This is a genomic window from Caulobacter sp. GW821-FHT09A05, assembly GCF_059418465.1.
Map to the genome: position 1 here is coordinate 1 of NZ_JBWKPX010000021.1, position 57,671 is coordinate 57,671.

The window sequence follows — 57,671 nt, forward strand, 5'->3', positions numbered from 1 at the left end:
CGGGATGAAACAAGCCCTCAGTCGCCGTCCCTCGAGACAAACGGTTCCGCGGAGCGGTCAGGTCTAGCCGAAACGCAAACTCTAAACCTCACGGTCATCCGGGCTCGGCCCGGACCGGTCCGCGCCTCCCCATCCCCTCGCCAGCGAAAGCCCGAGGCCGAAGAGCCGTGTCCGCGAAAGGCCCCCTCAGTCGGCTTCGCCGACAGCTCCCCCAGAGGGGGAGCAACTGCACGGCGTAGATCCTCCCCCTCAGGGGGAGGTGGCCCGGAGGGCCGGAGGGGGCCGCGCCTGAGGCGCGACCGACTGTCTAGCCCTTGGCCAGATAGACCCCGCGCGCGATCGCCCGGGCCAGGCAGTCGGCGAGCGCCGAGCCGATGCGGGCGATGCGGCGCAGGCGCTCGTCCGGCCCCAGGTCGATCTGGCCCGAGGCCAGGGCGAACACCACGTCGCCGTCGAACGGCGTGTGGGCCGGCCGGACGGCGCGGGACAGGCCGTCCTGGGCCATGATCGCCACGCGCTTGCACTCTCCGGCCGTCAGGGCGGCGTTGACCGCCACCACCGCCAGGGTCGTGTTGGCGCCCGGCGCAAAACGCCCCTGCCCCGCCAGCCGCGAGTCGTCGGGCATCGGCTCGATCGCGCCGGCGGGGCCGCTGGGCGCACGGCCGCCGAACTCGCCGTCGATCTCGAAGGGCCAGGCCCAGAAGGTCCGGCCATCGGGCATGAACACCGAACCGACCGGATTGACCGCCGCCAGGGCGCCGACCACCAGGCCCTCGCCCAGGTCCAGCGAGGCCGAACCCAGCCCGCCCTGGACAAGTCCCGCCCGCGCCCCTCGTCCGGCGCCCTGGGCGCCGAGCTCGAAATCCCGGCCCGCCGCGTCGACGGCCCGCGCGCCCAGCCCGCGATACGGCGGGTCCAGCCCCCAAGCCTTGTCGCCGTCGTTGGCCAGGTCGTAGAGCACCGCGCCGGGCACGATCGGCACGGCGGGGGCGCCGGGCCGGACCAGGAGACCCTCGCCCTTCGCCGACAGCGCCGCGACAACGCCGTCGGCCGCGCCCAGGCCGAACACCGAACCGCCCGACAACGCCACCGCATGGGCCCGGGCATAGCCGTTCTCGGCCGACAGGGTCTCGGTCTCGCGCACGCCGGGTCCGCCGCCGCGCACATCGACGCCCGCCGTCCAGCCGCCCGGACACAGCACGACGGTCACGCCGCTGCGCACCGTCTCGTCGGTGGCGTTTCCCACGCTCAGTCCAGGAACGTCGGTGATCAGGTTGCGAGGTCCAGGACGATACAAGGCAGCCACCCTTCGAAGATTCGACGCGCCACGACTTTTAGCCGACACGACCTGCCAGCGGGCGGAAAACGACTTCGCGGCGGCGCGGGCGACTGTAGGCTGGCCGGGCCTCGAGTTCCGCGTCCCGGAGTTTCCATGACCGACCTGCCGGATTTGTCCGCCGTCGAGCTGCTGACGCTCTATCGCAACCGGCGCGCCTCGCCCGTCGAGGTGATGACGGCGGTCCTGGCCCGGGTCGAGGCGCTGGAGCCGCGCCTCAACGCCACCTGGGCGCTGGATCCCGAGGCGGCCTTGAACGAGGCGCGCGCGGCCGAGGCCCGTTGGGCCCGGGGCGCGCCAAGGGGCCCGCTGGACGGCGTGCCGGCGACCGTCAAGGAGTTGATCGCGACCAGGGGCGTGGCCAAGCCCCTGGGCAGCGCCGCGACCGACCTGACGCCCGAGCCCGCCGACGCGCCGCCGGCGGCGCGGCTGCGCGAGGCCGGGGCGGTGATCTTCTGCAAGACCACCTCGCCGGATTTCGGGATGCTGTCGTCCGGGCTGTCCAGTTTCCACAGGCTGTCGCGCAATCCCTGGAACACCGACAGGACGCCGGGCGGCTCCAGCGCCGGGGCGGGCGGCGCCGCGGCCGCCGGCTACGGCCCCCTGCACCTTGGCACCGACATCGGCGGGTCGATCCGCCTGCCCGCCGGCTGGTGCGGCGTCTATGGCCTCAAGCCCAGCAACGGCCGCATCCCCATCGACCCGCCCTATATCGGCCGGGTCGCCGGCCCGATGACCCGCACCGTGGCCGACTCCGCCCTGATGATGAGCGTGCTCAGCGCGCCGGACTGGCGCGACCACATGAGCCTGCCGCCGGCCAGCATCGCCTGGATGGACCTGGACATCGATCCGAAGGGCCTGCGCATCGGCCTGATGCTCGACGCCGGCGCCGGGGCGCGGGCCGAGCCCCAGGTCGTCGAGGCGGTCACCGCCGCCGCCCGTCTGCTGGAGGCCCACGGCGCGATCGTCGAACCCTTCGCCCCGTTCCTGACCCGCGAGATGCTCGACGGCCTCGACCTCTTCTGGCGCGTCCGATCGTGGAACGACATCAGCGCCCTGCCGCCGGACAGGGCCGGGCGCGTTCTGCCCTATATCGACGCCTGGGCGCGGGCGGCCAAGGACGCGGACGGCCTGTCGGTCTATCGCGGCTTTCACCAGATCCACCGGATGCGGGAAGCGGGGGCCGAGGCGTTCCAGCCCTTCGACTTCGTCCTGTCGCCGACCGCGCCCATGCCGGCCTTCGCCGCCGAACTGCCCTCCCCGACCAACGATCCGGCCCGTCCTTTCGAGCACATCGGCTTCACCGTTCCGTTCAACATGACCGAACAGCCGGCGGCCTCGATCAATTGCGGCTACACCGCCGACGGCCTGCCCATCGGCCTGCAGATCGTCGGCCGGCGGTTCGACGACCTGGGCGTGCTGCGGCTGTCGCGCCTCTATGAGCGCTTGCGGCCGGCTCAGCGCTCCTGGCCGGTCGTCGAGCGCGAAGCCCCCGAAAGGCTCGGGGGCGGGCCTCGCACATGACGAAGCCGCCGATGGAACGGCGACAGGACGAGGAGAAGCGGCTGGCGTCTCGCCCCCTCACCGCCCGGCGCGCTCAGCGGGTCCGATCACGTCGGTACAGGACGGACCTCCGCCGATCGGAGCTTCGCCAGCAGCCGGCTGAACTCGACGCGCTCCGCCGCCGTCAGGCTCGCGAACGCTTCCCGGTCATGCGCCAAGGTCTCCTGTTCGATCCGTTGGCGCAGGGTTTCGCCGACGGCGGTCAGGTGGAGGGCGTTTGTTCGACGATCCCGACCAGGGCGGCGCTGGATCGCGCCCAGCACCTCCAGCTCGTCGACGGCCTTCACGATGCTGGCCCGGTTCACACCCAGGGCGCGCCCCAAGGCTGTCTGGTCGCACCCGGCGTGCAGCGCGATATAGACGATCGCCGTGGCCCGCGCCGGCGTGACCTTCAGCGGCGCCAGGCGCGCCGTCAGGCCCGCCATGACGCGCACGTCCGCGTAGTGGAGCTGCAATCCCAGCCTCTCGCCCAACGCTCCGAAAGCCGTGATCTCTTCCATGCTCCCCCGCGTCGGTCCAAATTAGGACGCCAAGCAAACTGTATCCCTAGATACCTTATAGCCCACCGGCCTCGACCTCAAAACCCTCGCCAGGCCTGATCATCAATCAGAGCGAATCGTCCGCATGGCGGCCAGCGGGAAACCCGCGCCGGCCGCGGCCTCGAAGACCTTGGCGTTGCGGACGGCCGCCAGGGCGTGGTCCCTCATGATCCGTTCCGCCATCTCGGCGTCGCCGCGCTCGATCGCCTCGAACACCGCCCGATGCTGGCGATGCGCGGCCAGGAGATGGCCGTATTCGGTGACCAGGTCGGCAAGGTCCAGCGCCATCGCCCCGGCGCCGGCGAAGGGCTCGAAGCTGTTCCGCGCCAGGGCGGTCTCCACCGCCGCGTTGCCGGAAGCGGCGACCAGGATGTCGTGGAAAGCCAGGTTGTAGGCGCCGTAGCGGTCCAGGTCCTCGATGCTCAGCCGGCCCGCCGCGAACAGCGCCTCGCCCTCCTCGATCAGCATGGCCAGCCGCGCCCGCGTTTCGGGAGGCATGCCGCGCTCGGCCAGGCGGCGGGCCGCGAACCCCTCGAGCACGCCCCGGACCTCAATGGCGTCACGGATCGCGGCGCCGGACACGCCGCGGGCCGCATAGCCCCGGGCGCCCAGCCGCACCACCAGACCTTCCTGCTCCAGGGTCCGCAAGGCCGTGCGCACCGGCATGCGGGAGACGCCCAGCGCGGCGGCCGTCGGGATCTCGGCGATGCGCTCGCCGCTCTTGATCTCGCCCGAGGCGATCATCTTGCGAAGGGCCATCATCACGCGCTGGCCCGGCTTCATGCGCGGCGTCTCCATGCGGCGACCCTAGCGGACGGGCTCAAGCCTCCACAAGCTCACAATTGGATCCAATCTCTTGACGCCGTCGCTTTTGCGGTGAAAATTGGATCCAATAGGCCGAAGCCGAAAACAATGGTGCGAGGAAACGACGATGGCTCCCGAGACGGCGGCGAAGGCCGCGCCCTGGCCGCGCAACGCCTGGTACGTCGCGTGCACGCCCGACGAGATCGCCGAAAAACCCTTGGGCCGGCGGATCTGCGGCGAGCGGATGGTGTTCCACCGCGGCAAGGCCAACCAGGTCGTGGCCCTTGAGGACTTCTGCCCGCACCGCGGCGCGCCCCTTTCGCTGGGCTTCGTGCGCGACGGCGAACTGGTCTGCGGCTATCACGGCCTGACCATGGGCTGCGAAGGCCGGGCGACCTCGATGCCGGGCCAGCGCGTGGCCGGCTTCCCGCCCATCCGGACCTTTCCCGCGCTGGAGCGCTATGGCTTCATCTGGGTCTGGCCCGGCGAGGCCGAGCTGGCCGATCCCGCCAAGCTGCATCCCCTGCCCTGGGCCGAGAGCCCGGACTGGGCCTATGGCGGCGGCCTCTACCACATCGCCTGCGACTATCGCCTGATGGTCGACAACCTGATGGACCTGACGCACGAGACCTATGTTCACGCCAGCAGCATCGGCCAGAAGGAGATCGACGAGGCCCCGGTGACCACGCGCCTCGACGGCGAAGAGGTCGTCACCAGCCGCTTCATGGAGAAGATCTCGGCCCCGCCCTTCTGGCGCATGGGCCTGCGCGGCGCGGGCCTTCCGGAAGACGCCGTCGTCGACCGCTGGCAGATCTGCCGCTTTTCCCTGCCGAGCCACGTCATGATCGAGGTCGGCGTGGCGCTGGAAGGAAACGGCGGCCACGGCGCTCCTCCCGACAAGAAGGCTTCCAGCGTCGTCGTCGACTTCATCACCCCGGAAACCGAAACCTCGCACTGGTACTTCTGGGGCATGGCCCGCAGCTTCGCGGTCACCGACGCGGCCCTGACCGACACCATCCGCCAGGGCCAGGGCAAGATCTTCGCCGAGGACCTGGAGATGCTGGAGCGGCAACAGCAGAACCTGCTGCTCCATCCGGACCGTCGCCTGCTGAAACTGAACATCGACGCCGGCGGGGTGCGCTCGCGCATGCTGATCGACAAGGCCATCGCGGCCGAACAGGCCTCCCGTGCCGCGCCGTCGCCGGAGGCGTCATGATCGAGGTCCGCGTGGCGTCCCGCGCCACGATCGCCCAGGACATCGTGCGCCTCGACCTCGTGGCGCTCGACGGCGCGCCGCTGCCGCCGTTCACGGCCGGCGCGCACATCGACCTGATGCTGCCGAACGGCTTTATTCGCCAATATTCGCTATCGAACGACCCGGCCCGGCGCGAGCACTACCGGGTGGCGGTGCTGCGCGATCCGGCGTCACGGGGCGGCTCGGCGGCTGTTCACGAAGCCCTGCGCGAGGGCGCGACCCTGCGGATCGGCCCGCCGCGCAACCTGTTTTCCCTGGACGAGGACGGCGACGATTTCGTCCTGCTGGCTGGCGGCGTCGGGATCACGCCCATCCTCTCCATGGCCCACCGCCTGGCCGCGCTGGGCAAGGCTTTCGCCCTGCACTACTGCGCCCGCGACGCCACCCGCGCGGCGTTCCTCGACGAGGCGAGCGCCCTGTTCCCCGCCCAGCTGCATCGCCATTTCGACGCCGCGCCGGAGACGCGGCTGGACCTGGATCAGGCCTTGGCCAACCCGGCGCCGACGCGTCACCTCTATGTCTGCGGTCCGCGGGGCTTCATGCAGTTCGTGGTCGAAGGCGCCCGGGCCCGCGGCTGGGCGCCGGACCAGATCCACCAGGAATCCTTCGCGGCCGCGCCCGTGGACGCCGGGGCCGGATCATTCACCTTGCGGATCGCCAGTACGGGCCAGCTCATCGAGGTCCGCCCGGACCAGACCGCCGCCCAGGCGCTGGAGGACGCCGGCGTCTTCGTACCGCTGTCTTGCGAACAGGGCGTCTGCGGCACGTGCCTGACGCCGGTCCTGGATGGCCAGCCCGACCATCGCGATCTCTTCCAGACCGACGAAGAAAAGGCCGCCAACACCCAGTTCACGCCCTGCTGCTCGCGCGCGCGGTCGCCGGTCCTGGTGCTGGATCTGTGAAAGGAAAACCCGGCCGGGTCGGGTCGGGCCGCCGGGTCCGTTTGCCGATGGATGCGAGGGCGCTCGTCAGCCCATGCGCACGATGGGCTTGATCACCCGACCGGCCTCGCCGTCGGCCACCGCCTCGTTGATCCGCTCCAGGGGATAGAAGGCGATCAACCTTTCGAAGGGGAACCTGCCGGCAAGGTACAGGTCGATCAGTTCGGGGATGAAGGTGTCGGGATCGGCGTCGCCCTCGACCACACCGCGTACCGTCCGGCCCCCGCTCATCAGCGCCACCGCGTCGAGCGCCAGTTCGTCGCCCATCTTCGAGGCCCCGACCAGGCCGCATGTTCCACGCGGCGCCAGCACGTCGATCGCCTGGCGCATGACCTTCAGATTGGCCGTGGTGTCGATCGAATAGTCCACGCCGAAGCCCGTGATCGCCTGGATCCGCTCGACCACCGGCTCGCTTCGACCGTCCAGCGCGTGGTCGGCGCCCAGGCTCAGCGCCAGGACCAGCCGGTCGGGATTGATGTCGACCACGATGATCGGACCGACGCCCGACGCCTTGGCCGCCAGGACGGCGCTCAGGCCCACGGCCCCCGCGCCGAACACGGCCAGCGAACGCCCGGCGGGCGCCTTCAGCGCGTTCATCACCGCGCCCGCCCCCGTCATGACCCCGCAACCCAGCGGGCCGAGGATCTCGAGCGGCGCGTCCTTGGAGACCTTCACCGCGTTGCGCTCGTGGCACAGCGCGAAGGTGGCGAACGAGGACTGGCCGAAGATGTTGGCGTGGATCGTCTCGCCCTCGCGCGACAGGCCCGAGCTGCCGTCGGCCCGCGCGCCCATGAAGTTGCGCGGAAAGAACTCGTGGCAATAGGTCGGGGCATGGTCGTGGCAGGATGGACAGGTTCCGCAGGAATTGAAGGTCATCACCACATGGTCGCCGGGCGCGACCTTGGTGACCCCGGGTCCCACCCGTTCGACGACCCCGGCCCCCTCGTGTCCCAGCACCACCGGCTGGGGCGTCGGCAGGTCCTGATCGCGCATGACCATGTCGGTATGGCAGACCCCCGTGGCCACGACCCTGACCAGCACCTCGCCGGCGCGAGGCTCCTCCAGCTCGACGGTCTCCAGGCCGAAGGGACCCGAGCGGCTGCGAAGGACGGCGGCGGTGATCTGCATGCGAGGATCCTGCGAGGACGGAAACTGTAGAACCAGGGCGTCCCGCTCGACCAGGGTCAGGCGGGACGCGGGACTAGAAGGGATAGGGCGTGGCCGCGGTCTTAACCGTGGTCCAGCGCCAAGTGGTGAATTCGTCGAGATTGGCCGGACCGCTGATCCGGCTGCCGTTGCCCGACGCCCCCATGCCGCCGAACGGCGAATGAGGGCCGGCCTCGATGGTCTGGTCGTTGATGTGCAGATGACCGACCTTGAGTTGCTCACCCAACACCATGCCCCGCCCGACCGAGCCGGTTATGATCCCCGCCGACAGGCCATAGTCGCCCTGGTTGGCCAGCGCCGCGGCCTCGGCGTCATCCTCGAAGGCGGTGACCACGGCCACCGGGCCGAAGATCTCCTCGTCGAAGGCGCGCATCCCGGGCCGCACGCCGGTCAGGACCGTGGGCGGGAAGAACAGCCCTTCGCCGGGTCCGCCGGCCGCCAGGGTCGCGCCGGCCGCCACCGTATCGGCGACGATGGCGCGGACACGGTCCATCTGCGGCTGCGAGATCAGCGGGCCCAGGGCGACGCGGCCGCTGGTCGGATCCCCGACCGGGAGATGAGCGGCCTTGGCGACCAGCCGCTCGACCACCGTGTCGTGCAGCCCCTGCTGGACGAGCACGCGTCCGGTGGTCATGCAGACCTGCCCCTGGTGCAGCCACGCGCCCCAGGCGGCGTTGGACGCGGCCACGTCCGGATCGGCGTCGTCGAGGATGATCAGGGCGTTGTTGCCGCCCAACTCCAGGGCCACCTTCTTCAGGTGCGCGCCCGCCACCTCGCCGACCTTGCGGCCGGCGGCGGTCGAGCCGGTGAAGGCGATCATGGCGATGTTGGGATCGCGGCACATGGCGTCGCCAGCCTCGGCGTCGCCGGGAAGGACGTGCAGCAGGCCTTCCGGCAGGCCGGCGGCCTCGAACAATCGCGCGATCAGGAAGCCGCCGCTGATCGGCGTGCGAGGGTCGGGCTTGAGAACCACGGCGTTGCCGGCCGCCAGGGCCGGCGCCACGGCGCGGATCGACAGCACCAGCGGGAAGTTGAACGGCGAGATCACCCCCACCACGCCCAGCGGCACCCGCCTGGCCATGCTGAGCCGCCCGTCGGACGACGGCAGCAGAAGGCCTTGCGCTTCGGTGGCCATCATCGCGGCCTGCCGCACGAAGCCGGCGGCGTGCTCCAGCTCCACGCCCGCCTTGGCGTCGACCGAGCCGGTTTCGCGCATGATCCAGGGCGCGGCCTCGCCGGCCTTCTCGACCAGCAGGGCGGCGGCCTTCAGGAGCACGGCCTGCCGCGCGTCGGCCGACAGGGCGGCCCAGGCGGGCTGCGCCGCGCGCGCGGCCGCCGCCGCGACCGCCACGTCCTCGCGTCCGGCCCGCCCCACCCGGCCAAGCAGGCCGCCGGTGGCGGGCTCTACGACCTCCAGCCTTCCACCCCGTCCCTCGGTCCAGCCGCCCGAGTACAGACGATCGCTCCAGATGGCGTCGGCGAGGAAGGGCGACGCCCCGTCGGTGGTCGGGCGGTCCTGGAGCAAGGTCATGGTGATGTCAGCCTCGATGAGGGTCACTGGGAAATGAGGAAGCGGCGCGCGCCGCGGTCGACGACGCGCCGCCAGGAGGCTCAGAACGTCACGCCGAGACGGACATAGGCCTCGCGCGGTCGGCTGTAGGTGCCGAAGATCGTGCCCGCGGCGATGTTCTCGTTGCCGGTCGTCAGATAGCGCTTGTCGGTCAGGTTCGTGCCGCCGACCGTGACGCTCCAGGCGCCGCCGGGATCGGCATAGGCGAGGCTGGCGTTGACCACCTGGACCGCCGGACGCCTGAGCAGGTAGGTGCGCTGGGCGTTGTTCCAGCTGCTTGACGTGTAGGTCCAGTCGGCGATGGCCGTGACCGAACCGCCATTGGCCAGCTTGACCTCATAGCGCGGGCTGAAGTTGATCTTCCACGTCGGCGTCTTGGGCAAGGGCGCATCGACGAAGGTGCCCGCCTGGAAGGGGTTCGGACCGCTGACCGCCAGCACCCCGGCCAGCACGTCGGTATAGCGCGCGTGCACGTAGCCCACCGAGGCGTTGAGGGTCAGCCCCTCGATCGGCGCGGCGACCGCCTCGAGTTCGACGCCCTTGATCTCGGCGTCCCCGGCGTTGCGGATGGTCGGCGAAGTGCCCTGCTGGAAGTTCAGCTGAATGCCGTCGTACTGCGTCTTGAACACGGATCCATTGAGCTGCAGCCGGCGGTCCAGGAGCTTGGACTTGAAGCCGGCCTCCCAGGTCGTCGCCTCTTCCTCGCCGAACGGCTGGGCCAGCAGCTGTGGGTTGGTCAGGCGGGTCGTCCAGCCGCCGGTCTTGTAGCCCTTGGACCAGCTGACATAGGCCATCAGGTCGTCGGCCGGATGCAGTTGCACGCCCACCTTGGGCGAGAAGTTGCTGAACGTCTGTTCGTTGACGCCCGGCGCGTAGACCCGCACCGGATTGGCGGGATCGGGGTAGCTGAGACCCGTCTGGCAGGAGATCGGCGCCAGCGGGAAGGCGCCGTTCGGGGTGATGTTCCCGTTGGCGTCGGAGCAACCGAAGAGCTTGTAGTTGAAGCCGTTCAGGTCTTGCTGGCCTCCCTCGAACAGCTTCTTTTCCTTGGTGTAGCGGCCTCCGATGGTGATCCCGATCAGGTCGATCGGCCGCCAGTCGATCTGGCCGAACGCGGCGTAGTTCTTGGTCTGCAGCTGGTTGGGACCGTCGACCTGCAGCAGGCCTTCGTCGAACGTAACGAAGTCGTGCAGCGAGCCCTTCTCCTTGAAATAGTAGCCGCCCAGTACATAGTTCAGCTTGTCGTCGAAGGCGGACCCCAGAAGCTGCAGTTCCTGGCTGATCTGCCACTGTTTCATGTCGAAGCTGAGCTGGGCGATATTCAGGGGCGAGCCGTCGGCGTCGGTGCCGCTCTTCCACAAGAGCTTGCGGTAGGCGGTGATTGACTTCAGCGTAACATCGTCGGTGAGGCTGTGCTCGATCGTCGCGCCCACGCCCCAGTTGACCAGGTTCGAGAAGCTGTTGCCGGTGGCGTAGCTCTTGTCGATGTCCTTGCTGATGAACCGGCCGTCATAGGGTAACCGGTCATTGTTCGGATCGGCGTCGACATTGACGCCGGCCAGCGAGGCGACATGGAGGCCGGGGCTGTACTGGGTGCCGCGCACGCCGCAGAGGGCCTGGGCGTTGCGGGCCGCGATCTGGGTCGGGTTGGCGCCAATGCAGAAATTGTAGAGCCCCCCGAACAGGAAGCCGGTGGTCCCTGTCGGATCGAAGGCCGTGCCCGGCAGGTTGGTGGTTCCGGCGAAGTTGCCGGGCACCGTTTCGGTCGTGCCGATCAGGGTGTTGGCCAAGCCCCCGCTGTCCTCGCGGGTGTAGTCGGCCGAGAGCACCGCCTTGGTCCGCTCGCCGGTCCACTTCAGCTTGCCGCGCAGGTTCCAGCTGTTCTCGCCGCCCTCGCGGGAGGCGGTGTCGAAGCCGGATGACGGAAAGGCCGTGTAGGAGGTGGTGTTGGTCGCGCGCGCGTCGGGATAGCGGATGCGCTCGACATAGCCTTCGCGGCTCTTGATCCCGAAGGTGATCGACGAAGACAGGCCCTCGGCCAGCGGCAGGTCGGCGCTGCCCCGGGCCTGCATCAGGTTGAAGCTGCCGACGGTGACATCGCCCTTGAACTTGAACGTGTCGCCCGGGTCGCGGGTGACGATCGAGATGGCCCCGCCGATGGTGTTCCGGCCGAACAGCGTGCCCTGCGGCCCCTTCAAGATCTCGATGCGCTCGACATCCAGGAGGTCCTGGTTGGCCCCGACCGTGCGCGCCAGATAGACGCCGTCGACATAGATGCCGACGCCGGGATCGATATTGAACGCGAAGTCGTCCGAGCCGATGCCGCGGATATAGGCCGACAGCACCGACGGCGAACCCGAGAACGGCGTGCCGCCGTCCAGGGTGACGTTGGGGGCCAGGTTGGACAGCTGGGCGACATTGCCCACCGCCCGCTCCTGCAGCGCGTTGGCGGTGAAGGCCGAGATGGCGATCGGCACGTCCTGGACGTTCTCCGCCCGCTTCTGCGCGGTGACGACGATCTCCTCGACGACCTGACCATGCGCGGCGCCGGCCGCCGCCAGGGCCAGCACCGACGCCGCCCCGAACACCCGATATAACCAGAGCTTACGCCCCATGGCCGAACCTCCCTTTATTATGTCGTTGTCGACAGAGGAGCACGGGCGGCGCCGTCAAACTTGGCCAGGCGCGAAGGCGACTTTCATGGATGCGAAGCTCGACGTCGTTTTCGGGCTCGATTGAGCTCAGCTGGCTCGAAATTCGCGGGGTCCCACGCCGTAGAAGGCCTTGAAAGCACGGCTGAAATGCGAAAGGTCGTTGAAACCCAGGCCGAACGACAGCTCGGTGATGTTGCAGGCCCCGCCCGCCTCGCGCAGGGCGCGGGCCGCCCGCTCCAGCCGCTTGCGCCGGATATAGGCCAGCGGCGTCGTGGCCATGCCGGCGAACACCATCTGGACGTAGCGCGGCGACACCCCCAGCGCGCCGGCCACGCGACCGACGCTCAGATCGGGATCACAGAGGTTCTCGTCGATGAAGCGCTTGATACGCCCGCCCGCCCCCTGGCCCGGCTCGCCGTCGCGGCCCGTCCGGGCTTCGCCCTGGCTTTCCCGCGCGGCGCCCGCCAGCAGGGAGAGGGCCGCATCCTGCACCGCCTCGCCCATCGGGACGCCGTCGCGACCGGCATTGATCCACAGCGTGCGAATGAAGGACGCCAGCAAGGCGCCGGCCATGGCGTTTCCCGCCAGCCGGCGACCGCACAGCGCCTCGGGATCCGGCATGCGATCGCTCAGGCGCTCGGCGGGAATCCGAAGGACGAGCATGCGGTTGGGATCGTCGAACCGGATCGTATAGGGCCGGGCCGGATCGCAGAGCATGAGGTCGCCCTCCTCCAGCACCGCCTCGCGGCCGTCCTGCAGGTTCAGGCTGCGGCCGACGTCCTGGACGTGAAGCTTGAAATATGGCCGGCGTGTCGGGGACGACCGGCCGCGTCGCACCACCGCCGCGCTGGACCCGACCCGCGAAAGGTCCATGCCGCCCAGGTCGCGAACGTCGATCGTGCCTTCAAAGGCTTCGCGGTCGGCGTCCACGACCAGGTTGTCGAAGGTCGACGCGACCACCGCGTTCCAGGCGTCGAGGCCGATCCCGGTCCGGACCGCACCGCCTTGTCTGTCGAGACTGGGCGCCAAGTCATCCTCCCTATGCCTCGCCGGTCAGCCCCAAGGTCCGCCGGCGTTCAGGTTCTTGGATCCTCGGCGAGCAGTTGCTCGCGGAGGACCGTCTTCAGAATTTTGCCCGACCCCGTCCGCGGCAAGGCCGCGACCAGGACCAGGGTCTTGGGCAACTTATACCGCGCCAGCCGACTTTCGAGATGGTCCAGGATGGCGGCCAGGTCGAGGACGGCGCCGTCGCGCGGCGTCGCCACCAGATGACCCACCTCGCCCCATCGCGGATCGGGCATGCCGATCACCGCGCACTCGGCGATGCCCGGGTGGTCGGCCAGGGCCGCCTCGATCTCGGCCGGATAGACGTTCTCGCCGCCCGAGATGAACATGTCCTTCTTGCGGTCCACCAGCCAGTGGTAGCCCTCGGCGTCGGCGCGCGCGATGTCGCCGGTGCGGAACCAGCCGTCGGCGGTGAAGGCCCGGACGGTTTCCTCCGGCCTCCGCCAATAGCCCTGAAAGACGTTGTCGCCCTTCAGCAGCAGCTCGCCGGCGACGCCGGGCGGGCAGTCGCGGTCGTGCTCGTCGACGATCCGGGTCGCGACCGTCGGCATGGCCAGGCCGGCCGAGCCCGCCCGAACGTCGATCAGCCCGATGTCGGCCGGCATGCCGAACACCGTCCCCGCCTCGCTCATGCCGTAGCCGTCGGCCACGGGCACGCCTTCGGCCAGCCAGGCGCGGATGTCGGCGGCCGGATGGGGCGCGCCGCCGGTGAACACGGCCGTCAGGCGGCGCAGCGTCGCGGCGTCGAAGCCCGGCTGTTTTCGCAGCATCGCGGCCATCTGCGGCACGCAGAAATAGTGGGTGACGCCCAGGGCCGGATCGCCCAGGCGGCGGAGCGTTCGGCCGGGCTCGAAGCCCTCGGACACCAGCACGGTCCCGCCATGCATCAAGGCGGGGCGGATCGAGGTGATCAGACCGATGATATGGAACATCGGCGCGTCGACCAGGAACGCGCTCTGGTGGGTGACCTGGCCCAGCCGGCCGAAATTGATCGCCGTCTGGTCCAGGTTGCGCTCGGAGAGCAGAGCCCCCTTGGGACGGCCAGAGGTTCCCGAGGTGTAGAGGATCAGCGACGGGCGCTCACGATCGACGGGCTCCGCCGCCGCGGGCTGGGCCGCGTCGATCTCCGCCTGCAGGGCGTCGAGATCGACGCCCTCCACGCCCAATGCGGTCATCTGGCGGTCGCCGACGATCAGCGCGGGCTCGGCGTCCTCGATCAAGGCGGCGATCTCGGCGGGAGAGAGTCGCCAGTTCAACGGGACGAACATCGCCCCCAACCGGGCGCTCGCCAGGTGCAGGACCGCCAGCAGGACCCGGTTCTGGCCCAGCGCCGCCAGGCGATCGCCCTCGCCCAGGCCCCGATGGCGCAGCACGCCGACGGCGCGGGCGATCGTGACGTCGAGCTCGGCATAGGTCCAGCCCCGGCCGGAGGCCAGGTCGACCGCCGCCACCCGCTCCGGCTGAAGGCGCGCCTGCACGGCGACATGGTCCATCGGGGTCATTGACCTTCCCTCCCGCTGCCGTTTCCTCCCTCCCCTCGTCTCAGCTCTGTTTGGCGAGATCGTAGGCCCCAAGTCCGGGCTTGTAGGTCTTGTCGTCGATGAACTGCTTGATGCCCTCCTTGCGACCGTCGTTGTCGTAGGAATTGGCCGCCTCCTGGGCCCGGACCAGGTAGTCCTCGGCATTGTCGTAGGTCATTTCCTTGACCCGCCGGACGGCGTCCTTGGTCGCCTTCAGGGCCACGGGGTTCTTCTTCAGCAGCACCTCGGCCAGTTCGCGCACCCGCGTCTCCAGGCGCTCCAGCGGCACGCTCTCGTTGACCAGTCGCCAGGCGGCGGCCTTCTGGCCGTCGATCAGCTCTCCGGTCATGGCGTGGTACATGGCGTCGCGCATCGGCATCAGGTCGACCACCACCTTGGTGGCGCCGCCGCCCGGCAGGATGCCCCAGTTGATCTCCGACAGAGCGAATTGGGCCTCGTCGGCGGCGATCGCCAGGTCACAGGAGTACAGCGGGCCGTAGCCGCCGCCGAAGCACCAGCCGTTGACCATGGCGATGGTCGGCTTCTGGTACCAGCGCAGACGCCGCCACCAGCCGTAGGACTCGCGCTGGGCCTGGCGGGTCGCGCCCAGCCCCTTGGCCTCGGTTTCGCGGAAATACTCCTTCAGGTCCATGCCCGCCGACCAGGCCGAGCCTTCGCCGGTCAGCACCAGCACCCCGACGTCATTGCGGAATTCCAGTTCGTCCAGCACCTCCATCATGCGCCGGTTCAGGCTGGGGCTCATGCAGTTGCGCTTGTCGGGGCGGTTGAACTTCACCCAGGCGATGCGGTTCTCGACCGTGAAGGTCGCGGTGTCGTTGACGTCGGTCATGATCGGTCCTTGGAAATCTGGAAGGGGTCGACGCGGGGCGTCAAATCGGGAAGTGGCCGGGTTGGGTCTCGACCGTGATCCAGCGCAGCTCGGTAAAGGCGTCGATCCCGGCCTTGCCGCCGAAGCGGCCGTAGCCGGAAGCCTTGACGCCCCCGAACGGCATCTGGGCCTCGTCGTGAACCGTCGGCCCGTTGATATGGCAGATGCCCGACTGGATCCGCCGCGCCACCTTCAGGCCGCGAGCGATATCGCGGGTGAAGACCGAAGCCGACAGGCCGTATTCGGTGTCGTTGGCCAGAGCGATGGCGTGCTCCTCGTCGCGGGCGCGGACCACGCCCACCACCGGGCCGAAGCTCTCCTCCCGGAACAGCCGCATGGCCGGCGTGACCTTGTCGACGACGGTCGCGGGCATCAGCACGCCTCGCGCGGGCCCTCCGCAGAGCTGGACGGCGCCGTCGGCCACGGCGTCGGCCACCAGGCCTTGGACATGGGCGACCGTCTTCAGATCAACGACCGCGCCGAGCGGCGTCTTGCCCTCGCGGGGGTCGCCAACCGTAAGACTGGCGGCCTTGGCGACGAACTTCTCGACGAAGGCGTCCGCGACGGCGTCGACGACGATGACCCGTTCGGTCGACATGCAGATCTGTCCCTGGTTCATGAAGGCGCCGAAGGCGGCAGCCTTGACGGCCTCGTCCAGATCGGCGTCCTCCAGGACGATCAGCGGAGCCTTGCCGCCCAGCTCCAGCAGCACGGGCTTGAGATGCTCGGCCGCGCGCTTGGCGATGATCTTGCCCACGGCGGTCGAGCCGGTGAAATTGATCCGCCGAACGGCCGGATGGTCGATCAGGGCGCCGACCACCTCGGCCGCGTCCCGCGGGGCGTTGGTGACGATCGTCAGCGCGCCGGGGGGCAGGCCGGCGGCGGCGAAGGCCTCGGCGATCAGGCCATGGGTGCGCGGGCAGCTTTCGGAAGCCTTCAGGACCACGGTGTTGCCGCAGGCCAGCGGCGTGGCCACCGCGCGCACGCCCAGGATGATCGGCGCGTTCCAGGGCGCGATACCGAGGATGACGCCGACCGGCTCGCGCACGGACATCGCCAGGCAGCCCGGCTTGTCGGAGGGGATCACCTCGCCGTTGATCTGGGTGGTCAGGGACGCGGCCTCGCGGATCATCGACGCGGCGAGCATCAGGTTGAAGCGGGCCCAGCCCTCGGTGGCGCCGATCTCGCCCATCATCGCCGCGACGAAGTCGTCCGCCCGCGCCTCCAGCGCCTCGGCGGCCCTGGACAGCAAGGCCCGGCGTGCGTTCGGCCCCAGCGCGCTCCAGGCGGGCAAGGCCGCCTGAGCGGCGTCGACGGCGGCCCGGGCCTGGTCCGGGGTCATGGCGACGGAGGTTGTGGCGACCGCTCCGGTGACCGGGTCGAGGCGCTCGAAGACGGCCTGGGTCGAGCTCATGATCGTTCCTTCCCTTGGCGCAACGGCGCATCGTGGCGCCGATTATTTGTACGCTCAGCATTTTGTATGCCAGGCAAACAATATGCGCAAGACGCCCTCTTGAACTATCCGCGCCTAGCCGACCGCCGACGCGCGCTCCGCCCGTTCGGCGCGATAGCGCTTGGGTGAAACCCCTTCGGCCTTGGCGAAGAAACGCGAAAAGTAGGCGGGATCCTCGAAGCCCAGCTGATAGGCGACCTCGGCGACGGTCATGTTCGAGTACAGAAGCGCGCGCTTGGCCTCCAGCAGCAGCCGGTCCTGGACCAGGCGCAGCGGTGAAGCGCCCGCCGCTTTCAGGCACGCCCCCCTCAGACGCGCGACCGTGACACCCAGCCGCCGGGCATAGGCCGCCATGGGCAGCCCCTCGCGATAGTGCGCCTCGACCAGTTCACGGAACCGCGCGACCAGCGTGACATGCCCCCCCGGAACGGCCGGACTGGCCGCTTCGCCGCGGACCAGCCGGCGCAGGGCCTCGACCAGGATGGTCAGGAGATGCCCTTCCACGGCCGCGCCACCGGCGGGCGCGGTCCAGACCAGTTCTCGCGACAGCTCTTCCAGCGAGGACGCGATCCGCGACCGGGGATCGAGCGGAAGCTGACGGGGCGCGTGAAACAGGCTGGCGAACGCCGGTTCGCGCCCGGTCAGGTCGCGAAGATAGCTGTCGGCGATCGTCAGCACCGAACCGGCGGTCTCCGCCTCGTAGGCGAAGCCGTGAACCCGGCCGGACGGAACCAGCAACAGGCATGGCGCGGCGAAGGCGAGCCTCTCGCCATCGACATGCATCACGCCGCCGCCGACGGCGATGTGGAACACGTGGTTGAGGTCCGCATGCGCATGGGCGCGAATGTTCCAGTCGTTGGGTCTCGTTCGATCGTCCAACTCTTCAAGATGAATGAACTTGCCCTCGACAGTCCTCAAGGGCTCCCCGAACAGAAAAAAGCTTGGAACGGCGGGACTTTTTGACATCCTCGAAGCTCCACAACGGGACCGGCGCGGTTCCGTGACCGATCGAAAAATCCAACTTTTGTGATGCTCTGTCCATCCCCATGCGAAGGCGTACGGGTCACGTTGCCCCAAGCCGCGCGAAGCGGCGCCAGGGCGGAGACCTCCATCGTGCGCACCCAGGTCGCGATCATCGGCGCTGGCCCGGCCGGACTGTTCCTTGGCCATCTCCTGAGGCAGGCCGGCGTCGACGCGGTCATCCTGGAACGCAAGGACCGCGCGTATGTCGAAGGTCGCGTGCGCGCCGGCGTGCTGGAGCAGGTCACCGTCGACCTGATGGAGCGCCTGGGGGTCGGCCAGCGGATGCGGCGCGAGGGCCTGGTCCATGCCGGCACGAACCTGGCCAGCGACGGCGATCTCTTTCGCATCGACATGGCCGAACTGACCGGCGGCTCGACCGTGATGGTCTACGGCCAGCAGGAGGTGATGCGGGACCTGTTCGACGCCGCCCAGCAGCGCGACCTGCCCATCGTCTTCGACGCCGAGAACGTCCAGCTCCATGACATCGACGGCGACCGCCCCCATGTCACCTGGCGCCAGGACGGGGTCGAGCGGCGGCTCGACTGCGATTTCATCGCCGGCTGCGACGGCTATCACGGGGTCAGCCGCGCGGCGATTCCGGCCGGCGTGCTCAAGACCTTCGAACGCGTCTATCCGTTCGGCTGGTTGGGCATCCTGACCGAAGCGCCGCCCTGCGACCACGAGCTGATCTATTCCAACCACGAGCGCGGGTTCGCCCTGGCTTCGATGCGCTCGCCGACCCGCAGCCGCTACTACGTGCAGTGCCCGCTGGACGACCGTATCGAGGATTGGCCCGACGAACGGTTCTGGGACGAGGTCTCGACCCGGCTCGGCCCCCTCGCGGCCTCTCGCATCGTCCGCGCGCCGTCGTTCGAGAAGTCGATCGCGCCGTTGCGCAGCTTCGTCGCCGAGCCGATGCGGCACGGCCGCCTGTTCCTGGCCGGCGACGCCGCCCACATCGTGCCGCCCACGGGCGCAAAGGGCATGAACCTGGCCGTCTCCGACGTGATCATGCTGTCCGAGGCCCTGGTCGAACACTATTCAGACCATTCCGACGCCGGGATCGACGGCTATTCGGCCCGCGCCCTGGCCCGGGTGTGGAAGGCCGAGCGGTTTTCCTGGTGGTTCACCAGCCTGACCCATCGCTTTCCCGACCGCGACGGCTTCGATCGCAAGATGCAGGTCGCCGAACTCGCCTACATCAGGGGCTCGCGCGCCGCCCAGGTGACGCTGGCCGAAAACTATGTCGGCCTTCCGCTGGTCTAGCCGCGCCTTGGAGACAACGATGAAGAGCAAGATCTACGAGAGCGCCGCGGCCGCCCTGGAGGGGGTCGTCTTCGACGGGATGACCCTGATGTCTGGCGGCTTTGGCCTGTCGGGCAATCCCGAGACCCTGATCCCAGCCCTGAAGGACACGGGCGTCAAGGACCTGACGGTGATCAGCAACAACTGCGGGGCCGACGGCTTTGGCTTGTGGCAGTTGCTGAACAACGGCCAGATCAAGAAGATGATCTCCAGCTATGTCGGCGAGAACAAGCTGTTCGAGCAGCTCTACCTGTCGGGCGAGCTGGCGCTGGAGCTGAACCCGCAGGGCACTCTGGCCGAGCGGATCCGGGCCGGCGGCGCGGGCATCCCGGCCTTCTACACCAAGACCGGCGTCGGCACGGTGGTCGCCGAGGGCAAGCCGGTCGAGGACTTCGAGGGCGAGACCTATGTGCGCGAGACCTGGCTGCGGGCCGACCTGGCCATCATCAAGGCCTGGAAGGCCGATCCGGAGGGCAACCTGATGTTCCGGATGACGGCCCGCAACTTCAATCCCGTCATGGCCACGGCCGGCAAGATCACCATCGTCGAGGTCGAGGAGATCGTCGAGGCCGGGGAGCTGGACGCCAACAGCATCCACACGCCAGGCATCTATGTCGACCGCATCATCCGCTCGACCATCAACGAAAAGCGGATCGAGAAGCTGACCACCCGGCCTCGCCAAGCCGTTGAGGAGACCGTGTAATGGCCTGGACCCGCGACGAGATGGCGGCGCGCGCCGCCCGCGAGCTGCAGGACGGCTTCTACGTCAACCTGGGCATCGGCATCCCGACCCTGGTGGCCAACCACATTCCGGACGGCGTGCATGTCACCCTGCAAAGCGAGAACGGCATGCTGGGCATGGGCCCCTTCCCCTACGAAGGCGAGGCCGATCCGGACCTGATCAACGCCGGCAAGCAGACCATCACCAAGCTGCCGACCTCCAGCTTCTTCGACAGCGCCCAGAGCTTCGCCATGATCCGCGGCGGCCACATCGACCTCACCGTGCTGGGCGCGATGGAGGTGGCCCAGAACGGCGACATCGCCAACTGGACGATCCCGGGCAAGATGGTCAAGGGCATGGGCGGGGCCATGGATCTGGTGGCCGGCGTCAAGCGGGTCATCGTGGTCATGGACCACGCCAACAAGGCCGGCCAGAGCAAGGTCCTCAAGCGCTGCGCCCTGCCCCTGACCGGCCAGGCCTGCGTCGACCTGGTCATCACCGACCTCTGCGTCTTCGACCTCGACCGGCCAAAGAACGGAAAAGAGGGCGGTGGCCTGACTCTGCTGGAGCTGGCGCCGGGCGTCACCCTCGACGAGGTCCGGGCCAAGACCGAGGCCGACTTCAAGCTGGGAGCCTTCGCATGACCACCGCCTACATCTGCGACGGGATTCGCACCCCGATCGGCCGCTACGGCGGAGCGCTGGCCAAGGTCCGGGCCGACGATCTTGCGGCCACCCCCCTGAAGGCCCTGGCCGCGCGGAATCCGAGCCTGGATCTCTCGGCGATCGACGAGGTGGTGTTGGGCTGCGCCAACCAGGCCGGCGAGGACAACCGCAACGTCGCCCGCATGGCCCTGCTGCTGGCCGGCTTTCCCGTCGAGGTCCCGGGCGTCACGGTCAACCGGCTCTGCGCGTCGGGCCTGGAGGCGATCGGTTACGCCGCCCGCGCCATCCTGTCGGGCCACAACGATCTCGTGGTCGCCGGCGGCGTCGAGAGCATGAGCCGCGCGCCGTTCGTGATGGGCAAGGCCGACAGCGCCTTCTCGCGCAACGCCGAAATCTTCGACACCACCATCGGCTGGCGCTTCGTCAATCCCGCCATGCGCAAGGCCTACGGCGTCGACTCCATGCCCGAGACGGCCGAAAACGTCGCGGCGGATTACGGCGTCAGCCGCGAGGACCAGGACGCCTTCGCTCTGCGCAGCCAGCAGCGGGCCGCGGCGGCCCAGGCGTCCGGCTTCCTGGCCGGCGAGATCACCCCCGTGGAGATCCCCGGCAAGGCCGGCCCGACCATCGTCGACCGTGACGAGCACCCGCGCGAGACCACGCTCGAAGCCTTGGCCAAGCTGAAGCCCGTCGTCCGCGAGGGCGGCACGGTGACCGCCGGCAACGCCTCGGGTGTCAACGACGGCGCGGTTGCGCTGATCATCGCCTCGGAGGACGCGGTCAAGCGCCACGGCCTGACGCCCCGCGCCCGCATCACGGGCTACGCCACGGCCGGCGTGCCGCCGCGCGTCATGGGGATCGGCCCGGTTCCGGCGGTCCGCAAGCTGCTGGCCAAGACCGGTTTCGCGATCACCGACTTCGACGCCGTCGAGCTGAACGAGGCCTTCGCCGCCCAGGGTCTGGCCGTGCTGCGCCAGCTGGGCCTGTCCGACGACGGCGCCCAGGTGAACCCGAACGGCGGCGCGATCGCCCTGGGCCACCCGCTCGGCGCGTCCGGCGCGCGCCTGGTGCTGACCGCCCTGCGCCAGTTGGAGGCCGCCGGCGGTCGGCGCGGCCTCGCCACCCTCTGCATCGGCGTCGGCCAGGGCGCGGCCCTGGCGTTCGAGCGAGTCTAGGAGCGTCCGATGTCCCTGATCCTGCCCTATGCCCGCGAGGACGCCGGCCAGCCGCCGTCCCTGCATGCGCCCTACGCCTCGACGGTCGCGCGTTCGCCGCGCCAGCCCCTGGTGACGATCCCCCCCACCCTGACCGAGACCACGGGGCCGGCCGGCTACTGGGAGAACCTGATGGGCGGATCGCTGGCCGACCTGACGACCCAGCACAAGGGAATGCCGCAGGGCCAGCGCATCATCGTGTCGGGCCGCGTCCTGGACGAGCGCGGCCGCCCCGTCCCCAACACCGTGATGGAGATCTGGCAGGCCAACGCCGCCGGTCGCTACATCCACAAGAAGGACCAATGGGACGCCCCCCTCGATCCCAACTTCACGGGCGCGGGCCGCGTCATCACCGACGATCAGGGACGGTATCGGTACGTGACCGTCCGCCCCGGGGCCTATCCGTGGGGCAACCACCACAACGCCTGGCGGCCCTCGCACATCCACCTGTCGCTGCTGGGCCCGGCCTTCGCCACCCGCATCATCACCCAGATGTACTTCCCCGACGACCCGCTGATCGAGATCGACCCGATCGCCAATGCCGTGCCCCTGCCCTTCCGCCAGCGCATGGTCTCGCGCTTCGACATCGAGACCACGCGGCCCAACTGGGCGCTGGGCTATCTGTTCGACGTGGTGCTGCGAGGGCGCGACGCGACCCCGACCGAGGACGATCATGACGACTGAACAGGTCAACCCGGCCCCGCGCCTGGACAACCAGGACCCCGGCCTGTTCGGCCAGACGCCGTCCCAGACCGTCGGCCCGTTCTTCCACTACGGCCTGCCCTGGAAGGGCGGCGCCGACCTGGTCGGGCAGTCCGACATGGGCGCGCGCCCCGAGCTGTTTCCCGAGGACCACTACGTCCTGAACCTTTCGCCGCCGCGCGGCGCGGTGGCCGGCGAGGTGATCACCCTGGAGGGCGCGGTCTACGACGCCGACGGCAAGCCCGTGCCCGACGCCATGATCGAGATCTGGCAGGCCAATGCGGCGGGGCGCTACGCCAGTCCCGACGACGTCCGCCCCGACGTGCCGCTGGACGAAGGCTTCATCGGCTTTGGCCGCGCGGCGACAGGCGAGGACGGCCTCTACCGCTTCAAGACGGTGCTGCCTGGCGCCGTTCCCGGTCTCGGCAATAACCTGCAGGCCCCGCACATCGCGGTCAGCGTGTTCGGTCGCGGCATCATCAAGCGGCTGGCCACCAGGATCTATTTCGAGGGACAGGACGCCAACGCCTCCGATCCTATCCTGGCCCTCGTCCCAGCCGAGCGGCGCCAGACCCTGCTGGCCAGGCGCCAGGACGGCGCCTGGCGTTTCGATATCGTCTTGCAGGGCGCGGCCGAAACCGTGTTCTTCGACATCTAGTCCACCCCAGGAGGTCGCCGCTTGCCGTCCCTGATCCGCGACCGTCCGACTTCGACACCGGCCATGCTGGCGGCGTTCGGCGACGAGGCGTTGCTGCGCGCGGCCTTGAACTTCGAGGCCGCGCTGGCTCGCGCCCAGGCCGACATCGGCCTGATCCCGGCCTCGACGGCCGAGACGATCGCGACCGCGTGCGCGCAACTTCCGGACATCGAGGCCCTGGCGGAAGCGGCGGCCAACGCCGGCGCCCTGGCGATCCCCCTGGTCGCGTTGATCCGCGAGCGGATCGCCGATCCCGGGATCGCCGGGCTCGTCCACAAGGGCGCGACCAGCCAGGACCTGGCCGACACAGCCCTGATGCTGCAGGCCAAGGCCGGCGCGGCGCTGATCGTCGACGAGGCCCGACGCCTGGCGGACGCCCTGGCGATCCTCGCCGAGACCCACGCGGCCACGCCCATGCTGGGCCGCACCCTGTTGCAAGGCGCCCTGCCCATCACCTTCGGCCTGAAGGTCGCCGGCTGGCTGCGGGGGGTGGATGGCGCTCTGGAACGGTTCGAACGGGAGACCTCGGCCATCCGGCTGCAACTGGGCGGCGCGACCGGTTCGCTGGCCGGATTGGACGGCCAGGCGCGGGCCGTGATCGAGCGGCTCGCCATCCTCCTGGACCTTCCGGCCGCGGAGGCGCCCTGGCACGCGCGACGCGAAGGCCTGGCGGGCCTGGCGTCCAGCCTGGCCATCCTGGTCGGCGCCGTCGGCAAGATCGCCGGCGACCTGTCCCTGCTGGCCCAGAACGAGGTGGCCGAGGCCTTCGAGCCACGCGTTCCCGGGCGCGGCGGCTCGTCCGCCATGGCCCACAAGCGCAATCCGACCGGCTGCCAGGTCGCGCTGACCGCCGCCATCCGGGCTCCGCACCTGGCCGCCACGATGATCGCCGCCCTGCCCCAGCAGCACGAGCGCGGCCTGGGCGGCTGGCAGGCCGAGGCGCCGGTGCTGGCCGATCTTTTCCAACTGGCGCACGGCGCGCTGACGGCCATGGCCCCGGTCATCGAGGGCCTGGAGGTCGACACCGCCCGCATGGCCGCCAACCTGGCCGCCGTCGAGGTCGGGACCGACACCGGCGAGTCCCAGGCGCTGGTCGCGCGCGCGCTCGCCGCTCACCGAAAGGACCGCTGATGCCCTTCGCCCTCTCCCAAGGCGCCCGGATCTACTGGCGGGCGGACGGCGCGGCCGACAAGCCGGTCCTGGTGCTGCTGAATTCCATCGGCTGCGACCTTTCGCTGTACGATCCGGTCATTCCGCTGCTGACGCCCGATTTCCGCGTTCTTCGGATCGACACGCGCGGCCATGGCGCCTCGGACGCGCCTGCCGGCGACTACAGCCTGGACCTGCTGGCCGACGACGTACTGGCGGTGATGGACGCGGCGGGCGCGACCAAGGCGGCGATCTGCGGCACCTCGCTGGGCGCCATGATCGCCATGGCGCTGGCGCCCAAGGCGCCGGAACGCGTGGAAGCCCTGGTCCTGGCCTGCACATCTCCGGCGATGGATCCCTCGACCTGGAGCCAGCGGCTGGCCCTTGTGCGCGCCGAGGGGCTGGGCGCGATCATCGAGGCGGTGCTGGGCCGGTTCTTCTCGGAGGGTTTCCGCGCCTGGCATCCCGAAGTGGTCGAGACCGTCCGCACCGGCATGCTGGCCCAGAACCCCGACGGCTATTGCGGCTGCGGCGCGGCGATCCGGGACATGGCCCTGCTGGACCGCCTGCCGGCCATCACCGCGCCGACCCTGGTGCTGACCGGCGCCAAGGATGCGGCCACGCCGTTCGAAGGCCACGGGGAGCGGATCGTCGCCGCCGTTCCCGGCGCCCGCCACGCCGTTGTCGACGGCGCCCACCTGCCCAGCCTGGAAGCGCCCGCCGCCTTCGCGGGCGCCGTGCGCGGCTTCCTGGCCGAGGTTCTGCACGGGACCGCCGAGCGGGAGGCCAAGGACGCCCTGTTCGAGGCCGGCCTCGTCACGCGGCGCAAGGTTCTCGGCGACGCCTGGGTCGAGCGCTCCCTGGCCAACCGCACGGCGTTCACCGCCGACTACCAGGCGATGATCACCCGCTACGCCTGGAATGAGATCTGGGGCCGTCCGGGCCTGGATCACCGCACCCGCCGCCTGCTGGTGCTGGCGATCTGCGCCAGCCTGGCCCGCTGGGAAGAATTCCGCCTCCATGTCCGCGCCGGCCTCGAACAGGGCGGCTTCACCCAGGACGAGCTCAAGGAGACGCTGATGCAGATCGCCATCTATGCCGGCGTCCCCGCCGCCAACACCGCCTTCGCCGAGGCCGCGGAGATCATCTCCGAACTCGGCTGATCGGCGCAGGCATTCACCAAAGATCGGACCCCGAAGTTCGACATCGAGGAAACATCAGGAGACCCGATGACCACCGGCGACCAAACCGCGTCCCGAGCCAATGGCGGCCTGATCGCCGTGGCGATCTGCTGCCTTCTCGCCGTGTTCGAGGGGTTCGACCTCCAGGCCGCCGGCGTCGCCGCGCCACGCCTGGCGCCCGATCTCGGCTTGACGCCCGAGCACCTCGGCTGGTTCTTCAGCATCAGCACGTTCGGCCTGATGGCCGGCGCCGCCATCGGCGGGCGGCTCTCCGACCGCTTCGGCCGCAAGGCCACGCTCCTGGTCTCGGTGGCGGCTTTCGGCGTGTTGTCGATCGCCACGGGCCTGGCCCATGACCTGAACAGCCTGCTGATCGCCCGTTTCCTGACCGGCGTCGGCCTGGGCGGCGCCCTGCCCAACCTGATCGCCATCGTCGCCGAGAGCGTTTCGCCCAAGTTGCGTGGGCGCGCCGTCGGCTTCCTCTACGCGGGCATGCCCTGCGGCGGCGCCCTGGCCAGTCTCGTGAGCCTGGCCGGGGCCGAGCCTTCCGACTGGCGCATGATCTTCTATGTCGGCGGCGTCGGACCGCTGCTGGCCATGCTGCTGGCCATAGCTCTGCTGCCCAACCCGCCCAAGGCCGAGACCTCGACGCCCGAGGATCAGAAATCCGGCTTCGTCGAAGCGCTGACCGGCGATGGCCGAGGTCCGACGACGCTGCTGCTGTGGATCGCGTTCTTCCTGGCCCTGCTGATCATGTACCTGCTGCTCAGCTGGCTGCCGTCGCTGATGATCGGTCGAGGCCTGAGCCGTTCCGACGCCGGCCTCATCCAGATGACCTTCAACCTGGCGGGCGCGGCCGGCAGCGTCGCCACGGGCTGGCTGATGGATCATCGCCGCCGGCGCACGCTGACGATCCTGGGCGCGTTCGGCGCGTCGGCGGCGGCCGTGACGGCGGCGGCGGGCGCGCCGGCCTCGCTGGTGGTCTTCCTTGTGGTCGGCGCGGCGCTGGGCGCCACCGTGTCGGGTGTCCAATCGGTGGTCTATGGCCTGGCGCCGGGCTTCTATCCGGCCCGTCTGCGCGGCACGGGCGTCGGCGCGGCCGTGGTCATGGGACGGCTCGGCTCGGCGGCCGGCCCATTGCTGGCCGCCGTCCTGATCGGCGCCGGCGGATCTTCCAACCAGGTGCTGCTGGCGCTGCTACCGGTCATCGCCGTGGGCGGCTTGGTCAGCCTCTGGCTGGCGACACGCCCGCGTTCGGAGGATTGAGGCTCTTCCCGATCAGAGGGCGGCGATCCGCTCCAGCGCGGCCAGCATCCGCGCCTTGTCGAGATCGCCGAGGGCGTCCAGGACCTTGCGGTCGTGCTGGGCGTGCGCGATCTTGGCCTTTCGCAGCAGCGCCTCGCCCTCCGACGTCAGCGACAGGGCGTAGGCGCGGCGATCCGTTGGAACCGCGCCTCGCCGCACCAGCCCACGGGCCTCCAGCTGGTCGATGATGGTCACCAGGTTCGGGCGCTGGATGCGCAGCACCTCGCCGATGGCGCGCTGCTGGAGGCCGGGCGTGGCCTCGATGACAAGCAGCACGGACAGATCGGTGACGCGCAAGTCGAAGGCCTTCAGCGCGGCCAGCAGGTCCTTGAACACCGCCACCTGAGCCAGGCGCAGCAGGAAGCCGACGGTGGTCTCCAGGCCGCCCAGCGAGACGCCCTCGCCGATCGCTTCCCTCCCCTCGCTCGCGTCGATCATTCCCGCGTCTTCCCGTCTTTCCGAACTTCGTACCACGCCGCGCGGATTCGCGCCGGGGCGTCGGCGCGCCCTCGCCGTGTTCATGGCCGCCGTTCCGGCGATGCGCCTGATCATCACCGGGTCCGCGCCCGTGGCCGTCGCGCAACAATGTTCTTCGAATGGCGATCAGCTCGCTCATGATCGATTGAATGTGTCATACAATCATGATCTGAAACAATTAGTACACATAACAAAGTACGCGTGCCGGCGGACGCTTGGGGGTTCGTCGAGAAAAACATCGACGTACGAGGAGGAAACAGATGCCCAGGAATAGGGATATCTCCGGCCGCCTGCGCGCCGGAGGCCTGCTGGTCTGCGCCGCCGCCGGAGCCCAGGCGATCGCGTCGCCCGCCTTCGCCCAGGCCGCCGACCAAACCGCTGCGCCCGCGGTCCAGATCGAGGAAGTGGTCGTCACCGCCCGCCGGCGCGAGGAGCGGCTGCAGGACACCCCCGTCGCCGTCACCGCCCTGGCCGGCGAGGCGCTGGAGAGCCGAGGCGTCGAAAGCGTCGACCAGATCGCCAAGTTCGCCCCCAGCGTCCGCTTCGACGGCGCGGCGGCGTTGAGCGGCGGCAACTACAACGCCACCGTCTTCATCCGGGGCGTCGGCCAGAACGACTTCGCCATCTTCAGCGACCCGGGCGTCGGCGTCTATGTCGACGGCGTCTACTACGCCCGCTCGATCGGCGGCACGCTGGACGCCTTCGACGTCAGCCGCATCGAGGTGCTGCGCGGGCCGCAGGGCACGCTGTTCGGCAAGAACACCATCGGCGGGGCGGTCATCATCACCACCGCGCAACCTGGCGATACCTTCGCTGGCCAGGTCGAGGGCGTGACCGGCAGCTATGACCGGCTTGACGTCAAGGGCCACGTCGACATTCCGCTGGGCGAAAAGGTCTCGGCCCGGCTGTCCGCCGCCCGCCTGACCCGCGACGGCTATGGCGAGCGGCTGCTGACCGGCGACGACCTGGGCGACCGCAACGCCACCGCCGCCCGCGCCCAACTGCGCTGGGAAGCGTCCGACGCGGTGACCGTCAGCCTGTCGGCGGACTACACCCGGGCGCGGGAGCATTCCGCGCCGCAGAAGCTGCTGGTGATCGGCGCCGTCCCGGGCTTCGCGGTCGGACCGTTCATGACCAACTTCAACACCTATGTCGCGCCCGGGCTGGGGATCACCGCGCCGAACGGCGCCAAGACCCTGAACCCCTCGTTCCTGACGGAGAGCCCATTCACGACCTACGGCACGGGCCCCAACATCAACGACCTGGATCTGTGGGGCGGTTCGGCGACCGTGGACTGGAACCTCGGCGAGATCAGCTTCAAGAGCATCACGGCCGTGCGCGGCCTGAAGGCGACCTTCGCCCGCGACGGCGACAACACGCCCTTCACCTTCCGCGAGACTTTCAACCACGACGTCCAGGCCCAGTACAGCCAGGAATTCCAGCTGAGCGGCCAGTCGTTCGGCGAGCGTCTGACCTGGGTGACCGGCGCCTATGTCTTCCGCGAGCGCGGCACCGATTCCGGCTACGCCAAGCTGGCGCTCGGCCTGGCCCCCGGCGTCTCGCCACCGCCCTACAGCCCCTCGGCGGCGGTCTACACCAAGGTGACCAGCACCACCTACGCCCTGTTCGCCCAGGGCAGCCTGACCCTGACCGATCGGCTCAGCGCCACCGTCGGCGCTCGCTACAATCGCGACGAGAAGGACTATGTGCTGGACCACCGCCGCATCCGCGACGGCGGCGTCATCGCCCGGGTGAGCCCGAGCGGGTCGTGGAACTCGTTCACGCCCAAGGTCGGGCTGGAGTTCAAGGCCACGCCCGACGTCCTGCTCTATGCTTCCGTCGGCAAGGGCTTCAAGAGCGGCGGCTACAACGCCCGGCCCCTGAACGACGCCAGCGAAGTGACCGAGTATCAGCCCGAGACCCTGCTGACCTACGAGGCGGGCGCCAAGACCGCCTGGCTGGACCGTCGCCTGATCCTCAATGTCGCCGGCTATTTCAGCGACTATCAGGATATCCAGGTCACGGTGAACCAGACGCCCCGCAACTTCGTGGCCAACGCCGCGGCGGGCGAGGTCAAGGGCGTCGAGGTCGAACTGCAGGCCAAGCCGACCGCCAATTGGAGCTTCAACTTCGGCGGCGGCTACATGGACGCCAAATATACCGAGGTCGGCGCCGGCCTGGCGGCGGGTCAGGTGCTGCCGATCACCCTGGCCACCCACTTCGTCAAGGCGCCCAAGTGGACGCTGAACAGCGGGGTCGAGTACGGCCGCGAGCTGCCGGGCGGCGGCCGCCTGACCGCCCGAGTCGACTGGACGCACTACAGCACCGTCTACAACGACGTGGCCAACGATCCGGCTCTGACACAGCCGGCCTACGATCTGTTCGGCGCGCGGCTGGCCTACGCCTCGCCCGATCGGGTTTGGCAGGCGGCCCTATTCGGCTCGAACCTTTCGAACGAGCGCTACATGGTGTCCGGCAACGCCTCAAGCGGCTTTGGACTGAAGGAGGCCAGCTTCGGACGCCCCCGCGAATGGGGCTTGAGCTTGAGCCGCAAGTTCTAGGACCGAGCGGCCGCCACAGGTTGTCCTCGCGGGGCTCGACGCTCGCATTGGCGAGCCCCGCCGAGGAGCAGGCCCTGGAACGCTCCAACAGGCGGCCATTGACCCGTTCGATCGTCCGCGATCGATCTCGGCCAACAAGCCATCCATAAATGCGATTGACTCGCATTATTATCACAGCGTACCTGCCCTCATTCTTTGACGGGGGCTTGGGTGAGACAACGACTACTGATGGCCAGCGCGATCGGCGCATGGGCGTTCGCCCAGGGCGCCGCCGCCGAGATCGCCGACGTCCCCGCCGCCGACGAACGGGCGACCGCCGTCGAGGCGGTGGTCGTCACCGGCGAGAAGTCCTCCCGTGGCCTCCAGGAGACGACCACCAGCGTCGCGGTGACCACGGCCCGCACGATCGAGCGCGAGCACCTGCAGACCTTCTTCGACGTGGTCAATCGCACCGCCAACATGAGCGACACCTACGGCAAGAGCGGCTTCACCATCCGGGGCGTGTCCAACACCAACGTCTCGGGCGGCGGCTCCAGCGGCCTGGCGACCATCTATCTCGACGGCGCGGCGCTTCCGGACGCGGCCGCCTACAGCGGCCCCCTGGAAATGTGGGACATCGGCCAGGTCGAGGTGCTGCGCGGCCCGCAATCCACCTTGCAAGGCCGCAACGCCCTGGCCGGTGCGGTGGTCATCCGTTCCACCGACCCGACCTTCACCTACGGCTTCAAGGCCCGCGTGGAAGCCGCCAGCGGCGACGCGCGCTCGATCGCCTTCGCGGGCGGCGGTCCGATCATCGCTGACCAACTGGCGTTCCGCCTGGCGGTCGAGGACAAGTCCAGCGACGGCTTCACCTACAATCCGACCCGCCACGTGGACGCCAGCGCCGCGGACATCTTCAACATCCGCGGCAAGGTGTTGCTGACCCCGACGGCCCTGCCCGGCCTGAAGGTCCTGGCCACCTACAGCCACTTCAAGCGGGACGCCGGCTACGTCTACACCTACTCGCGCACCGACACGCCGGATTACTACGACCACCGGGTCGACACCTCCGGCGATCCGCAGACGTCCAATTCCAAGACCGAGATCTTCACGCTCGAAACGAGCTACAGGCTGAACGACCGGCTGACGGCCACGGGTATCGCCTCGTGGAACACGCTGCACGAGATCGGCCAATATGACACCGACTATCTCCCGGCGCGCATCGGTTACGGCCAGCGCGACGATACGGCCAGGACCGCCTCGCAGGAGTTGCGGCTGAACTACGCCGGCGATCGGCTCAAGGGCCTGCTCGGCTTCTATCACGCCAAGCGCGACAGCGACCTGGACACCGCCAGCCTGACCAATGTCGAGTTCCCCACCTCGACCCTGACGGCGGTGATGACCCAGACCCTGGTCGGCATGGGCTATTCCCAGGGTCTCGCGGCGGCCACCGCCGCCGACTTCTCGACCCGCTACGCCGCCGCCTTCCCGGTGATCCCGGTCGACTACACCTCGGTCAATCCCGGGACGATCGAGACGACCGCGCTGTTCTTCGATGGCAGCTTCGCCCTGACGTCCAGGCTGAGCCTGCTGGGCGGCCTGCGCTACGACCGCGAGAAGAACACCAGCAGCAGCACGGCGACCGCGGGGCTGGCCTCGCCCCTTCCCTCGCCGTCGGCCTTCCCCGCGCCCTACCAGCCCTTCGTGCCGACCGTGAACGCCTTCGTCTCCGGCATGGTGGCCCAGGCCGGCGCCTCGGCCCCGGAATCGAGCCGGGAGTTCAAGGCGTGGCTGCCCAAGATCGGCGTCAAGTACGCCTGGACCGACGACGTCTCCACCAGCCTGACCGCCCAGCGCGGCTATCGCTCGGGCGGCCAGATGGTCAACATCGCCCGCTCGTCCGTCGCGCCCTACGATCCGGAATACACCTGGAACTACGAGGCCTCGCTGCGCACCTCGTGGCTGGACGACACCCTGACAATCAACGCCAACGCCTACTACACCGACTGGAAGGACCAGCAGGTCGTCGTCTATCTGGGCCTCAACGCCTACGACTACCAAGTGGTCAACGCCGGCAAGTCGCACCTCTACGGTTTCGAGCTGGAGGTCTCGCAGTCGGTGACGCCGCGCTTCAGCTGGTACGGCTCGGTGGGCCACACCCGCACCAGGTTCGACGACTTCAACGTCAAGGTCGGCGCGACCTCGGCCGACCTGACGGGCGCGGAGTTCCCCTATGCGCCGCACTGGACCCTGAGCGCCGGCGCCGACTACCGCTGGGACAACGGTCTGGTAGCCAACCTCAACGCCAACTACCGCTCGCGGGTCTATTCCCAGGCCGACATCAACCAGGCGACCGAGGACCTGGTGAAGGCCCGCGCCCTGGTCAACGGCCGGTTCGGCTACGAGCGCGAGCACTGGAGCGTCTACCTGTTCGGCAAGAACCTGCTCGACAAGAAGTACGCCCAGTACCAGCGCCCTTCCGACAACATCGCCCTGCTCGGCGACCCACGCGTGATCGGCGTTTCGCTGGAGACCCGCTGGTGACCGGCCCGCTGGCCTCCAGCGCCCTGGTCGGTCTGGCGCTGACGCCTCTGACGGCGGCGGCGGTCCTGATGCTGCGCCGGGCCTGGAGACGCGGCGGCCCGGGTCGCCCCAGGCTGATCGCCGGCGCCTGGACATTGCTGGCGGCGACCCTGGTAGCCAGCGGCTTCCTGCTGGGCGGCGCGCGCGGCCCCGCGATCGTGCTGGCCCTTGGTTCAACGGTCGCGCTGGCCCTGGTGACGGCCGGCGTCGAGCTGCGCGACGCCAGGAAGAAGGTCCCGCGCGAGCTGGCCCTCGAGCCGTCCGAGCGGCGCCGCATCGCCTGGCGCGGTTGGCTGCGCGGCGTCCTGGCCGGTCCGCTGGCCGGCGTCGCCGCCCTGGGCTGTGGCCTGGCCATAGCCATCTGCGCGCCCGGCGCGGTGCAGAGCCGGATGGTGATCGGCGGCCTGATGGTGCCGTTCCTGTGGGCCGGCGGCATGGCCTGGACCCTTTCCGACGACAAGATCCTACGCGCTACCGCCGTGCTGACCGGCGTCTCGATCCTCACCCTGGGCGCGGCCTTCCTGAAGGGAGCGTTGTGATGGACGGCTCCACAAGCCCCGCCACCGAGCCCAAGGCCGCCGGCAAGCCGATCTGGCCCAGGATCCCCGCGGCGTTCGTGCGCGCCATGCTGGCCGGTCACTCGGCCCTGGGCCTGGCGTTCGCGGCCCTGATCTATCTGGTCTGCTTCTCCGGCTCGATCGCCGTCCTCACCCAGGAGTTCGGCCGCTGGGAGCAGCCCGCCGGACCGGTGCTGCACGAGGCCTCGCCCCAGGCCGCCAACCGGGTCTTCCGCGAGGCCCTGGCCGTCCATCCCAAGGCCCACGACATCTTCGTCCAGTTACCCGAACCGGCCCGCCCGCGCCTGACGGCGCACCTGGACGACGCCAAGGGCGCGGACCGCACCTTCGTCGCCAACGCCGCCGGTGCGATCGTCGGCGAACAAAAGACCCCGTGGACCGAGTTCCAGGCCGACCTGCACACCATGCTGCACCTGCCCCGCGCGTGGGGCGGCTTCCTGGTCGGGCTCACCGGCGTGGCGCTGCTGTCGTCGCTGATCTCCGGCGTCCTGTCGCATCCGCGCGTGTTCAAGGACGCCTTCGCCTTCCGCTGGGGCGGCTCAAAGCGTTTGCAGGAGGCCGATCTTCACAACCGCATCAGCGTCTGGGGCCTGCCCTTCCACCTGGTGGTGTCGCTGACGGGGGCCTTCCTGGGCCTGACCGTGATCATCGTCGGCGTCCTGGCCCTGGCCACCTTCAAGGGCGACACCAGCAAGGCCTATGCCCTGTTTGCCGGCCCCAAGGTCGCCGACGATCCCCGCCCGGCGCCCGTCCTCGACGTGGCCAAGGTCCTGGTCGCCCTGCGCGCCGCCCACCCCGAGGCGCGGCCAACCTACCTGTTCATCGAACATCCGGGCGAGCGCGGCCAGCACGCCAGCGTCGGCGCCGCCTCGGCCGGGCGCCTGTCGCGTGGCGAGGTCTACATCGTCGACGGCGACGCCAAGCTGCGGGGCTCGGTCGGCTATGAGACCGGCAATGTGGGCCAGAAGGTGCTGTCGGCGATGACGCCTCTGCACTTCGGCTGGTTCGGCGGCTGGCCGGTCAAGGTCGCCTATCTGCTGCTGGGCCTGGGCCTGACCGCCGTGACCTCCAGCGGCGTCGCCATCTGGCTGGCGCGCCGCCGCGACAAGGGTCGCCCCGCCCCGCGCTGGGAACGCGTGTGGGTCGCCTTCGTCTGGAGCCAGCCGTTCGCCTACGCCGTCTCGGCCCTCACGGCCCTGGTCCTACCCGTCGCGCCCGTGACGACCTGGTTGATCGCCACCTTCGCGGCGAGCGGCGCGGCGGTCTTGTGGAGCCCCGCCGCCCTCTCGCTTCGGTTGCGCTTGGCCACAGCGTCCTTGCTGGGGCTCACCGCCCTGGCCCACATCGTTGCGCACGGCGCGCGGATGGCCGATCCGGTGGCCTGGATCATCGACGCCGCCCTGGTCCTGACCGGCCTTCTGCTGGCCGCCAGCGTTTGGAAGCCGCGCCGAACCCCGCCGTTCGGCGCCTAGGCGCTGTTCCAGGCCGGGAGGAAGAGCCGGCCTACGCCGCCGACACCCGCGCCTGGATCAGCTTCAGCGCCTCGTGGGCCGACAGGGCCGCGCCCTCCTGCCAGGCGTTGATGTAGCTCATGTGCTCGCCGGCGAAGTAGAAAGCGCCGTCGGGCTTGCAGAGCTCGGCGTAGTCGGTGGCCCGCTGCTCCTCCTTCCAGCCCACGGCCACGCCCTCGCTGTAGGGCGTCTGCATCCACGAGACGGTGAAGGGTTTGGTCAGCTCCTGGCCGTGTCCGGGATGGAACTTGTCGATCACCCGGCGCGAGACGGCGAAGCGCTCCTCGAACGACATGGCCGCGTATTTCGGCGGCGCGTCGGGGCCCGAGAAGCCGATCGAATAGGCCCCGACCAGGATTCCGGTCTTCTCGCCGATGCCGCCGCTGGGATACCAGACCAGCTCGTTGGCCTCGTCGGTCCAGCCCAGGCCCCCGTACTGGAAGTCGTCCTGCTCCCAGAACCGCCGGCTCTCCCAGGCCACCTTGGTGCCATGGTGGTACTCGGCCGCCGCGATCGCCTGCTTCACGCGCGGCGCGAAGTCGGACGGGATCTTGGCCAGCACCGGCAGCGGGATGGTGCAGATGCAGTAGTCGGCCTCCAGCGTCTGCGCGCCGGCCTTGTCGGCATAGACGATCTTCACGCCTTTCGAGGTCTTGCGCAGTTCTTTGACCACCGCCTCGAACTTCACGGCCGGCTTGACCGCCTCGTAGAGCGCATAGGAAATCCGGTCCATGCCGCCCACCGGCTGCAGCATGGTGGCCTGCATGTCGATGATCTCCTCGAAGATCAGGCTGGCGCCCCAGAACCGCGCCTTCATCATGTCGGCCATGCGCAACGGCGGCCCGCCCTTGGGTGGATGGTCGTAGCCGCCTGGCGAGGCCAGGAAGCCGGCCCGGGTCGAGCCCTCGTAGGTGTTCTTCGACAGGTCACCATAGGCCGAGAGGTAGCCCAGCAGCTTCTGCTTATCGACGCCGGTCAGCTCCTGGTCCAGCGCGCCCTTGTCCACGGCCTTGGCCAGCAGCTCGGTGAAGGCGCCGCGGGTGTCGTTGACCGCCTGGCGCTCGGTGACCACCTGGCCGGCGAAGTCCAGCTTGGCCGAGCGGTTGGCGTTGACCATCACCTCCAGCGGCACGCCCAGCTCCTGGCAGTAGCCGAGGACGGCGTGGTGCCATTGCGGGATGCGGGCGGGGCCGGCGTTGAAATAGTCGTTCTTGCCCGCCGCCCAGTCGACCGTCTGGTCGGGCCGTCCCGTCTGGACGATCTTCGAGCCCGCGCGCACCGACCACGCCCGTCCGCCCGGTCGTTCGCGCGCTTCCAGCACGGTGACCGTGTAGCCGGCCTTGCGCAGCTCGTAGGCGGCGACCAGGCCGGCGATGCCCGCCCCCAGGATCGCCACCGACGCGCCCTTGCCCCCGGCCAGGCCCAGCTTGGGCGCTCCGGCATAGGCCCGGGGCGCGGCCAGAAGGCCCATGCCCATCATGGTGGTGTAGAGCGCGCCATAGCCGCCGGCCTTGCCCACCGACGTCAGAAAGCGCCGTCGCGAAATACCCATCGTCTCGTCCCCTAGACTTGAAGGCTGAAGGTCGGCGTGAAGCCGCAGGCGCCGTCGCAGCACGAGGCGCGGGCCTGGGCCAGGAAATCGGGCTCGTGCCACCAGTATTCGGCCGAGGCTTCGCACACGAAGCGCCGCCCTCTGTCGAGCGCGGCGTGCTGCGTGTGGTCCGCGAAAGGCCCGACTAGGTCGGCGACCGTGTAGACCTCGCCATGCTTGATCACTTTCGTGACCTTGGCCGCGTCCTCGATCCGGGCCAGCGGATCACCGTCCACCCAGACGAGGTCGGCATAGGCGCCCGTGGCGATCGCGCCCAGCGGCTCGTCCAGATACGCGCCCGAGGCGCTGGTGGCGGTGACCAGGGCCTCGAACGGGCTCATGCCGTAGCGGACCATGGCCCGCAGGTTCATGTGCAGGCTGACGGCGTTGAAGTCGATCGGCGAGTCCGTGCCGGTGGTGATGCGACCGCCCGCCCGGACGGTGCGCGCCACCTCGGCGACGTTGCGGGCCAGCGAGGCCAGGATCGGCGCCCGGTCCATGGCCGCCATCTGCTTGGCGCGCTCCTGCAGGCGGGCATACTCCCACGGGGGGTAGAGCGCCTTGACGCGCGGATCGTCGACCAGCGAGCGGTCGTCGCCCAGCAGGGCCGTCGAGGTGAACAGGGTCGGCGTCCGCGCGGCCTTGCTGGCCACGAAGGCGGCGTTGACGTCCTGGTAGATGTTCCCCAGCGCGCTGACCGTGCGCGAATAGCCGGTTCGGCTGGTCGCGCCCAGGTGCTCCATGCCGTCCATCCCCAGGCCCAAGGCCGGATAGTGGTAGTGCGAGGTCAGCGGCAGGCCCTTGGCGTGGGCCCAGGCGATGACCTCCTTCTGGCGTTCGCCCGACAGTCGGACATAGGTCTTGATCAGGTCGTACGATAGCGCCTCGACCCGCTTCAACTCCAGCGCCATCTGGCCGGGCTCGGTGACGGGCCGCATGAAGTTGTAGAAGATCCGTGAGCCGTCGATCGCCTCGCCGGTGGCGTAGTAGCGCGGGCCGATCCGTTTGCCCGACTCGATCGCCTCCTGGTCCTCGACCGTGTGATAGGCCGGGCCGCCGGGCGAGCGGGTCGTGGTCACCCCCAGCGACAGCCACAGCCGCCCCTCCCGGTCGCCATAGCCGTAGCCCTGCATCTGGCGGTGCGTGTGCATGTCGATCAGGCCGGGCATCACCGTGCCGGTCGGCGCCTCGACGACCTTCACGTCGGCCGTCACCTCGCCCTTGGGCGCGACCCCCGCGATGCGGCCGTCCGAGATCAGGACGTCGACATTCTCGCGCAAGGTCGGCGACTTGCCGTCCCACAGGCGCGCGGCGCGGACCACCATCCGCCCCTTGGGCCGGACATTGGCCCAGGTCAGGCCATGCGGAACGAGCCTGGGCGCGCCGCCGGCGGCCGGAATCAGCTTCAGCTGACCCGCGGAAAGATAGATCAGGGTCCTGCCGTCGCCGCTCCAGCTGACGGCGTCGGTCACCTCGTCGTTGAGCGGCTTGGGCGGGCCCAGCAGCTTGCCGGCCTCGTCCACGGGCGAGACGTGCAGCCGGCTGGCGAAGACATAGGCCAGGCTCTTGCCGTCCGGCGACCAGGCCGGACCGTCGTCGCCGCGCGTGCCCAGCGAACGGTCCGGCAGGATTGGGGCGTAGGTCCCCTTTCCGCTGGCGATATCCACGGTCAGTATCTCGCTCAGCCCCTCGCGGAAGCGGGCCGAGTACGGCTTGAAGGCGGCGTAGGCGATGGTCCTGTCGCCCGGTCCCCAGGTCGGCTTGCCGGGCTCCCAGAGGTCGCCGTACAGCCGGCGGGTCTCGCCGGTCGCGGCGTCGGCGACGAACAGGCCGCCGTTCTGGCTGAGGAAGGCGATCGACTTGCCATCGCGCGACCAGGCGCTGGACACCGCCGCGCCGTCAAAATGGGTGAGCTGCCTGGTGGCGCCGGTGGCCATGTCGCGCAGCCAGAGGTCCAGCGAGCCGCCCTTGTCGGTCGAATAGGCCAGGGTCTTGCCGTCGGGCGACCAGGCCGGATCGACCTTGCTGAAGGCGTCGTTGATCAGCGGCCTGGCCGGCCCGCCGCCGATGTCGAGCAGGTAGAGGTCGTTCAGCGCCCGGAACACCACTTGGCGGCCGTCCGGCGACAGGGCTGGACTACCGATCCCGACCACCGGCCGGGTCCTGGCCGACAGGAAGTCGCGGCTTTTCTTGGTGTAGCGCGGCGTCAGGACGGGGACCGTGGCCGCGAAGGCGACGGACTTGACCGCGCCCCCGGGCGCGCGGCGCTTGATCTGGCCGTCGGCGGTGTAGAGCAGTTCGCCGGACGGCAGCCACGCGACGCGGAACGGAAAGACGTCCTCGCCCTGGACGACCACGCCAGCGGCGTTGCGCAGCTCGGCCTTGCCGTTCTCGATGGCGGTGAAGACCACCTCCCGGCCGTCCGGCGTGAAGGCCGGGCTGGCGACCGAGGCGGCGTTGAAGCGGTCGGCCGAGGCCTTGACCTTGGCCACCGTCCGCCGCGCGCCGTCCAGGCCCTGGACGTCGATCCGGACCTTGTCGACCGTGAAGGCGAGGCTCTTGCCGTCCGGGGCCCAGGAAGGCTCGAACTCGTCGCCGGGACCTGAGCTGAAAGCGGTGACCTGGCCGCTGGCGACCTCCAGCAGGTGCACGCCGTAGCGCCCGCCCCGGTCGGACGAAAAGGCGATCGTCTTGCCGTCCGGCGACCAGCGCGGCTCGCGGCAGTCGAACACGCCCTTGGTCAGTTGTTTCAGGCCCGTCCCGTCCGCGCCGATGGTCCAGACGTGGAAGTTGCCGTCGCGATAGGACTGGAAGGCGATGGTCTTGCCGTCCGGCGACCAGTCGGGCTGGGCGATCTCGTAGATTTCGTCGGTCAGCCGCCTGGCCGCCCCGCCCTCGATCGGGACCAGCCACAGCATGGCGTAGACGTCGAAGGCGATAGTCTTGCCGTCGGGCGAGACCGCCGCGCAGATGTTGGTGCCCTCGGTCGCCGTGACGCGGCTCGCGTCGGCGGCCGACGGCTGGTCGGCCTTGGCGCCGGGCGGCGTCAAGGCGGCGACGCCCGACGCGGCGATCGCGCCGCCGCCGATCGAGAAAAGCCGACGGCGGCTGACGCCGCGCTTGGAACTCTTGGTCATCCTGAACTCCGAGAGGACCGGCCCGGGCCTGCGCCCGGACCGGTCACAAGCCTAGAACCGAGCGGCGACGCGGGCGTAGTAGAAGCCGCCGCTGATCCCGTACGGAGAGTACTGATTGTAGTAAGCGAAGGCGGGCGTGCCGCGATTGGCGGCGCGAACGCTGTCGGGATAGGCGTCCAGAAGATTGTTGGCGCCGACACTGAGCGTGATGTTGTCGGTCGCCGCGTAGCTGAGATCGAGGTCGACGATCAGCTTGGGGCTGACGGTCTCGTCGTTGGCCGCCAGCGCGGTGCGCTGGACGACCTCGCCGTAGCGGGTCAGGCGCAGGTTGGTGTCGAACTTCCCGAGGGTCCAGTCCGCGCCCAGGATGTACTTCTCCTTGGGCGTGCCGACGGTCAGGTCGCCGATCTTCACCCGGTCGATATAGACGATCCCCGCCGCCGCCAAGGCCGCCGGCGGCTGCACGACGCGGATGAACTCGTTCTTGGTGCGGTTGGCCGAGAAGGTCCAGCGCACCGCGCCGAAGTCGCCGAAGTCGGTGCGGTAGTCGACTACGAAGTCGATGCCGCGCGTCTTGGTGTCGGCGAAGTTGCCGTAGTAGAAGGCCGCCTGCTGCGGGTTCAGTCCCTGGCTGGCCAGGGCGTTGCTGACCGCCGCGTTCGGACCCAGCGTGCCGCTTTGCAGGATGCGGTTGTCGATCTTGATCTGGTAGACGTCCAGCGTGACATTCATCCGCGAGATCGGCTGGGCCACGATCCCGACCGAGTAGTTCACCGACTTCTCGGGGCGCAGCGGCTTGGCGCCCAGGGCGATGGCGGCCGGGTTGTCCGGCGGCAGCAACTGCACCGGATAGAGCTGGGTCGTCGTCGCCGGCGGCACGATCACGCCGATGGTGCTGGACGAGGCGTAGTGCTGCTGCTGCAGCGACGGCGCGCGGAAGCCCGTGCTGGCCGTACCGCGGATCGCCAGCCTGGGCAGGATCGCGTAGCGGCTGGACAGCTTGAAGGTCTTGGCGTTCCCGAAGTCGGAATAGTGCTCGAAGCGTCCCGCCAGGCCGAACTCGAGCTTGTCGGTCACCTTCTGCTCGACGTTCAGATAGACCGAAATGTTGTCGCGCGAGAACGACCCGGCCGAGAACGGCGGGAAGCCGGTCACGCCCTGCGAACCGCCCGCGAACACCACGCCCGCCTGCGGGCTGCCGGCCGGGGCGACATAGCCGCCATTGATGTACGAGGCCGGCTCGCCGGCCACGATCTCGAACTTGTCGTCGCGATATTCCGCTCCGAGGGCCACGAACAGCGGCTCGGCGAAGACGCCGGTGTCGAGTTCACGCGTCAGGTCCAGGTTGCTGGTCCATTCCTGGAACTTCAGCGCGCCGATGTAGAAGTAGGTGGGGCTGGCCGGGCCCAGCGAGGCGTTCAGCGAGTTCTCGTAATAGTCGACGTCGTCGCGGCTGAAGGTCGTGGACAGATCCCAGTCGAAGCCCAGCAGGCCCGCGCCCTTGGCGCCGAACGCCGCCTGGAAGTCGCGGTCCTTCAGGAACAGGCGCGGCGTGTAGCCGTCGGGATTGACCGCGGTGATGTTGTTGCTGGCGTTCGGGTTGCGGAAGGTCAGCCAGGCGGCGGTGTTGCGGCTGGAGAAGGTGCCAAAGGAATAAAGGTTGATGTCGTCGGTGATGGGCGAGCCGGCGCTGTAGCCCAGCGAGAACAGCTGCACCTGAGGCGAGCCGGGATGGCTGGTGTGGCGGTTGGCGGTGGCCTCGCGCGGATCCGGGGTCGCGCCGGCCGTGCCCACCCGCACCGGCTGGCCCAGGGCGTTCAGTGGGAAATACATCTGGGTGGTGTTCAGGGTCTTGTCGCCGCGGTCGGTCGGGTCGGTGATCCGCACGTCGGCCGTCAGGTTCAGATAGCCGGCATCGCCGAGCCTCAGGCCGATATTGCCGGAGAACTGGCCGGTCTCGCCGTCGCCCTCGGCGGTCTTGCCGTAGAGCGCCGACATCGAGCCGCCCTCGGGGCTTTTCTTCAGGATGATGTTGATCACGCCGGCCAGGGCGTCCGAACCGTACTGGGCCGAGGCGCCGTCGCGCAGCACCTCGATCCGCTCGATCGAGGCCGACGGGATCAGGTCCAGGTCCGGCGGAGACTGGCCGTTCTGGGTCGTGCCGTTGACGAACAGGATGGCGGTGTTGTGCCGCCGCTTGCCATTGACCAGCACCAGGGTCTGGTCGGCCGACAGGCCGCGCAGCGACACGGTCTTGATCGCGAAACTGGCGCCCGCGCCGCTGTTAGAGGTGTTGGCCGACGGCACCAGGGTCGAGATCAGGTCACGCGTCGACTGCTTGCCGCTCTTGGTCAGTTCGGCGGCCGAGATGACATCGATCGGCGCCATGCTTTCAGTGACCGTGCGCGAGGTCGAGCGGGTGCCGGTGACGATCACCTCGTCGATGATGCTGGGCGTCTCGGGCTCCGGCGGCGGGGCGGGTTCGGGCGGGGCGGTCGCGACGCCGCCAACCGCGCCGGACCACCCGGTCCGGATCAGGCCCGTGCGCGGCGGGGCCAGGATGATCGTCTTGCCGTCGTTGGAGATCACCGTCAGTCCGGTGCCGGACAGCAACTGTTCGAGGGCGCGATCGACCGGCAGGGCGCCGCGCACCGATCCCGTGCGCTTGCCCTGGGCCGCGTCCGACTGGACCAGGATCTGCACGCCGGCCTGGCGCGCGAACTGGCGGATGCCGGCCGCCGCCGGCTGGGCCTCGATCTTGAACGGCATGGCCTGGGCCAGGGCCGCGCCCGCGCTCAACGCCCAGACGGCCGAGGCCGCGCACAGCAACCGCCCCCTGGTGGAACGGTTCGTCCAGTCACGCATAGGCAATCCCCCATCGCTCCGAGGTCCGCCGCTCGCGGCCTCCTGACAGGACGAGGGATGGGACGCCGATTTCCGGTGCCCCCTTGCGCGATTGGTCCGGTCACGGCCCAACACGCCCGCTTTCGCGCCAGCTTTGGCGTTGGGCGCCCGTTTCGCGTGCGGGCCGGCAAGATCATCCGCCCGCGCGGAAATCCCGATCGGATCTCGCCCGCCATCTTGAATTTTCATGAACACCTCCGCCACAAACGCCGGAGGACAATAAGACGATCGCAACCGCCTATACTGAGTCAGTATACGTGACGGAAGGCACAGATTTGCTCATATCGCCACAATGAATGAGCAATATTACATTCAATCATAGCGCCGAAACGACAAATTCAGGAAATGTGAGCGCGACTGATCCGGATGACTTCGGGGTCATCCTTGACGACCGCGCCCAGGGTGGCGGCGACCGCGGCGGCGAAACTTTCGGGTTCGTTGGTCTGGAACAGACCGACGAAGCGCTCGCGCGCCAAGGCCGGATCCTCGATGACGATCTGGCGGCTGTTGTAGCGATTGAACAGCCGCGCGGCCTGTTCGAGGCTCTCGCCATCCAGGGCGATCTCGCCATTGCGCCACGCCAGGCTGCGCTCGATCTCGGACGGCGACTCCGCCACCGTGGGCGAAACGGCGCTGGCCAGAATGATGCGGCTGCCCGCGGACATCCGCCGCCGCGGCGCCGGATCCCCTTCGACCCAGGCCTCGACCACGCCCTCGGTGACCATGACGTCGACGCCGGCCCCGGCCTCGTCGCCGCGCCGCACCGAGAAGGCCGTGCCGACGGCGCGGACTCGGACGGGCCCGGCCGCCACGACGAACGGACGCTCGGGATCCTTTGCGACCTGGAACCAGGCCTCGCCCACCTTCAGGACGACCCGGCGCGAGTTGGGCTTCATCGCCACTTCCAGCGCGGTCTTGGTGTTAATCGCCACCAGCGAGCCGTCGGCCAGCGGCACACGCCGGATTTCGCCCAGGCGGGTGTCCAGCCGCTGCGGCCGCGCGGTCCACAGGCCGATCCCTCCGACCAGCGCGGCCGCCGCCGCCCCGCCCGCTCCGGCGATCAGGGCGCGACGGCTGGGACGGTCGGCGACGGGAACGGCCTGGACCAGCGGCGCGGCGCCGGCCAGGGCCCGGCCGCGATCCAGGAAGCTGATCGCCGCCTGGGCGCGCAGCAGCGCCCCGGCCCGGCGCGCGTCGCCCTTCAGCCAGGCTTGCAGCTCGGGGTCATGCTCCACGTCCAGGTCACGCGCGTCGACGCGGGCGGCCCAGTCGGACGCCTCCTCGTCAATCTCGCTTGCGGACGGAATGGAGTTCATGAGCCTTGCCGACCACCGAATGATCTTGTGCCGCAGCCTCCGATAAGGCCCGCAGGATTAAACGCAAGCCCCGCGCCGACTGCATTTCCACGACGTTCTCGGTCACGCCCAGCCGGAGCGCGGTCTCCCTCTGCGACAGGCCGTGGATCCGGCGAAGCGTGAAAATCTGTCGGCACCGCTCGGGTAGTCCCTCGATCAGTTGCTGCACTCGCCCCAGTTCGCGACGCCCGGCGACCACGCGTTCCGGAGAAGGCTCATCATCTACGACGTTCAAGGCGTCAATTTCCGTGACGCAGTCGATGCGAACGATGCGCGCGCGTCGAATTTTCTCGATGGCGATGTTACGCGCGGTCCGGAAGAAGTAGGCGCGGCCGCTGGTGATGTGGACGATGCTGTCGAGGGCGGCCAGGCGGCAATAGGTCTCCTGGATCACGTCGTCGATGTCGGCGGCGACGCTCCCCGAGCGGCGCAGCCAAGCCCGCACGTCGGCCTCGTGCGGCAGGATCTGGCCACCGACGAAGGCGACGATCTCGGCGCGACTCTGTTTCAACGGCCCCCTCGACAATGACGATCTTGGCTGAACCAAGGTTCCGATCACGCGACGAAGCCGGCAATAGGCTGCGGGGATTTCGCCTTCGCTCCGGCCCCGGCGCCGCCGCACGGGGCAAAGCCTGACCACCGGCGCCTCAAGCGGGCCATCGCGCTAAGTCCGCCGCCTTCCGCGGGTCATGTCCGGCCGGCGGATCCTTGGCGCCTAGTCTCCGCCGGCCGCTCGAAACAGCGTGGGCAGCAGCGCCAGGACGACCCCGATCCCGGCCAGGGCGGGCCAGCGCCAGACCCCCATTCCGCGCCAGGCGTTGGCCCAGCCGGCCGAGACCTTGCTCTCGCGCGACAGCCGCAGGGCGTAGACCGCCACGCCCGACACGGCCAGGGACGTCAGGCCCAGGCCGAAAACGAACCAGACCGACTTGGTCCAGACCCCGCCGATCGTGCCGAAATGCAGCGGGTCGGCCATTTCGGAGATACGCTGGTGGACGGTCAGGTCACGCCCGTCGGTCGTCAGCACGACCTTGCCCGTGGCCGCATCGGTCCAGGCGACATTGGCGCGCTCGCGGACCAGCACGGCCCTGTTCTGCCCCTGGAACTGGAAGGCGCCGACCTTGCCGGACGGAAAGACGATGCGCTGGATGCGCAGGTCCGGATAGGCCGCCCGGGCGGCCGTCAGATTGCCCTCGAGCCGGTCCGCCACACCGCGCGCGTCGAGCTTGACGGCGACGACCTTGGCGCGCGGGGCTGGCGGCGCCTTGGCCACCGTGCTCTCGGCCAGGTACCAAAGGCCGGTTACGCCGATCAGGGCCACGAACCACAGGCTCCACAGCCCGGCGAGGCGGTGCAGGTCGCCCATGGCCGTGCGGGCGTCGCGCCAACGCACGGGCCGCAGGAAGCCTCTCCACCATTTCTTGTAGACGACCAAGGAGGTCGCCAGGCTGATCAGCAGCAGGACCGACAGGGCCGAGACGATCGGCACGCCGACCTTGGTCGGCAGGTTCAGGTGCCGGTGCATGTTGCGCAAGACACGCTGGGCCCCGACCCAGGAGCCCTCCCCCCGCACCGCGCCCGTCGAAGGGTGCAGATAGACGAAGCCGCGTCGGCCGTCCCGCCCCTGGATCGTCGCGATCATGGCGAAACCCCGGTCGATCGGCGCATCCAGAAGCAGGATTCTGGCCTTCGGATGCAGGGCCGAGACGTTGCGGGCGGCGGCCGACCAGGCCAGCGGCCCCTCGACCGTCGCCGGGTCAACCCGCAGAGGCGGCCGCAGCAACCAGTCGATCTCATTGCCGAACACCGCGATCGTCCCCGTCAGAAAGACGAAGCCGAGCAGGATCGACAGCTTCAGCCCCACCCACTGATGCACGCGCCACCACAGGCGCGAACCCTTGACCTTGGCCACGCGCCTTGGCGCCACCCCCGTCTGGACCGGCGCGCGCTCGAGGCTCACCATTCGCGCGAGACCTCCAGGAACACCGAACGCGGCTCGCCGGGGAAGTGGCCGGTGCGGTCGATGAAGCCCGAGGCGGCGTAGGTTTCGTCGAACAGGTTGTCGACCCGCAAGAGCGTCGACCAGGGCCCGGCCTTGTAGATCACCGAGGCGTCGAACACCGTGTAGGGGCGCACCTTCTGGCCGCTGATCGAGGTGCGGACGTCGACATAGTCGCCGCCCAGCGCCAGGGCCAGGCCCAGCTTGGGGAACTGGTAGCGGGTCCAGAAGCCGGCCTTGTGCCTGGGGGCGTTGGCGAAACGGTCTCCGACGCTGTTGGTGATCACCGTCTTGCTGTTGGTCTTGGTGATACGGGTGTCGTTGTAGGCGTAGGAGGCGGTCAGCACCCAGTTGTTGGTAAGATCGGCGGCCAGATCGAACTCGGCGCCCTTGCTGGTCACCTCGCCGAACGCGACCATGTCGTTGACGCCGTCGCCACCGACGTCGCCGCGCGGGTCGCTCTGCAGGATATTGCTGCGGACGATCTCATAGGCGGCCAGCGTGGTCTGCAGGCGACCGCTCAGCAGCTCGGTCTTGACGCCGCCTTCCAGGATCTCGCCCTCGGTGGGCGCGAAGGGGCCGCCGGCCAGGGGATCCTGGCTGGAGACGCTCTGCGGCTCGTAGCTCTGGGCCCATTGGCCATAGACCGAAACGTCGGGACGCGCGCGCCAGACAAGGCCCGCCCGCCACGTCGCCTTGTCGTCCTTGAAGACACTGGCGTCGGACGTGTCCTCGTAGCGGTCGAGGCGCACGCCGGCGGTGGCGATGAACGGCCCGACCGTCGCCTCCTCCAGGAGATAGGCGCCGGACCGTTCCTGGACGGCCGAGGTGCGCACCCGCGCGCCCAGCCTGTAGGTTTTGGGATCGGTCACCCCGTAGGCGGGATGGGTCAGGCTGAGCGGCGCGGGCAAGCCAGCCACGGCGGTAAAGCCGCCCAGCAGCGAGGGGCGGTTGTTGTTGATCAGCTCGCTGCGGTAGGCGTCGACGCCCACCAGCACGCGATTGCGCACCGAACCGAGGTCGCGTGACCAGACGGCGTTGGCGCCGAAGCTCAACTGGTCCAGATCGCGCTCCTGGTCGCGAAACTCGCGGCGCGACAGGTCCAGCACGCCGTCGCCGTTGCTGTCGGCGAGGCCGCGGGGCTCGTGATACTGCTGGCGCTCCAGGCTTTTCGAATAGCGCAGGCCGGCGTCGACCTTCAGGCTTTCAGAAACCGGCCATTCGACCCGCGCCTGCAGCACGTCGGCCGTCAGGTCGAGGAAGTCGCTCTTCTCGTTGTGGTTCCAGCGCCGGTCGGCGAGGAAGCGGCCCAGGTTGTCGGTCGGCACGCCGCGCAGGCGGTTGCCTTGCAGGTTCTGCTCGTAGCGCGTGGCCTGCACGGTCAGGGCGGCCGGGCCGAGATCGGTACGGACGCCGCCGTCGAGGATCAGGACCTCGCTGCCGGCGTTGCGGCGCGGGGTGTTGCGGTCCTCATAGAACACGCCCAGTCGGCTGGCCGGCGCCGCGTCGCCCGACAGGAAACCCTCGAGCTCGACCGAGCCGCCATGCCGCGCCTCGGTCCCGACCACCGCCGTGGCCCGCGCCGAGAACGCTTCCTTCGGCGTCTTGGTGATATAGTTGAACAGGCCGCCCGGTGCGCCGGGGCCGTACAGCATGCCCGCCGGCCCCTTGAGGAACTCTAGCCGTTCGACGTTGAACAGCAGCGGCGTCGAGAAGGCCACGTAGGGATCGCCGCGCAGGCCGTCGAAGAAAATCTCCTCCTGGCGGAAGCCGCGCGCCGTCACCCCGGCGTAGGAGAACAGGCTGACACCGGCGATGTTGCGATAGAGATCCTGGGCGTCGCGGGCCCCCTGGTCGCGAATCAGCTCCGCGTTCAGCACCTGAATGTTGAGGCTGGACTCCAGAGGCGCGGTCGCCAGCTTGCCGCTGGTGATCTCCTGGGCGCGATAGAGCTGACGGGCGCGGGCCGTGACGATCACGGTAAGGTCGGGCTCGTCCCCGGCCGCCGCCAGCTCGGCGTCGCTCGCCTCGACCGCCCCCGCGGGACAGGCGCCGCCCAGACCGGCGGCCAAGGCCAGCGCCGCCACCGAAGGTCTCAAACGTCCACGAAAATTCACCACGCCCGCTCCATGCCCCAACAAAGGCGGGCCGATTATCGCAATTGATAATTATTCGCAATACCATATCGATGGAACGACCTGAAGGACGGACCGAGGCCGGTCGGCATGTCCCCTTCCCAGGCTGCGCAGCGCCACTCGCCGCCACTGACCGGCCGCCGACGACCGGACCTTGGGCCGTCCATGCCGACGCCACCCTCTTCCCGTTTGCCGACGTCGCCGCCCATGGTCTAACCTGCCGCCATGATGATGATCCGCACGCGCTTTCCGCTGGGCTAGCCGTCTTCGTCCCTGCCGGACGGGTTCGCCGGCGCGAGCCTTCGCGCCCTGCCCTCTTCGCCGGCCGCCCCCTGGGCGGTCGCACCCTGTGCGTTGACTCCATCATGACCCATCAACAGCCCCGCCCGCTGGGTGCGGCCGATATCGAGCGGTTCGTCCGCGACGGCTTCGTGCGTCTCGACGAAGCTTTTTCCCCTGACCTGGCCGGGGCGTGCCGCGCCATCCTGTGGCGCGAGACCGGCTGCGATCCAGACGATCCGGCGACCTGGACCCGGCCTGTCGTTCGCCTGGGCCTGCACGCCGAGCCGCCGTTCCGACAAATCGCCGACGCGCCCACCCTGGCCGCCGCGTTCGATCAGTTGGTCGGCCCGGGCCGCTGGCGGCCGTTGGGCGCGCTCGGGACCTTCCCGGTCCGCTTCCCTTCACCCCAGGATCCTGGCGACGCCGGCTGGCACATCGACGTCAGCTTCGGGACCGAAGACCCGAATTTCCTGCAGTGGCGCGCCAACATCGCTTCGCGTGGGCGCGCGCTGCTGATGCTGTTCCTGTTCTCGGATGTCGGCCCCGCAGACGCCCCGACCCGGATCCGGGCCGGTTCGCATCGCGACATCGCCCGGCGTTTGGCCCTGGCCGGCGAGGCGGGCCTGACGCTGGGCGAACTGGCCGCCGACGGCTTTGCGGAGTCGGCGCATCGGCCCGAGGTCGCCGCGACCGGACCGGCGGGGACGGTCTATCTGTGCCACCCGTTCCTGGTCCACGCGGCCCAGCCGCACCACGGGACGCAGGCGCGCTTCATCGCCCAGCCGGCGCTTCAGCCCCAAGGACCGCTGGACCCGGCCTTTCCGGTCGCTCGCGCCATCGCGGCGGCGCTGACCGGGACCGGATAGGCGCGCCGGGCGGCCGCACCGTGTCGCAAAGAGCGCATTCTCATGTATAAAAATAGTTTGACCAGGAAATCATGGCGTCAAGCCGGTCTGCTATTGTACGATAAATAAGAAAGCTGCGGTGCCGCCTTTCGAGGGGGCCGGCGGTAGCGATAGGGTTAGGCTGGCGAGAGTCTGGTCAATGAACGCTATGGGGAGGAAACATGGGCCTGACAACGCGGCCGGAAAGACAGCGGCTCGGTCGCTGGCGGGTAGCGACCCCTGCCCTGTCGCTGCGTTGGCGTACGCCACGGCCGTGTCCCCGATGGGCCAGGCGCTCCACCAACGGCGCCCAGGACAGCGATAGCCTTTAGCGCGGCTCTTCCCAGCTTCCTGCGAGTAAAGCCGTTCCCAGACCATCGCCCACAACTGAAGGGCCAGCCTTCAGCGAAGTCGGCGACGTTTCAACAGAATAGTTCAACAGAATAGTGTGGGGTAATAATGAGGCGTTCCGTTCGAGGAATTATCGGCTGTCTCGCATTGGCGCTGTGCTGTGGCGGCGGAGCTTATGCCGCGACCGACCCGCTGGCGCCAACGGGTCACTGGACCGCGGTGACGACGGGCCAGGCGGCAAGGCCGCCCATGGGTTGGAACTCGTGGAACGCCTTCCACACGGACGTCACCGAAGCCAAGGTTCTGGATTCCGCCAAGGCCATCGTCGACAGCGGACTGGCCGCCAAGGGCTACCGCTACATCAACATCGACGACGGCTGGTGGCTGAAGCGGCGGACCACGGACGGCCGCATGATCGTGCGCGCCTCGATCTTTCCGTCCGCCGCGGTGGGCGGCCCCGAACAGACCAGCTTCAAGCCGTTTACCGACCGCATCCATGCCATGGGCCTGAAGGCCGGCATCTATTCGGATATCGGCGCCAATAACTGTTCGCAGGCCTTTGCGCCGAATGCGCCGAACCTGCCCGAGGGCACGGTCGCCGAGCGCGAGGTCGGGCTGCACGGCCATATCGAACAGGACATCGAACTCTACTTCAAGGACTGGGCGTTCGACTACATCAAGGTCGATGCTTGCGGCATCCGCGCCTTCGGCCCCGACAGCGAGGGCGTCAAGTCAGGCCGTTACCGCGCGCTCGAACCCCTGATCGATGTGAAGGAGATTCGCCGCACCGACATCCCGGCCGTCCGCGCGCTCTACCAGCAGGTCGCCGACGCCCTGCGGCGCGCCAATCCCGACGGCGACTATGTCTTTTCGATCTGCGCGTGGGGCGCGGCCGATGTCCGCGCCTGGGCCAAGGACGTCGGCAACCTGTCGCGGACCAGTGATGACATCACGCCCAGCTGGACGCGAATGCTGGCAAATTTCGACAGCGCGGCCAACCGCGCGCTCTATGCGCATCCCGGCTCCTGGAATGATCCGGACATGCTGTTCGTCGGTCATGGGGACTTCGACGAGCGCCATCTGACGGAGGCGAAGTCGCACTTCGCGCTGTGGGCGATGCTGTCGGCGCCGCTTCTGATCGGCTACGACCTGAGGCACGCGCCCCAACCGCTGATGGACATCCTGGGCAACAGCGACCTCATCGCCATCGATCAGGACCCGGCGGGCAACCAGGCGGTGCTCGCCTATGACACCGACGACGTCCAGATCCTGGTCAAGACGCTGAGCAATGGCCACAAGGCGGTGGCGATCTTCAACCGCGGCCTCGCGCCGACCGAGGTGACGCTGACGGCCGGCCACATGAAGTTCGCCGCCGCGGCGCCGATCACGCTCAAGGACCTGTGGACCGGCGCGACGCGGCCCGCCTTCTCCGGTGAAACGAAGGTGCATCTCGATCCGCGCCAGACGCTTGTCTTCGACGCCGTCGGCACGCGCGCCCTGGCCGACGGCCTCTATCTGTCGGAAATGCCCGGACGCGTGAACCCGGCCGTTGACGGCGTGGTCATTCCCCAGCCCGACCCCACGATCCATCGCATGCGCAACCCCTGGGGCGGCACGACCGACACCGGCGAACCGCCCGCCTATACCGGATGGGGCGGGGCCCAGGCCGACGCCACACCCTATCGGCAAGCGTTGCGCGTCGACGGCAGGATGTATGAGACGGGGTTGGGCGTCCTGGCCAACTCACGTTTCGAGGTCAGGGCCGACGGCCAGTTCCGCCGCTTCGTCGCCGAGGTCGGGGTCGATGATTCGACGTTCGACGCCGACGACGCCGTGACCTTCTCGGTCTATGGAGACGGCAAGCTCCTGGCGACGTCCAAGCCGACCCGCTTCGGTCAAGCGGCGCAGGCCCTAAGCGCCGACATCGCCGGCGTGAAGATCGTCGAGCTGGTGGCCCGCGGCAAAGCCACCAAGAACAAGGCGCCCACGATCGTGACATGGGGCAACGCGGCGTTGCTCGGCGATTAGTAAAACCGGTCCCGGCGACGTTGTCGTCGGGACGTCGGCCCTCCCCCAGGGCGTGTGGGGTTTGGACGCAATACAGGAGTCTCCATGAACCTTTCGCGACGCGATCTTGTTCGATCGCCCTTGGTGTTGGCTGGCGTGTCGGCGATCGGCGCGGGCGCGGCGACCAAGGTGTTCGCCCAGTCAGGCACGGCGGGCGCGGGCGAGGTCCTTGGACTGTGGCCGCGGCCGCCGGCGGGCGCCCTGCATCCCGGCATGACCGAGGAGATCGAGCAGACCTCGTCGAGCCCCGGCTACAGCAGCCGGCGCGCGAAAGGCGTCTCGCAGCCGTACCTGATCGCATTACCGGCGGCCCAGCCCAATGGCTCGGCCATGCTGGTCATCCCGGGGGGCGGCTTCGAATGGAACTATTTCGACCACGAGGGCTACCACGTCGCCGACATCCTCAATCGTGCGGGCGTCACCTGTTTCGTGCTGATCTATCGTTTGGCGAGGGACGGCTGGGCCGATCCGGCCGCTGTCGGGCCGGCTGACGCCCAGCGGGCGATGCGCGTCATTCGCGCCAACGCCCCGCGCTTCCGTCTCGACCCGGAGCGGGTCGGCGTCATGGGATTCAGCGCCGGCGGCTTTCTGACGACGACGCTCGCGACACGCCATTCGACGCCGCTCTACAAGCCCGTCGACGCCACGGACCAGCTCAGCGCCAGGCCTCTGCTGACCGCGCCGATCTATCCGGTGCAAAGCGTCGATCCCGCCTACGCCTACGGGGGCGTGGCGCCGTCGCTGTTTGGCGGCCAGCCGACGGCGGCTCAGATCCGCGAGTGGTCGCCCGACCTCAATGTCACCTCGGCGGCGGCCCCGACATTCCTGGTGCACGCCGAGGACGACGACCTGGTGCCCGTCGCCAATACGGTACGGCTTCGCGACGCCATGGTGGCGGCCAAGGTCACGGTCGAGACCCACCTGTTCGCCCGCGGCGGTCATGGCTTCGGCGTACGCGCCCAGCCGGGCAGTCCAGACGGCCCGTGGTTGCCGCTATTCGTCAGCTTCGCGCGGCAGGAAAAGTTGTTCGCCTAGAGTCCGGCCAGCCCGAAATGCCCCCTGTCAAAAACAGGTCATCATGGCGCTCGCGTGAGATTGAGTTTCGCCGCTCCGGGTGTCGGCCGCCGAATCCGAGGGGCGATTGGTTCTTCGTCCTTTGAAACGTCAGGACGCCTGCCGATCGAACACGCAACCAAAGCGCGAGGAAGGCATTGTTAACTCTAGGGGGGGAATCCTCTCCCCCGACCGTCGTCGTTTCGAGCGCGAAGCGACGCGCCCGTCGCGCCCCCGGCCTGAGAGATCGAGGGCAGTCATGCCGCGCATCACCACCAGAGCCGCCCGCCAGAAGATCGCGGAGGACGAGGTCGAGGGCTTCCGAAAGAACCTCGGCCCGTTCGTCATCGCCGCCGAGACGACCCGATCGGCGATGGTGTTCACCAACGCCACCGAAGCCGGCAACCCGATCATCTTCGCCAACGACGCCTTTCTCGCCTTGACCGGCTATGGTCGCGAGGAGGTGCTCGGCAAGCCGTTCGATTTCTTGCTGGCGCGCGGCAACAATCTGGAGGCCTTGGCCAGGATCGAGGCGGCGTTCGCCGGGGAATTCCACGAACAGCTGGAGATCTGCGACGAGCGCCGTGACGGCGGCACGTTCTGGGCCTCGCTGTCGATCAACCCGGTTTGGGACGCGAATGACCTGGTCGTGCAGCACTTCTCGTCGTTCGTGGACATCACCGGAACCAAGCGGGAAGCCGAACGCCTCCGTTTCCTCCTGGACGAACTGAATCATCGCACCCAGAACACGCTGGCCACGGTGCTGGCGATCGCCGGCCAAACCCTCCGGTCCCAGGACAGCGCCGTCGTGCAGGCCTTCGAAGGCCGCGTCCTGGCGCTGGCCAAGGCTCATGGCTTGCTTGGCCGGGACAGCTGGGACGCCGTGCCGCTGCAGGACGTCCTGGACCGCATCCTGCAGCCGTACGGACTGGGTGGCGACGCTCCGCCTCGCATCAAGCTGGAGGGCGAGGATGTTCGGCTGCACGCCAAGGCGGCCCTGTCCCTGGCCCTGGTGTTCCATGAACTGGCGGCCAACGCCTCAACGCACGGGGCCCTGTCGGTCGCCGGGGGCCAGGTCGACATCGGCTGGCGCGTCGAAACCACGCCGGGCGAGACCAGGCTGCACCTTCGTTGGCAGGAGAGCGATGGCCCCCTGGTCGCCCTCCCGAGCCGCAAGGGCTTCGGCTCGCGCCTGATCGAACGCGGACTGGCGCAGGATATCGGCGGCGAGGTCCGCGTCACCTACGAACCATCGGGCCTCATCTGCCAGATCGCCATGCCGTTGAAGCCCCCGGTGGGGCCATGACCCCCGAACTAATCGGCCGCCGCATCCTCCTGGTCGAAGACGAATTGCTCATCTCCTGTCTGTTGGAGGACATGCTTGAAGACCTCGGCTGCACGCTGGTCGGCCCGGCCTCGCGGATCGACCAGGCGCTGCGGCTGGTGGCCGGCGAGGCGATCGACGCGGTCATTCTCGACGTCTCGCTCGACCAGCAATTGAGCTATCCCGTCGCCGACGCGCTTGTCGCTCGAAGCATCCCCTTCCTGTTCTCGACCGGCTACGACAGAAACAGGCTGCGGGACGGCTACAGGGCCTTCGCCATGCTGCAGAAACCCTTCCATCCGTCGGAATTGGCCAAGGTCCTGACGGGGCTTTTCGCGGGAACTCGCCTGCTTCCTTCCGCGGCCTGACGAGCACCGGCCGCCACCTTGCTAGAATCCTTTCCGAACAGCGACCTGCACAAGGCGCGGCTCGCCATAGATCATCGAGGTCGCGGTGATGCCGGGCGTTATGGCCCCTCCCCCGGCGGCGTAGGCCTTGTCGAACAGGTTGTTGATCGTGACCGAGATCTTCAGATCGTCGCGACCAGGGGGTTGGAAGACCAGACCCAGACCCGCGACCCAATAGGCGTTCTGCAAACCGTTGGTGTCATTCGCCCGCTCCACGTAACGGACGGGACCACTGCGATAGACGTCGGCCCAGCCATCCAGCCGTCCCCAGCGCGACGAGCGGATCACGGGCCATTCCACGCCCGCGCGCAGGCTGTACGGCGGCGTGTAGGAGAACCGCAGGCCGGCGGGGTTGGTCGGCGTCAAGCTCGCCAGAACGGTCGGAATGGCGAGTGACGTGAAGTGGGCCCGGGTCAAGGTCGCCGTCAGCGTGAAGGTCGGCCCGTCCGTCCGGCGCGCGCGCCATCCCATCTCCAGGCCGCCGATCGTCGCCGCCCCGGCGTTGATGATCAGATAGGGCGGATCGTTCCTGGCCTGATCATCGCGATCGAAATTCGCCGGCGGAAAGACCGCCCGCTGGATGCCGTCCGAGCGGCCGGCATAGAGGGCCGCGTCGACGCCGTGGCTCCAGTCGCCGTCCGTCGCGGCCCATTTGAAGCCCAGCTCGACATCGGTGACCCGCTCGGGCCGATAGGCCTGATAGGGCGCCAGCGCCGCGGCGAAGACCGGCGCGTTGACGCCGCCGGCGCGATAGCCTCGGCGGGTCACGGCATAGAGCGTCGCATTCGACCAGCCGCGATAGGTCAGCCCCAGGCTCCAGCTGGGCGCCGACGAGCGCGTGGCGCTGCGCGCGCCGCAAGCGGCCGCCGAAATGTCCGGACTGGGCGCGGCGACCCGCGCGAAGCAGGCGCTCGAGCGATCGACCGTATAACGGAAGCCGGCCTCGAACTCCCAATCGCGGGGCAAGGCGCGCGTGAGGTCGACGAAACCCGCCTGGCTCTCGCCCCAGCGGTACTGGAATTCCAGCTGCGACGGGTTGGCGGGCGTCACCGCGCTCCACCATTGGGTCTTCTGCAAGCCGTTCGGACGGGTGTCCAGATAGAAGAGCCCAGCCTGCCAGTGGGTCTCTCCGCTCATCCCGACCACGCGCAGCTCCTGGGTGAATTGCTGGGTGTCGATCTGCCGGACGGTCTGGTTGAGCGGCAGCGGCGAGCCGTCGATGTCCTGTGCGCCGTAGAGCACGGTCCGCCGGAACGCCGTCAACGAGCGCAGGTCCAGATCACCGCGCCGCCAGTCCAGCCGCAGCGTGCCGCCGTCGTTGCGGCGGTTCGAGCGCGGAGCCAGGTCGACGCGGGTCCGGCGCGGTCCCAGGGCGCGCTGTTCCTGGAGGGCCAGGTCGATGTCGCAGCCAGCGTGGCCGCAGTCGAAATACGGCGTGGCGTCCTCGGTGCGGGCCGAGCCGCCGCCCGTGACATCCGGCGGATTGGGGTAAACACCGTACAGGATGTTGGCCGTGCCGGTCTCCCAGGCCCGAAAGCTGTCCAGGATCAGCAGCGCCGAGAGCGGCCCCGCCGGGCGGTAGGCCATGGATAGCCGGGCCGAGACCTGGCGACGGTCGTCCAGATCCTCGCCAACGCCGAGGTTCTCGACCAGGCCGTCGCGCTTGAGGCCATAGAGCGCGACCCGCGTGACGAAGGTCGCGTCGCTGGCCCCGAAATCCCTGGCCAGCTCGACTTCGCGCAGGTTGCGGCCCCCGGTCGCCAGGCGCAGATAGCCCCCCTTCCCCGGCTCGCTGGTGTGGATCAGCAGAGCGCCGCCGGTGGTGTTGCGGCCGAAGAGCACGCCTTGCGGCCCGCGCAACACCTGCGCCTCGGCGATGTCGAACAGGGGCAGGACCGAGCCGTTGTTGGGCAGCGGCGCCTCGTTCAGATAGGTGATGACCGAAAGCGCGGATTCCCCGGAGGTCGCGCGCCTCTGCCCCCGGATCACCAGGGTCGGGGTGTCGGTGGTGATCTGGCCGGCCGCGGTCAGGCCCAGGGCGCCCTGGCGCAGGGCCAGGACGCCATCGCCGCCAAAGCGCTCCAGGTCGGCCGCCGACACCACTGACACCGACGCGGGAACGTCGATCAGCCGCTCGTCTCGCCTGCGGGCCTGGACGATCAGCGCGTCGAGCGAGGCAGCGGGCTCAGCCGGGGCGGCGACCGGCGGAGCGGCGGAGATTTGCGGCATGACGCCTTGTCGCGACCGCGTGGCGCGCGCGATGACGAAGGCCGACGGCCCGATCCGACGCACCCGCAGGCCGCTGCCTCGCACCAGCCGCCGCAACGCCTGTTCCGGACTCTCCGCGCCTTGGGCGCCAGGCGAACGCAGCGCGGCGACCGCCTCCGGCGCGAACAGCACGTCGACGCCGGTCTGTTCGGCATAGGCCTGCAGGGCCCCGCCCATGGGGCCCGCCGGAACACTGTAGCGGGAAGCGGCGGCGAAGGCCGAAGAGGCGCTGGCCAGCAGCCCCGCCGCGACCCATAGCGCCGCGACGCGGCTAGTCCGCCGCGGCACCGGAATCCCTGGCCGGAGACAGGGTGATCACCCCCTCGGCCGCGCGACCGATCGTCAGGCCGTGCAGGGCCGCGACCGCCCGGGCGAAGGCCTCCGGATCGTCGCTGCGGAAGGCGCCGCTGACATGCAGGTCCCGCGCCGCGCCCATGACGACGATTTTTCGCCCGCCGTGCCGGTTCAACTCGGCCGTGGCGGCCTCTAGCGTCTCGCCGTGCAGCACCAGTCTTCCGTCGCGCCAGGCCGTGGCGGCGGCGACGTTCGCCGTCGAGACCTGCTCGCGCCCCGTTGCGTCAGCGACCAAGACCTGCCCGGGCGACAACTCAACGGAGCGACCGCCCCCCGCGTCGCGCACCCGCACCCGCCCGCTCAGCAGGGAAACCCGCAACGACGACGCCGGCGCGGCCAGATCGACCTCGAACGCCGTGCCCAACGCCCGGACCACGTGGCCGCCTCCCCTCACGTCGAAGGGGCGGCTGGCGTCGTGGGCGACGTCGAAGAACGCCCGCCCGCGGGTCAGCGTGATCGCGCGCGTCCGCCGTCCGATCGCCGCCTTGAGCTCCGCGCCGCCGTCGAGGCTGACGCGCGAGCCATCGGCCAGCACGATATTGGTCGGCTTTCCTGGCGCGGCGACATAGGACGCCGTCGCGGGCGCCTGGACCATCCGCCACGCCAGGCCTCCGGCGCCGGCCAGGATGGCCGCGCCGACCAGGCTGGCGGCGAGCAGGCCAACCGCCTGACGCGGACGGCGGCGCGCCACGCCGCCGCGAATCGCGCTCCGCGCCCGCGCCATCTCCAGGTCCAGGCCGCCCGTAGCGGCGGCGACATCGACCAGCCCGCCGACCTCGTCCATGTCCTGATAGGCCTGGGCGTGAACCGGATCGGCCTCCAGCCAGGCCGTCAGCGCCAGATCGTCGGCCGCGCTCCAGCCTGGACCGGCCCTGCGCTCATGCCAGGTCGCGGCGGCGTCGTAGACGTCGCCCAGATCATCGTCGTTGGCGGCAGGCGTCTCGATCATGGTCGTCATGGCCTGCGAATCCGCCGCGTCAGGTGGGCCATGGCGCGTCGCACATCCTTCTCCACGGTGCTGAGCGACATGTTCAGCGCGCTGGCGATATCCTGATGGCGCAGACCGTCCACCCGGTGAAGCAGGAAGACGTTGCGGGTTCGCTCGGGCAGGTCGGCCAGGGCCTGGCGAACCAGGGCCAGGGTCTGGCGATCG

At 69.3% G+C, this 57,671-nt stretch carries 43 protein-coding genes (1 of these 43 running past the window's edge); 21 read left to right on the plus strand and 22 right to left on the minus strand.

The genetic code is table 11. From position 1 onward, the window contains the following. Nucleotides 1–307 precede the first annotated feature (307 nt). Nucleotides 308–1,297, minus strand: coding sequence for a P1 family peptidase (locus tag AC07NX_RS18360; protein WP_494643724.1), 990 nt, complete (start codon nucleotides 1,295–1,297; stop codon nucleotides 308–310). 135 nt (nucleotides 1,298–1,432) lie between these two features. Between AC07NX_RS18360 and AC07NX_RS18365 the strand changes: the two genes are divergently transcribed. Further along, nucleotides 1,433–2,860, plus strand: a complete 1,428-nt coding sequence (locus AC07NX_RS18365; protein WP_494643725.1) for an amidase — start codon at nucleotides 1,433–1,435, stop codon at nucleotides 2,858–2,860. A gap of 86 nt (nucleotides 2,861–2,946) precedes the next feature. Here the strand turns inward: AC07NX_RS18365 and AC07NX_RS18370 are convergent, their stop codons facing one another. Both AC07NX_RS18370 and AC07NX_RS18375 read right to left on the minus strand, forming a co-directional pair. Next, nucleotides 2,947–3,399: a MarR family winged helix-turn-helix transcriptional regulator gene (locus AC07NX_RS18370; protein WP_494643726.1), complete on the minus strand. Its 453-nt coding sequence runs from the start codon at nucleotides 3,397–3,399 to the stop codon at nucleotides 2,947–2,949. Nucleotides 3,400–3,501: 102 nt separating this feature from the next. After that, nucleotides 3,502–4,236 (minus strand): GntR family transcriptional regulator, encoded by a 735-nt coding sequence (locus AC07NX_RS18375; RefSeq protein WP_494643727.1) that lies wholly within the window; start codon nucleotides 4,234–4,236, stop codon nucleotides 3,502–3,504. 133 nt (nucleotides 4,237–4,369) lie between these two features. Between AC07NX_RS18375 and AC07NX_RS18380 the strand changes: the two genes are divergently transcribed. Further along, nucleotides 4,370–5,458, plus strand: a complete 1,089-nt coding sequence (locus AC07NX_RS18380; protein ID WP_494643729.1) for a Rieske 2Fe-2S domain-containing protein — start codon at nucleotides 4,370–4,372, stop codon at nucleotides 5,456–5,458. Next, on the plus strand, nucleotides 5,455–6,399 hold the full coding sequence (locus AC07NX_RS18385) for a PDR/VanB family oxidoreductase (protein ID WP_494643731.1): 945 nt from the start codon (nucleotides 5,455–5,457) through the stop codon (nucleotides 6,397–6,399). The genes AC07NX_RS18380 and AC07NX_RS18385 overlap by 4 nt, the downstream gene beginning before the upstream one ends. Nucleotides 6,400–6,465: 66 nt before the next feature. On the opposite strand, the gene AC07NX_RS18390 is transcribed toward AC07NX_RS18385, so the two are convergent. The 8 genes from AC07NX_RS18390 to AC07NX_RS18425 all read right to left on the minus strand — a co-directional run bounded on the left by AC07NX_RS18390 (nucleotide 6,466) and on the right by AC07NX_RS18425 (nucleotide 17,722). Continuing rightward, nucleotides 6,466–7,566, minus strand: a complete 1,101-nt coding sequence (locus AC07NX_RS18390) for an NAD(P)-dependent alcohol dehydrogenase (RefSeq protein WP_494643733.1) — start codon at nucleotides 7,564–7,566, stop codon at nucleotides 6,466–6,468. 73 nt (nucleotides 7,567–7,639) lie between these two features. Beyond that, the gene (locus AC07NX_RS18395) at nucleotides 7,640–9,136 is read right to left on the minus strand and encodes a benzaldehyde dehydrogenase (RefSeq protein ID WP_494643735.1); all 1,497 of its coding nucleotides are present in this window, start codon (nucleotides 9,134–9,136) and stop codon (nucleotides 7,640–7,642) included. An 80-nt stretch (nucleotides 9,137–9,216) separates the two neighbouring features. Next, nucleotides 9,217–11,790: a TonB-dependent receptor gene (locus AC07NX_RS18400; RefSeq protein ID WP_494643737.1), complete on the minus strand. Its 2,574-nt coding sequence runs from the start codon at nucleotides 11,788–11,790 to the stop codon at nucleotides 9,217–9,219. A gap of 126 nt (nucleotides 11,791–11,916) precedes the next feature. Further along, the gene (locus AC07NX_RS18405; protein WP_494643739.1) at nucleotides 11,917–12,858 is read right to left on the minus strand and encodes an AraC-like ligand-binding domain-containing protein; all 942 of its coding nucleotides are present in this window, start codon (nucleotides 12,856–12,858) and stop codon (nucleotides 11,917–11,919) included. A gap of 47 nt (nucleotides 12,859–12,905) precedes the next feature. Further along, nucleotides 12,906–14,396, minus strand: coding sequence for an AMP-binding protein (locus AC07NX_RS18410; protein ID WP_494643740.1), 1,491 nt, complete (start codon nucleotides 14,394–14,396; stop codon nucleotides 12,906–12,908). Between the two features lie 40 nt (nucleotides 14,397–14,436). Then, nucleotides 14,437–15,264, minus strand: coding sequence for a p-hydroxycinnamoyl CoA hydratase/lyase (locus AC07NX_RS18415; RefSeq protein ID WP_494643741.1), 828 nt, complete (start codon nucleotides 15,262–15,264; stop codon nucleotides 14,437–14,439). A 40-nt stretch (nucleotides 15,265–15,304) separates the two neighbouring features. After that, nucleotides 15,305–16,717, minus strand: coding sequence for an aldehyde dehydrogenase (locus tag AC07NX_RS18420; RefSeq protein ID WP_494643742.1), 1,413 nt, complete (start codon nucleotides 16,715–16,717; stop codon nucleotides 15,305–15,307). Between the two features lie 114 nt (nucleotides 16,718–16,831). Next, nucleotides 16,832–17,722 (minus strand): helix-turn-helix domain-containing protein, encoded by an 891-nt coding sequence (locus tag AC07NX_RS18425; protein ID WP_494643744.1) that lies wholly within the window; start codon nucleotides 17,720–17,722, stop codon nucleotides 16,832–16,834. A gap of 147 nt (nucleotides 17,723–17,869) precedes the next feature. Between AC07NX_RS18425 and pobA the strand changes: the two genes are divergently transcribed. The 9 genes from pobA (at nucleotide 17,870) to mhpT (ending at nucleotide 26,679) form a co-directional block, all read left to right on the plus strand. Further along, nucleotides 17,870–19,045, plus strand: a complete 1,176-nt coding sequence (gene pobA, locus AC07NX_RS18430) for a 4-hydroxybenzoate 3-monooxygenase (RefSeq protein ID WP_494643745.1) — start codon at nucleotides 17,870–17,872, stop codon at nucleotides 19,043–19,045. Between the two features lie 7 nt (nucleotides 19,046–19,052). Continuing rightward, nucleotides 19,053–19,787, plus strand: coding sequence for a CoA transferase subunit A (locus AC07NX_RS18435; RefSeq protein WP_494643747.1), 735 nt, complete (start codon nucleotides 19,053–19,055; stop codon nucleotides 19,785–19,787). Continuing rightward, entirely contained in the window at nucleotides 19,787–20,449 is a 663-nt protein-coding gene (locus tag AC07NX_RS18440; protein WP_494643749.1) for a CoA transferase subunit B, read from the plus strand. Before AC07NX_RS18435 ends, AC07NX_RS18440 begins: the two co-directional genes overlap by 1 nt. After that, a complete protein-coding gene (gene pcaF / locus AC07NX_RS18445; RefSeq protein ID WP_494643750.1) occupies nucleotides 20,446–21,645 on the plus strand; it encodes a 3-oxoadipyl-CoA thiolase in 1,200 nt (399 codons plus the stop codon). Before AC07NX_RS18440 ends, pcaF begins: the two co-directional genes overlap by 4 nt. Before the next feature lie 9 nt (nucleotides 21,646–21,654). After that, nucleotides 21,655–22,368: a protocatechuate 3,4-dioxygenase subunit beta gene (gene pcaH / locus AC07NX_RS18450; RefSeq protein WP_494643752.1), complete on the plus strand. Its 714-nt coding sequence runs from the start codon at nucleotides 21,655–21,657 to the stop codon at nucleotides 22,366–22,368. Continuing rightward, nucleotides 22,358–23,044: a protocatechuate 3,4-dioxygenase subunit alpha gene (pcaG, locus tag AC07NX_RS18455; RefSeq protein ID WP_494643754.1), complete on the plus strand. Its 687-nt coding sequence runs from the start codon at nucleotides 22,358–22,360 to the stop codon at nucleotides 23,042–23,044. Before pcaH ends, pcaG begins: the two co-directional genes overlap by 11 nt. 21 nt (nucleotides 23,045–23,065) lie before the next feature. Further along, the gene (pcaB, locus tag AC07NX_RS18460) at nucleotides 23,066–24,214 is read left to right on the plus strand and encodes a 3-carboxy-cis,cis-muconate cycloisomerase (protein ID WP_494643756.1); all 1,149 of its coding nucleotides are present in this window, start codon (nucleotides 23,066–23,068) and stop codon (nucleotides 24,212–24,214) included. Then, the gene (gene pcaDC / locus AC07NX_RS18465; protein ID WP_494643758.1) at nucleotides 24,214–25,395 is read left to right on the plus strand and encodes a bifunctional 3-oxoadipate enol-lactonase/4-carboxymuconolactone decarboxylase PcaDC; all 1,182 of its coding nucleotides are present in this window, start codon (nucleotides 24,214–24,216) and stop codon (nucleotides 25,393–25,395) included. Before pcaB ends, pcaDC begins: the two co-directional genes overlap by 1 nt. 66 nt (nucleotides 25,396–25,461) lie before the next feature. After that, the gene (gene mhpT / locus AC07NX_RS18470; protein WP_494643760.1) at nucleotides 25,462–26,679 is read left to right on the plus strand and encodes a 3-(3-hydroxy-phenyl)propionate transporter MhpT; all 1,218 of its coding nucleotides are present in this window, start codon (nucleotides 25,462–25,464) and stop codon (nucleotides 26,677–26,679) included. 12 nt (nucleotides 26,680–26,691) lie between these two features. Here the strand turns inward: mhpT and AC07NX_RS18475 are convergent, their stop codons facing one another. Continuing rightward, entirely contained in the window at nucleotides 26,692–27,156 is a 465-nt protein-coding gene (locus tag AC07NX_RS18475) for a MarR family winged helix-turn-helix transcriptional regulator (protein WP_494643762.1), read from the minus strand. A 299-nt stretch (nucleotides 27,157–27,455) separates the two neighbouring features. Between AC07NX_RS18475 and AC07NX_RS18480 the strand changes: the two genes are divergently transcribed. From AC07NX_RS18480 to AC07NX_RS18495, 4 genes are all read left to right on the plus strand, one after another. Continuing rightward, entirely contained in the window at nucleotides 27,456–29,756 is a 2,301-nt protein-coding gene (locus AC07NX_RS18480) for a TonB-dependent receptor (RefSeq protein ID WP_494643763.1), read from the plus strand. 228 nt (nucleotides 29,757–29,984) lie between these two features. Beyond that, nucleotides 29,985–32,279, plus strand: a complete 2,295-nt coding sequence (locus AC07NX_RS18485) for a TonB-dependent receptor (RefSeq protein WP_494643765.1) — start codon at nucleotides 29,985–29,987, stop codon at nucleotides 32,277–32,279. Then, on the plus strand, nucleotides 32,276–32,857 hold the full coding sequence (locus AC07NX_RS18490; RefSeq protein WP_494643767.1) for a hypothetical protein: 582 nt from the start codon (nucleotides 32,276–32,278) through the stop codon (nucleotides 32,855–32,857). The genes AC07NX_RS18485 and AC07NX_RS18490 overlap by 4 nt, the downstream gene beginning before the upstream one ends. After that, nucleotides 32,857–34,368, plus strand: coding sequence for a PepSY-associated TM helix domain-containing protein (locus tag AC07NX_RS18495; RefSeq protein WP_494643769.1), 1,512 nt, complete (start codon nucleotides 32,857–32,859; stop codon nucleotides 34,366–34,368). The genes AC07NX_RS18490 and AC07NX_RS18495 overlap by 1 nt, the downstream gene beginning before the upstream one ends. Nucleotides 34,369–34,399: 31 nt before the next feature. On the opposite strand, the gene AC07NX_RS18500 is transcribed toward AC07NX_RS18495, so the two are convergent. From AC07NX_RS18500 to AC07NX_RS18530, 7 genes are all read right to left on the minus strand, one after another. After that, entirely contained in the window at nucleotides 34,400–35,959 is a 1,560-nt protein-coding gene (locus AC07NX_RS18500; RefSeq protein ID WP_494643770.1) for a flavin monoamine oxidase family protein, read from the minus strand. 11 nt (nucleotides 35,960–35,970) lie between these two features. Continuing rightward, nucleotides 35,971–39,135: an amidohydrolase family protein gene (locus AC07NX_RS18505; RefSeq protein ID WP_494643771.1), complete on the minus strand. Its 3,165-nt coding sequence runs from the start codon at nucleotides 39,133–39,135 to the stop codon at nucleotides 35,971–35,973. A gap of 51 nt (nucleotides 39,136–39,186) precedes the next feature. Continuing rightward, a complete protein-coding gene (locus AC07NX_RS18510; protein WP_494643773.1) occupies nucleotides 39,187–42,000 on the minus strand; it encodes a TonB-dependent receptor domain-containing protein in 2,814 nt (937 codons plus the stop codon). 377 nt (nucleotides 42,001–42,377) lie between these two features. Next, on the minus strand, nucleotides 42,378–43,355 hold the full coding sequence (locus AC07NX_RS18515) for a FecR family protein (protein WP_494643774.1): 978 nt from the start codon (nucleotides 43,353–43,355) through the stop codon (nucleotides 42,378–42,380). Beyond that, entirely contained in the window at nucleotides 43,324–43,905 is a 582-nt protein-coding gene (locus AC07NX_RS18520; protein ID WP_494643775.1) for an RNA polymerase sigma factor, read from the minus strand. Before AC07NX_RS18520 ends, AC07NX_RS18515 begins: the two co-directional genes overlap by 32 nt. A 204-nt stretch (nucleotides 43,906–44,109) precedes the next feature. After that, nucleotides 44,110–45,357 carry a PepSY-associated TM helix domain-containing protein gene (locus AC07NX_RS18525; protein ID WP_494643776.1) on the minus strand — a complete coding sequence of 416 codons (1,248 nt, stop codon included), beginning with the start codon at nucleotides 45,355–45,357 and terminating at the stop codon, nucleotides 44,110–44,112. Next, nucleotides 45,351–47,480, minus strand: coding sequence for a TonB-dependent siderophore receptor (locus tag AC07NX_RS18530; protein WP_494643778.1), 2,130 nt, complete (start codon nucleotides 47,478–47,480; stop codon nucleotides 45,351–45,353). The genes AC07NX_RS18525 and AC07NX_RS18530 overlap by 7 nt, the downstream gene beginning before the upstream one ends. A gap of 413 nt (nucleotides 47,481–47,893) precedes the next feature. Between AC07NX_RS18530 and AC07NX_RS18535 the strand changes: the two genes are divergently transcribed. The 5 genes from AC07NX_RS18535 to AC07NX_RS18555 all read left to right on the plus strand — a co-directional run bounded on the left by AC07NX_RS18535 (nucleotide 47,894) and on the right by AC07NX_RS18555 (nucleotide 53,857). Beyond that, nucleotides 47,894–48,676, plus strand: coding sequence for a phytanoyl-CoA dioxygenase family protein (locus AC07NX_RS18535; RefSeq protein WP_494643779.1), 783 nt, complete (start codon nucleotides 47,894–47,896; stop codon nucleotides 48,674–48,676). 477 nt (nucleotides 48,677–49,153) lie between these two features. Next, nucleotides 49,154–51,073, plus strand: a complete 1,920-nt coding sequence (locus tag AC07NX_RS18540) for an NPCBM/NEW2 domain-containing protein (RefSeq protein WP_494643780.1) — start codon at nucleotides 49,154–49,156, stop codon at nucleotides 51,071–51,073. Between the two features lie 84 nt (nucleotides 51,074–51,157). Continuing rightward, complete coding sequence (locus AC07NX_RS18545; RefSeq protein WP_494643782.1) at nucleotides 51,158–52,147, plus strand: alpha/beta hydrolase; 990 nt, start codon at nucleotides 51,158–51,160, stop codon at nucleotides 52,145–52,147. Nucleotides 52,148–52,424: 277 nt separating this feature from the next. After that, nucleotides 52,425–53,471, plus strand: coding sequence for an HWE histidine kinase domain-containing protein (locus AC07NX_RS18550; protein ID WP_494643784.1), 1,047 nt, complete (start codon nucleotides 52,425–52,427; stop codon nucleotides 53,469–53,471). Continuing rightward, a complete protein-coding gene (locus AC07NX_RS18555) occupies nucleotides 53,468–53,857 on the plus strand; it encodes a response regulator (protein WP_494643786.1) in 390 nt (129 codons plus the stop codon). The genes AC07NX_RS18550 and AC07NX_RS18555 overlap by 4 nt, the downstream gene beginning before the upstream one ends. A 21-nt stretch (nucleotides 53,858–53,878) precedes the next feature. Here the strand turns inward: AC07NX_RS18555 and AC07NX_RS18560 are convergent, their stop codons facing one another. The 3 genes in view from AC07NX_RS18560 to AC07NX_RS18570 are tightly spaced (each overlapping or abutting the next) and all read right to left on the minus strand, a layout consistent with a single transcriptional unit that may run on beyond the window. Further along, nucleotides 53,879–56,452 carry a TonB-dependent receptor gene (locus tag AC07NX_RS18560; protein ID WP_494643787.1) on the minus strand — a complete coding sequence of 858 codons (2,574 nt, stop codon included), beginning with the start codon at nucleotides 56,450–56,452 and terminating at the stop codon, nucleotides 53,879–53,881. Next, nucleotides 56,436–57,476 carry a FecR family protein gene (locus AC07NX_RS18565; protein ID WP_494643788.1) on the minus strand — a complete coding sequence of 347 codons (1,041 nt, stop codon included), beginning with the start codon at nucleotides 57,474–57,476 and terminating at the stop codon, nucleotides 56,436–56,438. Before AC07NX_RS18565 ends, AC07NX_RS18560 begins: the two co-directional genes overlap by 17 nt. Further along, nucleotides 57,473–57,671: the final stretch of an RNA polymerase sigma factor gene (locus AC07NX_RS18570; protein WP_494643790.1), read on the minus strand. 326 nt of this gene lie beyond the right edge of the window; only the last 199 of its 525 coding nucleotides appear in the window; the start codon falls outside the window, past its right edge; its stop codon occupies nucleotides 57,473–57,475. Before AC07NX_RS18570 ends, AC07NX_RS18565 begins: the two co-directional genes overlap by 4 nt.

Excerpts from the sequence above, each read along its gene's own strand:
- AC07NX_RS18365 (WP_494643725.1), top strand. The coding sequence starts at position 1,433 with ATGACCGACCTGCCGGATTTGTCCGCCGTCGAGCTGCTGACGCTCTAT.
- AC07NX_RS18370 (WP_494643726.1), bottom strand. The coding sequence starts at position 3,399 with ATGGAAGAGATCACGGCTTTCGGAGCGTTGGGCGAGAGGCTGGGATTG.
- AC07NX_RS18375 (WP_494643727.1), bottom strand. The coding sequence starts at position 4,236 with ATGGAGACGCCGCGCATGAAGCCGGGCCAGCGCGTGATGATGGCCCTT.
- AC07NX_RS18380 (WP_494643729.1), top strand. The coding sequence starts at position 4,370 with ATGGCTCCCGAGACGGCGGCGAAGGCCGCGCCCTGGCCGCGCAACGCC.
- AC07NX_RS18385 (WP_494643731.1), top strand. The coding sequence starts at position 5,455 with ATGATCGAGGTCCGCGTGGCGTCCCGCGCCACGATCGCCCAGGACATC.
- AC07NX_RS18390 (WP_494643733.1), bottom strand. The coding sequence starts at position 7,566 with ATGCAGATCACCGCCGCCGTCCTTCGCAGCCGCTCGGGTCCCTTCGGC.
- AC07NX_RS18395 (WP_494643735.1), bottom strand. The coding sequence starts at position 9,136 with ATGACCTTGCTCCAGGACCGCCCGACCACCGACGGGGCGTCGCCCTTC.
- AC07NX_RS18400 (WP_494643737.1), bottom strand. The coding sequence starts at position 11,790 with ATGGGGCGTAAGCTCTGGTTATATCGGGTGTTCGGGGCGGCGTCGGTG.
- AC07NX_RS18410 (WP_494643740.1), bottom strand. The coding sequence starts at position 14,396 with ATGACCCCGATGGACCATGTCGCCGTGCAGGCGCGCCTTCAGCCGGAG.
- AC07NX_RS18415 (WP_494643741.1), bottom strand. The coding sequence starts at position 15,264 with ATGACCGACGTCAACGACACCGCGACCTTCACGGTCGAGAACCGCATC.
- AC07NX_RS18420 (WP_494643742.1), bottom strand. The coding sequence starts at position 16,717 with ATGAGCTCGACCCAGGCCGTCTTCGAGCGCCTCGACCCGGTCACCGGA.
- AC07NX_RS18425 (WP_494643744.1), bottom strand. The coding sequence starts at position 17,722 with ATGTCAAAAAGTCCCGCCGTTCCAAGCTTTTTTCTGTTCGGGGAGCCC.
- AC07NX_RS18440 (WP_494643749.1), top strand. The coding sequence starts at position 19,787 with ATGGCCTGGACCCGCGACGAGATGGCGGCGCGCGCCGCCCGCGAGCTG.
- pcaF (WP_494643750.1), top strand. The coding sequence starts at position 20,446 with ATGACCACCGCCTACATCTGCGACGGGATTCGCACCCCGATCGGCCGC.
- pcaH (WP_494643752.1), top strand. The coding sequence starts at position 21,655 with ATGTCCCTGATCCTGCCCTATGCCCGCGAGGACGCCGGCCAGCCGCCG.
- pcaG (WP_494643754.1), top strand. The coding sequence starts at position 22,358 with ATGACGACTGAACAGGTCAACCCGGCCCCGCGCCTGGACAACCAGGAC.
- pcaDC (WP_494643758.1), top strand. The coding sequence starts at position 24,214 with ATGCCCTTCGCCCTCTCCCAAGGCGCCCGGATCTACTGGCGGGCGGAC.
- mhpT (WP_494643760.1), top strand. The coding sequence starts at position 25,462 with ATGACCACCGGCGACCAAACCGCGTCCCGAGCCAATGGCGGCCTGATC.
- AC07NX_RS18475 (WP_494643762.1), bottom strand. The coding sequence starts at position 27,156 with ATGATCGACGCGAGCGAGGGGAGGGAAGCGATCGGCGAGGGCGTCTCG.
- AC07NX_RS18480 (WP_494643763.1), top strand. The coding sequence starts at position 27,456 with ATGCCCAGGAATAGGGATATCTCCGGCCGCCTGCGCGCCGGAGGCCTG.
- AC07NX_RS18485 (WP_494643765.1), top strand. The coding sequence starts at position 29,985 with ATGGCCAGCGCGATCGGCGCATGGGCGTTCGCCCAGGGCGCCGCCGCC.
- AC07NX_RS18495 (WP_494643769.1), top strand. The coding sequence starts at position 32,857 with ATGGACGGCTCCACAAGCCCCGCCACCGAGCCCAAGGCCGCCGGCAAG.
- AC07NX_RS18500 (WP_494643770.1), bottom strand. The coding sequence starts at position 35,959 with ATGGGTATTTCGCGACGGCGCTTTCTGACGTCGGTGGGCAAGGCCGGC.
- AC07NX_RS18505 (WP_494643771.1), bottom strand. The coding sequence starts at position 39,135 with ATGACCAAGAGTTCCAAGCGCGGCGTCAGCCGCCGTCGGCTTTTCTCG.
- AC07NX_RS18510 (WP_494643773.1), bottom strand. The coding sequence starts at position 42,000 with ATGCGTGACTGGACGAACCGTTCCACCAGGGGGCGGTTGCTGTGCGCG.
- AC07NX_RS18515 (WP_494643774.1), bottom strand. The coding sequence starts at position 43,355 with ATGAACTCCATTCCGTCCGCAAGCGAGATTGACGAGGAGGCGTCCGAC.
- AC07NX_RS18525 (WP_494643776.1), bottom strand. The coding sequence starts at position 45,357 with ATGGTGAGCCTCGAGCGCGCGCCGGTCCAGACGGGGGTGGCGCCAAGG.
- AC07NX_RS18535 (WP_494643779.1), top strand. The coding sequence starts at position 47,894 with ATGACCCATCAACAGCCCCGCCCGCTGGGTGCGGCCGATATCGAGCGG.
- AC07NX_RS18540 (WP_494643780.1), top strand. The coding sequence starts at position 49,154 with ATGAGGCGTTCCGTTCGAGGAATTATCGGCTGTCTCGCATTGGCGCTG.
- AC07NX_RS18545 (WP_494643782.1), top strand. The coding sequence starts at position 51,158 with ATGAACCTTTCGCGACGCGATCTTGTTCGATCGCCCTTGGTGTTGGCT.
- AC07NX_RS18550 (WP_494643784.1), top strand. The coding sequence starts at position 52,425 with ATGCCGCGCATCACCACCAGAGCCGCCCGCCAGAAGATCGCGGAGGAC.
- AC07NX_RS18555 (WP_494643786.1), top strand. The coding sequence starts at position 53,468 with ATGACCCCCGAACTAATCGGCCGCCGCATCCTCCTGGTCGAAGACGAA.
- AC07NX_RS18565 (WP_494643788.1), bottom strand. The coding sequence starts at position 57,476 with ATGACGACCATGATCGAGACGCCTGCCGCCAACGACGATGATCTGGGC.